59 protein-coding genes and 1 tRNA gene (1 of these 60 running past the window's edge) are annotated in these 54,827 nt (G+C 63.1%); 43 read left to right on the forward strand and 17 right to left on the reverse strand.

Annotated elements, in window-relative coordinates:
* Window positions 1-370 precede the first annotated feature (370 nt).
* Window positions 371-1,732: a M23 family metallopeptidase gene (locus AZSI13_RS06300; protein WP_235609691.1), complete on the forward strand. Its 1,362-nt coding sequence runs from the start codon at window positions 371-373 to the stop codon at window positions 1,730-1,732.
* Window positions 1,733-1,817: 85 nt separating this feature from the next.
* Here AZSI13_RS06300 and erpA read toward each other — a convergent pair whose 3' ends face one another.
* From erpA to rplM, 5 genes are all read right to left on the reverse strand, one after another.
* Window positions 1,818-2,165, reverse strand: a complete 348-nt coding sequence (gene erpA, locus AZSI13_RS06305; RefSeq protein WP_109040338.1) for an iron-sulfur cluster insertion protein ErpA — start codon at window positions 2,163-2,165, stop codon at window positions 1,818-1,820.
* 51 nt (window positions 2,166-2,216) lie between these two features.
* Window positions 2,217-2,627: a polymer-forming cytoskeletal protein gene (locus tag AZSI13_RS06310; RefSeq protein WP_109040339.1), complete on the reverse strand. Its 411-nt coding sequence runs from the start codon at window positions 2,625-2,627 to the stop codon at window positions 2,217-2,219.
* A 17-nt stretch (window positions 2,628-2,644) separates the two neighbouring features.
* Complete coding sequence (locus tag AZSI13_RS06315) at window positions 2,645-3,406, reverse strand: DUF6776 family protein (RefSeq protein ID WP_133247274.1); 762 nt, start codon at window positions 3,404-3,406, stop codon at window positions 2,645-2,647.
* 145 nt (window positions 3,407-3,551) lie between these two features.
* Complete coding sequence (gene rpsI / locus AZSI13_RS06320) at window positions 3,552-3,944, reverse strand: 30S ribosomal protein S9 (protein ID WP_109040341.1); 393 nt, start codon at window positions 3,942-3,944, stop codon at window positions 3,552-3,554.
* A gap of 8 nt (window positions 3,945-3,952) precedes the next feature.
* On the reverse strand, window positions 3,953-4,381 hold the full coding sequence (gene rplM / locus AZSI13_RS06325; RefSeq protein ID WP_109040342.1) for a 50S ribosomal protein L13: 429 nt from the start codon (window positions 4,379-4,381) through the stop codon (window positions 3,953-3,955).
* A 612-nt stretch (window positions 4,382-4,993) separates the two neighbouring features.
* On the opposite strand from rplM, the gene AZSI13_RS06330 reads away from it, so the two are divergent.
* Window positions 4,994-5,416, forward strand: a complete 423-nt coding sequence (locus AZSI13_RS06330; protein WP_109040343.1) for an OsmC family protein — start codon at window positions 4,994-4,996, stop codon at window positions 5,414-5,416.
* A gap of 20 nt (window positions 5,417-5,436) precedes the next feature.
* Here AZSI13_RS06330 and coq7 read toward each other — a convergent pair whose 3' ends face one another.
* From coq7 to AZSI13_RS06350, 4 genes are read right to left on the reverse strand one after another with little or no spacing between them, the layout of a single operon-like run.
* On the reverse strand, window positions 5,437-6,057 hold the full coding sequence (gene coq7 / locus AZSI13_RS06335) for a 2-polyprenyl-3-methyl-6-methoxy-1,4-benzoquinone monooxygenase (protein ID WP_109040344.1): 621 nt from the start codon (window positions 6,055-6,057) through the stop codon (window positions 5,437-5,439).
* Window positions 6,058-6,106: 49 nt separating this feature from the next.
* Window positions 6,107-6,655, reverse strand: coding sequence for a CNP1-like family protein (locus AZSI13_RS06340; RefSeq protein ID WP_235609692.1), 549 nt, complete (start codon window positions 6,653-6,655; stop codon window positions 6,107-6,109).
* Window positions 6,652-7,263, reverse strand: a complete 612-nt coding sequence (locus AZSI13_RS06345; RefSeq protein ID WP_109040345.1) for a CBS domain-containing protein — start codon at window positions 7,261-7,263, stop codon at window positions 6,652-6,654. Before AZSI13_RS06345 ends, AZSI13_RS06340 begins: the two co-directional genes overlap by 4 nt.
* Before the next feature lie 45 nt (window positions 7,264-7,308).
* Window positions 7,309-7,842 carry an RNA pyrophosphohydrolase gene (locus AZSI13_RS06350; protein WP_109040346.1) on the reverse strand — a complete coding sequence of 178 codons (534 nt, stop codon included), beginning with the start codon at window positions 7,840-7,842 and terminating at the stop codon, window positions 7,309-7,311.
* Between the two features lie 159 nt (window positions 7,843-8,001).
* On the opposite strand from AZSI13_RS06350, the gene AZSI13_RS06355 reads away from it, so the two are divergent.
* Genes AZSI13_RS06355 through AZSI13_RS06370 form a run of 4 tightly spaced genes read left to right on the forward strand, consistent with a single transcriptional unit; the run spans window position 8,002 to window position 13,051 of the window.
* The gene (locus AZSI13_RS06355) at window positions 8,002-9,714 is read left to right on the forward strand and encodes a proline--tRNA ligase (protein WP_109040347.1); all 1,713 of its coding nucleotides are present in this window, start codon (window positions 8,002-8,004) and stop codon (window positions 9,712-9,714) included.
* Window positions 9,715-9,722: 8 nt separating this feature from the next.
* Entirely contained in the window at window positions 9,723-10,310 is a 588-nt protein-coding gene (locus AZSI13_RS06360; RefSeq protein WP_235609693.1) for a lytic transglycosylase domain-containing protein, read from the forward strand.
* Window positions 10,311-10,370: 60 nt separating this feature from the next.
* Window positions 10,371-11,720, forward strand: coding sequence for a DEAD/DEAH box helicase (locus AZSI13_RS06365; protein WP_109040349.1), 1,350 nt, complete (start codon window positions 10,371-10,373; stop codon window positions 11,718-11,720).
* Between the two features lie 2 nt (window positions 11,721-11,722).
* Window positions 11,723-13,051 (forward strand): MFS transporter, encoded by a 1,329-nt coding sequence (locus AZSI13_RS06370; RefSeq protein ID WP_109040350.1) that lies wholly within the window; start codon window positions 11,723-11,725, stop codon window positions 13,049-13,051.
* Here the strand turns inward: AZSI13_RS06370 and AZSI13_RS06375 are convergent.
* Complete coding sequence (locus tag AZSI13_RS06375; protein ID WP_109040351.1) at window positions 13,040-13,819, reverse strand: sulfite exporter TauE/SafE family protein; 780 nt, start codon at window positions 13,817-13,819, stop codon at window positions 13,040-13,042. The genes AZSI13_RS06370 and AZSI13_RS06375 overlap by 12 nt on opposite strands.
* 109 nt (window positions 13,820-13,928) lie before the next feature.
* Between AZSI13_RS06375 and AZSI13_RS06380 the strand changes: the two genes are divergently transcribed.
* The 6 genes from AZSI13_RS06380 to AZSI13_RS06405 all read left to right on the forward strand — a co-directional run bounded on the left by AZSI13_RS06380 (window position 13,929) and on the right by AZSI13_RS06405 (window position 19,997).
* Window positions 13,929-14,828: a LysR substrate-binding domain-containing protein gene (locus AZSI13_RS06380; RefSeq protein ID WP_109040352.1), complete on the forward strand. Its 900-nt coding sequence runs from the start codon at window positions 13,929-13,931 to the stop codon at window positions 14,826-14,828.
* Window positions 14,829-14,861: 33 nt separating this feature from the next.
* Complete coding sequence (locus tag AZSI13_RS06385) at window positions 14,862-15,077, forward strand: hypothetical protein (RefSeq protein ID WP_109040353.1); 216 nt, start codon at window positions 14,862-14,864, stop codon at window positions 15,075-15,077.
* Between the two features lie 106 nt (window positions 15,078-15,183).
* Entirely contained in the window at window positions 15,184-16,101 is a 918-nt protein-coding gene (gene ubiA, locus AZSI13_RS06390; protein WP_109040354.1) for a 4-hydroxybenzoate octaprenyltransferase, read from the forward strand.
* A gap of 10 nt (window positions 16,102-16,111) precedes the next feature.
* Window positions 16,112-17,587, forward strand: a complete 1,476-nt coding sequence (ubiD, locus tag AZSI13_RS06395) for a 4-hydroxy-3-polyprenylbenzoate decarboxylase (protein WP_109040355.1) — start codon at window positions 16,112-16,114, stop codon at window positions 17,585-17,587.
* A 102-nt stretch (window positions 17,588-17,689) separates the two neighbouring features.
* On the forward strand, window positions 17,690-18,379 hold the full coding sequence (locus tag AZSI13_RS06400; protein WP_109040356.1) for a sensor histidine kinase KdpD: 690 nt from the start codon (window positions 17,690-17,692) through the stop codon (window positions 18,377-18,379).
* A gap of 10 nt (window positions 18,380-18,389) precedes the next feature.
* On the forward strand, window positions 18,390-19,997 hold the full coding sequence (locus AZSI13_RS06405) for a tetratricopeptide repeat-containing response regulator (protein ID WP_109040357.1): 1,608 nt from the start codon (window positions 18,390-18,392) through the stop codon (window positions 19,995-19,997).
* A 78-nt stretch (window positions 19,998-20,075) separates the two neighbouring features.
* On the opposite strand, the gene ffh is transcribed toward AZSI13_RS06405, so the two are convergent.
* Entirely contained in the window at window positions 20,076-21,431 is a 1,356-nt protein-coding gene (gene ffh / locus AZSI13_RS06410; RefSeq protein WP_109040358.1) for a signal recognition particle protein, read from the reverse strand.
* A 45-nt stretch (window positions 21,432-21,476) separates the two neighbouring features.
* Between ffh and AZSI13_RS06415 the strand changes: the two genes are divergently transcribed.
* From AZSI13_RS06415 to AZSI13_RS06435, 5 genes are all read left to right on the forward strand, one after another.
* Entirely contained in the window at window positions 21,477-22,316 is an 840-nt protein-coding gene (locus AZSI13_RS06415; RefSeq protein ID WP_109040359.1) for an inner membrane protein YpjD, read from the forward strand.
* Window positions 22,317-22,483: 167 nt separating this feature from the next.
* Window positions 22,484-24,199, forward strand: coding sequence for a type IV-A pilus assembly ATPase PilB (gene pilB / locus AZSI13_RS06420; protein WP_109040360.1), 1,716 nt, complete (start codon window positions 22,484-22,486; stop codon window positions 24,197-24,199).
* 27 nt (window positions 24,200-24,226) lie between these two features.
* Complete coding sequence (locus AZSI13_RS06425) at window positions 24,227-25,471, forward strand: type II secretion system F family protein (protein ID WP_109040361.1); 1,245 nt, start codon at window positions 24,227-24,229, stop codon at window positions 25,469-25,471.
* 1 nt (window position 25,472) lies between these two features.
* On the forward strand, window positions 25,473-26,312 hold the full coding sequence (locus AZSI13_RS06430; RefSeq protein WP_109040362.1) for an A24 family peptidase: 840 nt from the start codon (window positions 25,473-25,475) through the stop codon (window positions 26,310-26,312).
* Window positions 26,313-26,697: 385 nt separating this feature from the next.
* Window positions 26,698-27,249, forward strand: a complete 552-nt coding sequence (locus tag AZSI13_RS06435) for a hypothetical protein (protein ID WP_109040363.1) — start codon at window positions 26,698-26,700, stop codon at window positions 27,247-27,249.
* Between the two features lie 392 nt (window positions 27,250-27,641).
* On the opposite strand, the gene AZSI13_RS06440 is transcribed toward AZSI13_RS06435, so the two are convergent.
* Window positions 27,642-27,718 (reverse strand) — tRNA-Met (locus AZSI13_RS06440).
* Window positions 27,719-27,895: 177 nt separating this feature from the next.
* Between AZSI13_RS06440 and AZSI13_RS06445 the strand changes: the two genes are divergently transcribed.
* The 15 genes from AZSI13_RS06445 to AZSI13_RS06515 all read left to right on the forward strand — a co-directional run bounded on the left by AZSI13_RS06445 (window position 27,896) and on the right by AZSI13_RS06515 (window position 41,084).
* Complete coding sequence (locus tag AZSI13_RS06445) at window positions 27,896-28,414, forward strand: cyclic nucleotide-binding domain-containing protein (RefSeq protein WP_165833369.1); 519 nt, start codon at window positions 27,896-27,898, stop codon at window positions 28,412-28,414.
* Window positions 28,415-28,455: 41 nt separating this feature from the next.
* Window positions 28,456-28,875, forward strand: a complete 420-nt coding sequence (locus tag AZSI13_RS06450) for a hypothetical protein (RefSeq protein WP_133247275.1) — start codon at window positions 28,456-28,458, stop codon at window positions 28,873-28,875.
* A gap of 56 nt (window positions 28,876-28,931) precedes the next feature.
* Window positions 28,932-30,272, forward strand: coding sequence for a tRNA (N6-isopentenyl adenosine(37)-C2)-methylthiotransferase MiaB (gene miaB, locus AZSI13_RS06455; RefSeq protein ID WP_109040432.1), 1,341 nt, complete (start codon window positions 28,932-28,934; stop codon window positions 30,270-30,272).
* Window positions 30,272-31,249, forward strand: coding sequence for a PhoH family protein (locus tag AZSI13_RS06460; RefSeq protein ID WP_109040366.1), 978 nt, complete (start codon window positions 30,272-30,274; stop codon window positions 31,247-31,249). Before miaB ends, AZSI13_RS06460 begins: the two co-directional genes overlap by 1 nt.
* Entirely contained in the window at window positions 31,246-31,704 is a 459-nt protein-coding gene (gene ybeY, locus AZSI13_RS06465; RefSeq protein ID WP_109040367.1) for an rRNA maturation RNase YbeY, read from the forward strand. Before AZSI13_RS06460 ends, ybeY begins: the two co-directional genes overlap by 4 nt.
* A gap of 60 nt (window positions 31,705-31,764) precedes the next feature.
* Entirely contained in the window at window positions 31,765-32,610 is an 846-nt protein-coding gene (locus AZSI13_RS06470) for an HlyC/CorC family transporter (RefSeq protein WP_109040368.1), read from the forward strand.
* Window positions 32,611-32,623: 13 nt separating this feature from the next.
* Window positions 32,624-34,195: an apolipoprotein N-acyltransferase gene (lnt, locus tag AZSI13_RS06475; protein ID WP_235609694.1), complete on the forward strand. Its 1,572-nt coding sequence runs from the start codon at window positions 32,624-32,626 to the stop codon at window positions 34,193-34,195.
* Window positions 34,196-34,246: 51 nt separating this feature from the next.
* On the forward strand, window positions 34,247-35,176 hold the full coding sequence (glyQ, locus tag AZSI13_RS06480; protein WP_109040369.1) for a glycine--tRNA ligase subunit alpha: 930 nt from the start codon (window positions 34,247-34,249) through the stop codon (window positions 35,174-35,176).
* A gap of 2 nt (window positions 35,177-35,178) precedes the next feature.
* On the forward strand, window positions 35,179-37,317 hold the full coding sequence (glyS, locus tag AZSI13_RS06485) for a glycine--tRNA ligase subunit beta (RefSeq protein ID WP_109040370.1): 2,139 nt from the start codon (window positions 35,179-35,181) through the stop codon (window positions 37,315-37,317).
* A 25-nt stretch (window positions 37,318-37,342) separates the two neighbouring features.
* Window positions 37,343-37,888: a D-glycero-beta-D-manno-heptose 1,7-bisphosphate 7-phosphatase gene (gene gmhB, locus AZSI13_RS06490; protein WP_201262329.1), complete on the forward strand. Its 546-nt coding sequence runs from the start codon at window positions 37,343-37,345 to the stop codon at window positions 37,886-37,888.
* Window positions 37,889-37,895: 7 nt separating this feature from the next.
* On the forward strand, window positions 37,896-38,636 hold the full coding sequence (locus AZSI13_RS06495) for a 1-acyl-sn-glycerol-3-phosphate acyltransferase (protein WP_109040372.1): 741 nt from the start codon (window positions 37,896-37,898) through the stop codon (window positions 38,634-38,636).
* A 1-nt stretch (window position 38,637) separates the two neighbouring features.
* Window positions 38,638-39,390, forward strand: a complete 753-nt coding sequence (locus AZSI13_RS06500) for a M48 family metallopeptidase (protein ID WP_235609695.1) — start codon at window positions 38,638-38,640, stop codon at window positions 39,388-39,390.
* A gap of 29 nt (window positions 39,391-39,419) precedes the next feature.
* On the forward strand, window positions 39,420-39,806 hold the full coding sequence (gloA, locus tag AZSI13_RS06505) for a lactoylglutathione lyase (RefSeq protein ID WP_109040374.1): 387 nt from the start codon (window positions 39,420-39,422) through the stop codon (window positions 39,804-39,806).
* 132 nt (window positions 39,807-39,938) lie between these two features.
* A complete protein-coding gene (locus tag AZSI13_RS06510; protein ID WP_109040375.1) occupies window positions 39,939-40,301 on the forward strand; it encodes a response regulator transcription factor in 363 nt (120 codons plus the stop codon).
* A 147-nt stretch (window positions 40,302-40,448) separates the two neighbouring features.
* Window positions 40,449-41,084 carry a hypothetical protein gene (locus AZSI13_RS06515; RefSeq protein WP_109040376.1) on the forward strand — a complete coding sequence of 212 codons (636 nt, stop codon included), beginning with the start codon at window positions 40,449-40,451 and terminating at the stop codon, window positions 41,082-41,084.
* A gap of 224 nt (window positions 41,085-41,308) precedes the next feature.
* On the opposite strand, the gene AZSI13_RS06520 is transcribed toward AZSI13_RS06515, so the two are convergent.
* Window positions 41,309-42,217, reverse strand: coding sequence for an SPOR domain-containing protein (locus AZSI13_RS06520; RefSeq protein WP_165833371.1), 909 nt, complete (start codon window positions 42,215-42,217; stop codon window positions 41,309-41,311).
* 91 nt (window positions 42,218-42,308) lie between these two features.
* Here AZSI13_RS06520 and leuS point away from each other — a divergent pair, with 91 nt between their 5' ends.
* The 3 genes from leuS to holA are packed head-to-tail and all read left to right on the forward strand — an operon-like array spanning window position 42,309 to window position 46,458.
* Window positions 42,309-44,918, forward strand: coding sequence for a leucine--tRNA ligase (leuS, locus tag AZSI13_RS06525; RefSeq protein WP_109040378.1), 2,610 nt, complete (start codon window positions 42,309-42,311; stop codon window positions 44,916-44,918).
* 9 nt (window positions 44,919-44,927) lie between these two features.
* Window positions 44,928-45,449 (forward strand): LPS assembly lipoprotein LptE, encoded by a 522-nt coding sequence (gene lptE, locus AZSI13_RS06530; RefSeq protein WP_235609696.1) that lies wholly within the window; start codon window positions 44,928-44,930, stop codon window positions 45,447-45,449.
* Window positions 45,450-45,456: 7 nt separating this feature from the next.
* Window positions 45,457-46,458 (forward strand): DNA polymerase III subunit delta, encoded by a 1,002-nt coding sequence (holA, locus tag AZSI13_RS06535; RefSeq protein ID WP_109040380.1) that lies wholly within the window; start codon window positions 45,457-45,459, stop codon window positions 46,456-46,458.
* 221 nt (window positions 46,459-46,679) lie between these two features.
* Here the strand turns inward: holA and AZSI13_RS06540 are convergent, their stop codons facing one another.
* Window positions 46,680-46,952 carry a hypothetical protein gene (locus AZSI13_RS06540; RefSeq protein ID WP_109040381.1) on the reverse strand — a complete coding sequence of 91 codons (273 nt, stop codon included), beginning with the start codon at window positions 46,950-46,952 and terminating at the stop codon, window positions 46,680-46,682.
* A 163-nt stretch (window positions 46,953-47,115) separates the two neighbouring features.
* Between AZSI13_RS06540 and AZSI13_RS06545 the strand changes: the two genes are divergently transcribed.
* The 5 genes from AZSI13_RS06545 to ybaK all read left to right on the forward strand — a co-directional run bounded on the left by AZSI13_RS06545 (window position 47,116) and on the right by ybaK (window position 51,188).
* The gene (locus tag AZSI13_RS06545) at window positions 47,116-48,372 is read left to right on the forward strand and encodes a glutamate-5-semialdehyde dehydrogenase (protein WP_109040382.1); all 1,257 of its coding nucleotides are present in this window, start codon (window positions 47,116-47,118) and stop codon (window positions 48,370-48,372) included.
* A 177-nt stretch (window positions 48,373-48,549) separates the two neighbouring features.
* Window positions 48,550-49,131, forward strand: coding sequence for a chalcone isomerase family protein (locus tag AZSI13_RS06550; RefSeq protein WP_109040383.1), 582 nt, complete (start codon window positions 48,550-48,552; stop codon window positions 49,129-49,131).
* A gap of 56 nt (window positions 49,132-49,187) precedes the next feature.
* Window positions 49,188-49,676: a methylated-DNA--[protein]-cysteine S-methyltransferase gene (locus tag AZSI13_RS06555; protein WP_109040384.1), complete on the forward strand. Its 489-nt coding sequence runs from the start codon at window positions 49,188-49,190 to the stop codon at window positions 49,674-49,676.
* Window positions 49,677-49,688: 12 nt separating this feature from the next.
* On the forward strand, window positions 49,689-50,606 hold the full coding sequence (xerD, locus tag AZSI13_RS06560; protein WP_109040385.1) for a site-specific tyrosine recombinase XerD: 918 nt from the start codon (window positions 49,689-49,691) through the stop codon (window positions 50,604-50,606).
* Between the two features lie 75 nt (window positions 50,607-50,681).
* On the forward strand, window positions 50,682-51,188 hold the full coding sequence (ybaK, locus tag AZSI13_RS06565) for a Cys-tRNA(Pro) deacylase (protein ID WP_109040386.1): 507 nt from the start codon (window positions 50,682-50,684) through the stop codon (window positions 51,186-51,188).
* A gap of 57 nt (window positions 51,189-51,245) precedes the next feature.
* Here the strand turns inward: ybaK and AZSI13_RS06570 are convergent, their stop codons facing one another.
* Together AZSI13_RS06570 and AZSI13_RS06575 are read right to left on the reverse strand one after the other, a co-directional pair.
* The gene (locus AZSI13_RS06570; protein WP_109040387.1) at window positions 51,246-51,884 is read right to left on the reverse strand and encodes a hypothetical protein; all 639 of its coding nucleotides are present in this window, start codon (window positions 51,882-51,884) and stop codon (window positions 51,246-51,248) included.
* Window positions 51,885-52,098: 214 nt separating this feature from the next.
* Window positions 52,099-52,452, reverse strand: a complete 354-nt coding sequence (locus AZSI13_RS06575) for a dihydroneopterin aldolase (RefSeq protein WP_109040388.1) — start codon at window positions 52,450-52,452, stop codon at window positions 52,099-52,101.
* Between the two features lie 85 nt (window positions 52,453-52,537).
* On the opposite strand from AZSI13_RS06575, the gene plsY reads away from it, so the two are divergent.
* Entirely contained in the window at window positions 52,538-53,194 is a 657-nt protein-coding gene (plsY, locus tag AZSI13_RS06580; RefSeq protein ID WP_109040389.1) for a glycerol-3-phosphate 1-O-acyltransferase PlsY, read from the forward strand.
* Between the two features lie 156 nt (window positions 53,195-53,350).
* Here plsY and AZSI13_RS06585 read toward each other — a convergent pair whose 3' ends face one another.
* On the reverse strand, window positions 53,351-53,683 hold the full coding sequence (locus AZSI13_RS06585) for a tetratricopeptide repeat protein (RefSeq protein WP_109040390.1): 333 nt from the start codon (window positions 53,681-53,683) through the stop codon (window positions 53,351-53,353).
* Between the two features lie 44 nt (window positions 53,684-53,727).
* Between AZSI13_RS06585 and AZSI13_RS06590 the strand changes: the two genes are divergently transcribed.
* Together AZSI13_RS06590 and recG are read left to right on the forward strand one after the other, a co-directional pair.
* Entirely contained in the window at window positions 53,728-54,108 is a 381-nt protein-coding gene (locus AZSI13_RS06590; protein ID WP_109040391.1) for a RidA family protein, read from the forward strand.
* 15 nt (window positions 54,109-54,123) lie between these two features.
* Window positions 54,124-54,827 carry the 5' end (the start) of an ATP-dependent DNA helicase RecG gene (gene recG, locus AZSI13_RS06595; protein ID WP_109040392.1) on the forward strand. The gene runs 1,396 nt beyond the window's last position, so only the first 704 of its 2,100 coding nucleotides appear in the window; the start codon lies at window positions 54,124-54,126; its stop codon lies beyond the right edge, outside the window.

Consider the following 54,827-nt stretch of genomic DNA (forward strand, 5'->3'; position numbering starts at 1 on the left):
AACTTGTCTCTTTTTGCCGCGTCGCCGTAGCAACGAAAGACGCGCATTCTACACAACTTCTTTACTACTGCCAAGCTTTATTTTTGAGAAGTTTTAAAAACTCAAAATGAACTTGGTTTTCCTACAAAATCTACCGCAATCAATTGATTTGACTCGGTTTTTTTCTTGCGGAAATCAACAAGAGGAGCGAATTATACAGCCAGGAGAAAGACCGTCAACACATTTTTTCAGTCAATCGCCGAGAGAACCGCCGTCAAAACGTGTTTACCTTAACAAATCCAGATGTTAGCCATTTCTTACTGGTCAATCCGCATCCCCAAGATGGTGCGTGATAGACTTTTGCAGTTTTGTTTCGCCGGACACACTGATCATGCAGGCACCACAGAAAGATCAAGAGTACTACCCCCAAAACAGCCAGCCCACTCGAACATGGATGCACCTTAGCAAACACCACAAGGCTGCACTGGCAACCGGTCTGGTTGGCATGTTCAGCATGGTTGCTGCTTTTGGCCTCCCGACGCCATCAGCGAACGATAGCCAACTTCAGCAACGAACAATCCTCGAAGATCTAACGCTCCATATAGACAAGCCCATCTTCGACGAGGGCCACAACTTCTTTCGCGAGGAACGCATACAAAAAGGCGACACCGTGAGCAGCCTGCTGCATCGCCTAAATATCCTCGATGCCGCCACACTAAATTTCATTCGCCAACACCCTACCACCCAGGTCATATTCAAACAGCTAGCTCCTGGCAAGCTCGTCAGCGCAAAGATTTCCAGTAATGGGGAACTTCACTCTCTCCATTTTCCCTTGAACGGCAAAGATACCCATCTGGTGGTGGAAAAGCGCAACACCACCTTCCACATCGAAGAGAGGCGCCTTGAAACCCAGGTGCTTACCGAAATACATTCAGGGGAAATTCGCACCTCACTATTTGGTGCAACCGACGCAGCCGGCATTCCAGACGGGATAGCGACACAGCTTGCCGAGATATTTTCGGGCGACATCGACTTCTATCGAGATTTGAGAAAAGGCGACCGCTTTTCTCTCATCTACGAAATGCACTATAGCCAAGGTCAAAGTGTAAGAAGCGGACGCATACTGGCCGCAGAATTCATCAACAACGGCCAGCCATTTCGGGCGGTTCTATTCCCTCCCCCTGGCTCTACAAGCAATAGCACTGGCGGGTATTACACTCCGGAGGGAAAAAACCTGCGCAAGGCTTTTCTACGCTCCCCCCTCGAGTTTTCCCGCATCACATCGGGTTTTTCCAACGCCCGGCTTCACCCAATACTTAACCAATGGCGAGCCCATCGGGGCGTTGACTACGGCGCCCCCACAGGCACCCGGGTACGGGCCACCGCCGACGGCATTGTTGACTTCTCCGGCAGACAAGGCGGCTACGGGAATTTGGTGGTTCTACGACACAATGGCAGATACTCGACAGCCTACGGCCATCTCAACGCCTTTGCGTCAGGGATTCGCCCGGGAGCCCGCATAAAGCAAGGGGACACCATAGGCTATGTCGGTGCAACCGGTTGGGCAACCGGTCCCCACTTGCACTATGAATTTCGGATTAACGGGGAGCAGGTTAACCCCTTGGCGGCTGCACTGCCCCCCGCTCCCTCTCTTGATAACAACCAACTCACCCACTTCCGGCGGCATGCTAGTAGCACTCTCTCGCAACTGGATTTGGTCAGCTCCGCTACCGCCCAAATTGCCATGGAATAAACACCACGTTCTCCCCTTCTAACAGCAAGCAGCAAAAACAAAAAGGCGCCCTAGGGCGCCTTTTTTTCCTCACTACACCACACTCTTATGCAGAGAAGGAAGATCCACAGCCACAAGTTGACGACGCGTTGGGGTTCTTGATCACGAACTGAGAACCCTCCAAGCCTTCGGAATAGTCAATTTCGGCACCAACCAGGTACTGAAAGCTCATCGGATCGATCAGCAGGGTCACACCGTCCTTTTCCATAACGGTATCGTCATCGTTGGCCGCTTCATCGAAGGTAAAACCATACTGAAAACCAGAACAGCCTCCGCCAGTTACGAATACGCGTAACTTGAGCTCAGCGTTACCCTCTTCCTCGATCAGTTCGCGCACCTTGGCCGCAGCGTTATCAGTAAAAACTAGGGGCAGGGCATCAACAGCAGCGTTCATATGAAACTCCTCAATACTATAGACAAACAGGACCAGCCCAACAGCGCTCGATCAATTGCTGGAAGCGGCCAATTTTAATTCGACGGTTTTGGCATTCGACTGATGAATCAACCGCCCCTGAACTACGGCCCCTTGTTGCATCTCTAGGCTGTTGTACTCAACATCCCCTGTGACCTTTGCATTTGGCTGAAGTTCCAAAGACTCAGAAGCATGAACCGGACCAATCACGGTTCCATTGATCACCAAATGCGCCACATTGATCACCCCTTCGATTCTGGCGTGCTCGCTCACCACCAATGTAGAAGGCTGATCCTTCACCGCCTCGACATTACCCTTGATTTCTCCATCAATCCGCAATCCGCCACTGAACCTGACGTTGCCTTCAAGACAAGTACCGACGCCGATCAGGCTATCGATACGATTCTGGGGCTTGCTGCTGCCATTTTTTTTGCCACCGAACATGGCGCCTCCGCAAGAAATCAGAGGTTAAGGGTTTGCCGGGCTCGAACAGTACCATCTTGAACCAATCGTGCCTCAACGCTTTTGATCACACCGCCACCGGGGATAGATAAGACTCCCTCAGTACGCAAGAACCGCTTGATTTCTAAACGGAATTTTCCGGCGGAGCCCTCTCCCTCGGAGGGGATCGTCATCATAGCATCTTTACCCCCCTGCTGCACTTTCAGGGAAAACTGAAGCATCCCTCTAAACTCTTTAGCCTGTCGTCCCGGCTCCACCACCACAAGTAAGCGATATCGATACTTCCCTGGCTCAAAATCCGGCTCTACCCGCAGGCGGCTGATCCTCAATCCCTCGTCCGATGCGTCTGTACCCGGCACAATGCTTTCGAAGAAAGCCAAATCTTCCTTCAGACTGGCGTTCTCCTGCTCCAATTGGGCCACTTGGCGCACCAATCGCTCCTTTGCAGAGCGCTCAATCAAGACACTACTCTCACCGGCGGTCGAGGCTTGCCGCAACCCTCCCAGTTCGGATTCCAACTCTCCCAAACGGGAGCGCAAACTGGAAATTTCCCGGTCGGATTCCTGACTATGAAAACCTGCCAAACGGCGCCCGACATCGTAAATCCAGGCTGCGATCAGCAAGGAAAGTAAAAGCAAGGTCAACACAGCCAAAGCACGTAAATACCAAGGGACCTGAGTCCGCACGGCAACTTTTGGCGCACTGATCCCAAAACGCTGCCGCAAACGCTTGCGTATTAGCGACGTCCCTGTAACAGCCATAAGAGCACATCCCCTAAATCGGACAAATCACCTTCCCCAACAACCCAAGAGAATAGCCCACCTGATCTACTAATGCAGCGCGAACCGAGACGAAAAAACAAAAGCCGCCCACTGGGCGGCTTTTGTTGGGTACAAGCAGCAATAATTAGCGCTTGGAGAATTGCTTGCGACGACGCGCCTTGTGGAAACCGACCTTCTTCCGTTCAACTTCACGAGCATCACGGGTAACGAAGCCGGCCTTGGAGAGCGCGGACTTCAGGGAAGCATCGTAGCTGATCAGCGCACGGGTAATGCCGTGACGAACTGCACCTGCTTGGCCAGATTCACCACCACCGGTCACGTTGACCTTGATGTCAAAACCAGCAACCTGCTCAACCAATTCCAGCGGTTGGCGCACGATCATGCGACCAGTTTCGCGAGAGAAGAACTGATCAACGGGCTTGCCATTGACGACGATATTGCCAGAGCCGCGCTTCATGAAGACACGGGCTACGGCGCTCTTGCGACGGCCAGTGCCGTAAAAGTAATTTTCAGCCATAACTCGCCTCAGATATCCAGGTTTTTGGGCTGCTGAGCGGAATGCGGATGCTCGGCGCCGGCATAGCACTTCATCTTCTTCAGCATTGCATAGCCGAGAGGCCCCTTGGGCAGCATGCCCTTGACAGCCTTCTCGAGCACGCGAGCGGGGAAACGCTGCTGAAGCTTGGTGAAGTTGGTTTCGTAAATGCCACCGGGATAACCGCTGTGCCGATAGTACTTCTTGTCTTCAGCTTTGTTGCCGGTAACACGCAGCTTCTCAACGTTGGTCACGACGATGTAATCGCCCGTATCAACGTGAGGGGTGTAGATAGCTTTGTGCTTACCACGAAGCCGGCGAGCGATTTCAGTGGCGAGGCGGCCGAGCACCTTGTCTGTGGCGTCCACCACATACCACTCGCGCTTCACCTCATGGGGTTTAGCGGAAAAAGTTTTCATCTGGGCCGTCCTTAGCCTAATCACAGAAAGCCGCGGATTTTATTGGAGAGATGGCGCCCGTGTCAATGCCCTTGCAACATTAACCGCACAAGAGAAACGCTCCCTGTGTCGCCAGCAACGAATGAACGCTTCTGCACCGCGAATTGGCGACGCCAGCGAACACTCCTGCAAAGAAGATCCGCAAAAAAAAGCGCGACTCATAAGAGTCGCGCTAAATCCACACCAAAGGAGGAGGGTGGAGGAGACAAACTGCAAGCGAAGCTGAAGGAGAACATGACATCCAAAGCAGCTAGCACTTAAGTTGGCTCAATTATCAACCTCGGCCGTAAGAAATGCAAGCCGTTTTTGTGCATTGCACCAGCAATTTTTGTATGCGGGCATAAATTATTATAATTCATCTTAACACCATGATTTACATATAAATTATGCGCTTTTTTGAAATAGATATTACATATCGTAATTTTCACCCGCCCACCTCAATTGCTTGATTAGCGCCAAACTTGTGCGCTGCAGCAATTTGCATTACTTCGCCCCCACACGTCCATTCGCCCATTCAAGCGACCCATGCCATTAAAATCACATCCTTTCCACGACAACACAGGATTCGCAGCAATGGAATGCAAGGTCAAATGGGTTGATGGTATGGCGTTTCTGGCCGAAACCGGCAGTAACCATGCACTGATGATGGACGGAGCCCCTGAAGCTGGGGGCCGGAATATTGCCCCCCGCCCCATGGAACTGCTGTTAGCGGGCACCGGTGGCTGCACGGCCTTTGACGTGGTGTTGATTCTGAAGAAGGGGCGCCATGCGGTGACCGGGTGCGAGGTTGAGCTCAAGGCGGAGCGCGCGGAAACTGACCCCAAGGTTTTCACCCGGATTCATTTCATTTTTCGAGTCAGCGGACGCCAATTGAAGCCCGAAGCAGTCGAGCGCGCTATTCAGCTATCAAAGGAGAAGTACTGCTCCGCCTCCATCATGATGGGCAAGACGGCTGAAATCACGCATGAGTTGGTGCTTACGGAAGCGGAGGTCTGATTGACGATCGCCATCGCCAGTCAAAGACGATAGGCGATGGCCGTCATGATCCGGGAGGCAGCTTTCATCCCGGCTTTGACCAGCGAGGGCAACTCGCGCGCCCCCAGATGTATTGCTGTTTCGGCGTGATTAACCTCGTCCTGCTTCATCTGGAGCAGGATTTCCCTGGACTTATCATCCTGCGCAGGTAAGCGGGAGAGATGACCCGCCAGATGCGCCTCAACCTGTCGCTCGGTTTCCGCCAGGAAACCAAGATTCCAACCATCCCCCGCCTTTCCGGCCAGCGCCCCCAACGCCAGGGAGCCACCATACCAGAGGGGATTCAGGAGACTCTTCCGCCCCCCCAGCTCGGCGATACGACGCTCCGTCCAAGCAAGATGTTCGGTTTCTTCCCAGGCGGCATGCTCAAGTGCCGCGCGAATCCCCGAGGTGCGGCAGGTGATGGATTGGCCTTGGTACAGGGCCTGCGCACATATTTCGCCGCAGTGATTGATTCGCATCAAACCAGCGACATGCTGCCGCTCGGGCAGTGTCATGGGGCTTTCTGGCAGATCACATCCCGGTACCGGACGACGCGTCGGAGCCGGAGCGAACACGGCCCGCAACGCCTTGTCGAATTCAATAATCAACGAATCAAGCAACTACAACCTCTCCCACACACATCCAACGCCACAGGTCGGACTGAACCAATCAGCGAATGGCATCCGGATGACCGCCAGCCTTGAGCGCGGCAACCCCCTCCTCGGCTTTCCAGATAGAAACACCGCCAGGGCAAAAGTAGTCTCGGGAAAGGGCGGCATGATGGCGATTGACGGTCTTGTTCTCGATCAACTGCCACTGATTGGAGCGGGCCTTCGACCATGTTCCATCCGGGCGACCAAAAGCATACAAGCGCCGCTCCTGGGTCTCACACCGCAACCCCTCGAAACTGACATTGCGGGCGCCACCGGGGGTTTCCACCACCAAGACATAACGCACCACCCCATCCTTGCCGAGGGAGAGCGTACTGGTATCAATACGGAAGGTACTGGTTGCCGTGGCACTGACATAGAAGGGGACCAGATTGGCCTCCTGGGGAGGCGGAGGCAACTGGGCCTCCATCTCCTGCCAGGACTTCCGATCATAGTCATCTTCGAAAGAAAAACTCTCCTTCGGAGAATCAGTAATCGGCTTCATCTGGGCGAACACGGGACCCGCCAGCAATACGGACAGCACGCAGGCACGCAACGGTGAAATCAAGCTTCAGCTCCGGAAATGGCGGCCTCGATTTCAGCAAAGGTACGAGCCACCTCAGTGGTATGTAACGGCACCCCCAACTGGCGAGCTACCTGTGACGCGGAAAACACACCACGTACCATTTGGCGCCCGGAGAGGGGATCCACATCGACGACCAGCGCATGCTGTCGCCCAGAATGTCGCAGGGTTTCAACCACATGCCCCACATCGGCGCGCAGAACATCACCGATATGCAGCACCTCGATCACATCGTGAGGCGTCATGATGTCGCAGACTCGAATATCTTCATGGCGAACACCCCGGCTGCGCACGACCTGCATGGGCCGCTCCCCCAGGATATCGCGAGCGGTCACCAGCCCCACAATCCCGCCGAGATGATCCGCCACCAGCAGGGAGCGAACCCCCCGGGCAATCATGGCCTGGTTGGCGACGTCAATATGGGTATCAGCCTCAATGGTGGCGGCCGCCACCAGCTTTAGGTCCGTCATAACCTCGACCGCTGGCGAATCCACCCTCACCGGCTGGGGCGAGAAATAGGTCGGCTGGTGGTAGCTCGCACCACCAGCCAGACGGGTTAGAGGGAGGGGCTTGTACTCAGCTTTCGCGACCATGGTTATCTCCTTAGGACAGGATGACGGACTGCTGGCGAAACCTCGTTAAACCTTGTCTCCGATGTCGGTGGTGCGGCGCACACCCTTGCTGGGCAAGCGTCCACGATCAGCATCAATGTAACGGACCAATTCGTTCAAGGCCTGTTGATAGACCCCACGCTTGAACTCGATGACCGAATCCAGAGGGACCCAGTAATCGTTCCAGCGCCAAGCATCGAACTCCGGGTGGCTGGTCGCCCGAAGACACACATCGTTGTCGCGGCCTACCAGGCGTAGCAGAAACCAAATCTGCTTCTGCCCCCGGTAGCTGCCGCGCCATTCGCGCTTGATCCATTGCGTCGGCACGTCATAACGCAGCCAATCCTTGGTTCGCCCCAGGATGCGCACGTGTTCGGGCTGCAGCCCGACTTCCTCATGCAATTCCCGGTACATGGCCTGCTCCGGCGTTTCGCCGCGCTTGATGCCGCCCTGTGGGAACTGCCAAGAATGCTCACGAATACGCTTGCCCCAGAAGACCTCGTTTTTTGCGTTACAAAGAATGATGCCGACGTTCGGGCGATAGCCTTCACGGTCGAGCATGGAAAACCTGCATTAAATATTGGGTTGAGAGCATTCTTTCACAATTCGACAAGCTTGGAAAGGAAGGCCACAGGCCGGAAACACGCCAATACCCGGCATCCCACGATGCTCCGCTGTCTTGTAGAATTGGATTTTTAGCCCGTCCAAAGATTCAATCCCATGCGCACCTCCCAATTTTTCATTTCCACCCTCAAGGAAGCCCCCTCTGACGCCGAAGTCGTCAGCCACAAACTCATGCTTCGCGCCGGCCTGATCAAGCGCCTGGCTGGGGGTATCTATACCTGGATGCCCCTCGGCCTGAAGGTTCTGCGCAAGGTGGAAAAGGTGGTGCGGGAAGAAATGGACCGCTCCGGCGCCATTGAACTGCTCATGCCCGCCGTGGTGCCCGCCGAGCTGTGGCAGGAAACCGGCCGCTGGGAAAAATACGGTCCTGAACTGCTGCGTTTCAAGGACCGCCACCAGCGCGACTTCGTTATCGGCCCCACCCACGAGGAAGTCATCACCGACGTGGTGCGGAAGGAAATCAAAAGCTATCGCCAGCTGCCGGTCCATTTCTATCAGGTACAGAGCAAGTTCCGCGATGAAATCCGCCCCCGTTTCGGCGTCATGCGCGGCCGCGAATTCCTGATGAAGGACGGCTACTCCTTCCACACCTCCTTCGCCGATTTGGAGCGGGAATACAAGCACATGTACGACACTTACTGTCGTATCTTCACCCGTCTGGGCCTGCAATTCCGTGCCGTGGCGGCGGATACCGGCTCCATCGGCGGCACCGGCTCCCATGAATTCCACGTGCTGGCCGACTCCGGCGAAGACGCCATCGCCTTCTGCCCGGATTCCGACTACGCCGCCAACGTGGAGTTGGCCGAAGCCCTGGCCCCCACGACTGCCCGTGCGCCTGCCGGCCAGACCATGGCCAAGGTTGCCACGCCGGGCAAGACCCAGTGCGCCGACGTTGCCGCCTTCCTCGGCGCCAGCGCCGCCCAGACCGTCAAGGCCGTGGCCGTGATGCGTACGGAAGGGGGCTTTGCCCTGCTGCTGCTGCGGGGCGACCATGAGCTGAACGAGATCAAGGCCGAGAAACTCATTGGCGAATTCCGCTTCGCCAAGGACGACGAAATCATCGCCGCCCTGGGCTGCAAGCCCGGCTACATCGGCCCGGTGGGCATCAAGGCGGAGATTCCCGTGATTGCCGACCGCACCGTGGCCGCCATGTCCGATTTCATCTGTGGCGCCAACGAAGCCGAGCATCACCTCACCGGCGTCAATTTCGGCCGCGACCTGCCCGAACCGGGCCAGGTGGCGGATATCCGCAACGTTGTCGAAGGCGACCCATCTCCTGATGGCAAGGGCCAGCTGGGCCTGTGCCGCGGCATCGAAGTGGGCCACATCTTCCAGTTGCGCACCCGTTACTCCGAAGCCCTCAACTGCAAGTACCTGGACGAAAACGGCAAGGAACAGATCATGGAGATGGGGTGCTACGGCATCGGCGTCTCCCGCATCGTCGGCGCCGCCATCGAACAGGGCAACGACGACAAGGGCATCGTTTTCCCCGCCGCCCTGGCTCCCTTCGAAGTGGCCATCGTGCCCATGGGCTACCACAAGAGCGAGACCGTCAAGGCCGCAGCCGACCAGCTCCTGGCCGACCTCAAGGCCGCCGGCATTGACGTGCTGCTGGATGACCGCAACGAGCGCCCCGGTTCCATGTTTGCCGACATGGAATTGATCGGCATTCCCCACCGCATTGTTGTTGGCGAGCGAGGCCTGGCCGAAGGCAAGCTGGAGTACAAGGGCCGCCGCGACGCCGAGGCCCAGATGGTGGACGCCGCCGGCATTGTCGCCCTGCTGCAAGGGAAGCTGTGCGCTGCGTAAAGGCACTGTTGCTGCTTCTCTGCCTGGGCGCCGCAACGGCTGCCCAGGCGGGGGCACAAAAATACGAGCCACTCTCGGCCAGCGTCCAGGCGGCACTCTCCAAGTCCGTCTCGGACCAGAAGCCGCCTCATAGTTCCTTCAAGGATCCGATCAGTGCCGCCAACTGGCTCACTGAAATGTCCCAACGCCTGGAAAAGCGCATCCCGGACCGGGATGCGCGGCTGGAGCTGCTGCGCTCGGTGCATTACGAAGCCACCCGGGCCGGGCTGGACCCGCAACTGGTACTGGGCCTGATTCAAGTCGAAAGCGGCTTCAAGAAGTATGCGGTGTCGTCCGCCGGCGCCCGAGGCCTCATGCAGGTCATGCCCTTCTGGGTCAAGCTGATCGGCGAACCCAACCACAACCTCTTCCATCTGCGCACCAACCTGCGCTATGGCTGCACCATCCTGCGGCACTACCTCGACATCGAGAAGGGCGATCTCTACCGCGCCCTGGGCCGTTACAACGGCAGCCTGGGCCAGCCCGAATACCCCAACTTGGTGAAGGGTGCCTGGCACGGGCGCTGGCTCTACAACGAGCAGGTCGCCCTGCGCTAACCACATTTCGGCACGCCGCCGTTTTCCGTATTTGCTTTCCCGCTTGGGGGACTTGCTTCCATGACCTTCGCCGCCCTCGGCCTCGCTCCAGTCTTCCTGCCCATCCTCGACCGCCTCGGCTATCGGGAACCCACCCCCGTGCAGCAGAAGGCCATTCCGCCCATTCTGGAAGGGCGGGACGTCATGGCAGGCGCCCAGACCGGCACCGGCAAAACCGCTGCCTTCGCCCTGCCCCTCATCCAGCGGCTGGATGAGGCTGACTACGCCGCTGAGCCCGACACCATGGGGGTCCTGGTACTGGTCCCCACCCGGGAGCTGGCCCAGCAGGTCAGCGAAAGCTTCCGTACCTATGGCCGCACCCTGGGCCTGCGCTGTACCGCCCTCTTCGGCGGCGTGCCCATGGCACCCCAGATCGAAAAGCTGGCACGGGCACCCCACGTCGTCGTCGCCACGCCGGGCCGGCTGCTGGACCTGGCCCGGCAGCAGGCCATCCACTTCCATCGCCTTCAGACCCTGGTGCTGGACGAGGCCGATCGGATGCTGGACCTGGGCTTTGCCCGGGATCTCAACACCCTGTTCGGCCTGATTCCCGCCAAGCGCCAGACCCTGCTCTTCTCTGCCACCCTCTCCCCTGCTGTCCGGCAGCTGGTGGCACCGCTCCTGCACCAGCCCGTCAGCATCGCCATCGCCGCCCCCCATGCCACCGCCCAGGGCATCCGGCAGTGGGTGGTCCCCGTGGACAAGAAGCGCAAAGCCGCCCTGTTCTGCTACCTCTACAAGCAAAAGGGCTGGGATCAGGTACTGGTCTTCGTCAAGACCCGCAAAGGAGTGGAGGAACTGGCCGAGACCCTGGCCGCCAAGGGCATCCCCGCCGATACCATCCATGGTGACAAGCCTCAGCCTGCCCGGCTGCAAGCCTGGGAGCGCTTCAAGCGGGGAGAGGCCCGGGTGTTGGTAGCGACCGATGTCGCCGCCCGCGGGCTGGATATCGAACAATTGCCCCGGGTCGTCAATTTCGACCTGCCCACCGTGCCGGAAGACTACGTGCACCGCATCGGGCGCACCGCCCGTGCTGGCGCCACGGGAGAAGCGGTTTCCCTGGTCTGTGCTGATGAGGTGAATCTGCTGGGAGCCATCGAAGTACTCATCCACCAGCCCCTGAAACGTATTGAGCAGCACGGCTTCGAGCCGGAGCACCGGGTCCCCGGCACCGGACCCGGCGGCCAGGTGATCCGGCAGGGCAAGCCACGCAAAGGGCCGGGCCCTGCAGCGCCGGGTGCGCGCCGGGCAGGCGCCCCCTCTCCCAGCCGTCACAGCACCGGCAAACCGGTTGCCCCGGGCCGCAAATCCGGGCCGAACAAACCAGGCGGCAAGTCGGCAGCGAAGAAGCCTGCCAGCCGGGGGCAGTAGCGGTGCCCAGCCAGTTTCATCTCCTGGGGAAGCGCCGTTTCCTGCCTTTTTTCGGCACCCAGTTTCTCGGGGCATTCAACGACAATCTGTTCAAGAACGCCCTGGTGGTGGTCCTGACCTTCCAGGCAGCCAGTTGGACAACCCTGGACCCAAGCCTGCTGGCCAATCTGGCCGCCGGCATTTTCATCCTGCCCTTCTTTCTCTTTTCCGCCACAGCCGGCCAGCTCGCAGACAAATACGACAAGGCGGCCCTGGCCCGCCTTGTCAAGCTGCTGGAAATTGCCATCATGGGCCTCGCCGCCCTGGGCTTTGCGTTGCACAGCCTGCCCCTGCTACTGACGGCGCTGTTCCTCCTGGGAGGCCATTCCACCCTGTTTGGCCCGGTCAAGTACGCCATCCTGCCCCAGCATTTGCATCCCCAGGAGCTGATTGGTGGCAACGCCCTGGTGGAAGCCGCCACTTTCGCCGCCATTCTCCTGGGCACCCTGGCTGGCGGCCTGCTGGCCGGTCTCGGCAATGCCCCGGGCTGGATCAGTCTGGGGGGGCTGCTGGTAGCCCTGGCCGGTTATCTGGCAAGCCGCGGCATACCTGCGGCTCCGGCACCAGCCCCCGAATTGCAGCTGAACCCCAACCCTCTGGTGGAGACCTGGCGCAATCTGCGACTGGCCCGCCAAGACCCTTCCGTTTTCCAGGCCTTGCTGGCCATTTCCTGGTTCTGGCTCTTCGGCGCCCTCTTCCTGGCCCAGTTCCCGGCCTATGCCCGGCATGTACTGGGGGGGGACGAAACCTCGGTCACCCTGTTGCTGGGCATATTCACCATGGGTATCGGCGGCGGCTCCCTGCTCTGTGAACGCCTTTCCCGGCAGCGACTGGCGCTTTGGCTGGTTCCCCTGGGAGGCATCGGCATGAGCCTGTTTGGCGCCTTCATCGCACTGGCTTCCCCTGCGCCGCCAGCCATCACCAACGCTTTGCCCCTGAGCGCGATACTGACAACCCCCGGGGTACCCTGGGCACTTCTGGCCTTGTTGCTGCTAGGCATCAGCGGCGGCCTGTTCATCGTCCCCCTCTATGCCTTGATGCAGGTGCGTAGCGCCCCGGCACAGCGAGCCCGTATCGTCGCCGCCAACAACATTCTCAATGCCCTGTTCATGGTCGTTGGCGCCCTGGGAGCCGGCGCCTTGCTAAGCAACGGATTGAGCATCCCCGCCCTGTTCGCCGCCGCCGCCGCGCTCAACATTCTGGCCTTGGCGCATCTGTGCTGGCACCAGCCGGAGTATCTGCAGCGCTCAAGCTCTCCCCCCGCAACGACCGGCCCGGCGTCAGGCGACTAACACCCGGGCCAGCAATCCCAAGCCGGCGGCAACCAGAGCGCCGTTGAGCAGACGGAGGAAGCGCTCCTTCGACAGGCGCAAATCCAGGTGGTGACCCAGCCAGGTGCCCAGCAGCATGGCGGGCACCGCCAGCAAGGCCAGCCCGAGGAGGAGGGGATCGACCAGACCGGTGGCGGCGCACAGCAGCACGCGCCAGCCCGTGCTCAGGCCCATCAGCACCGCCTGGGTGGCACGGAAGGATTCCCGCGCCAGGGGTTGGCGGCTGAGATAGGCGGCGTAGAGAAAGCCGCCGCTGCCGAAAAGACCGCCAAAGACTCCGCCAATCAGCCCACAGAGCGGCCCCCAGCGCAGCAGCAGGGCTGGTGGCCGTGGTGCCGCCAGCCCCCAGAGGCCGTAAGTCAGGATGAAGCCCCCCAGCACGCCGGCCATCCATGCCGCCGGCAGACGGCCCAACAAAACAATGCCCAGAATCTGGCCGATGACCATGGCCGGCACCAGGCGCCGGAGTTGCCCCCGATCGATATGGGCCCGCTGGCGCCAGCCCCGGCCGGCGGCGCCAGCACAATCCAGCAGGGCCAGCAGGGGGATCACCCGGGCGACCGGGAGCACGGCTGCCAGGGGGCCAGCTGCCACCATGGCCGAGCCAAAGCCCACCAGGGTGAAGATGGCGTAAGCGGCCACCAGGGCCAGTGCCGCCACCGCCAGGGCACCGGGAGACGGCCAGGCGGAAGGATCGAGCCAGGAGAAGACGGGGACCAGGGACGACATGGATGCTCCTTGAGCGAATCTCGGCCGTTGCCGACAAGACTTGCATGATGCCGCCCCGGTTCGCTATAACACCAATACCATTTCACCCCATTATTCATGCCGGATTGCGATGCCAAGCCTGCGCCAGATTCGTTACTTTCTTGCCGTTGCCGACCAGGGCGGTTTCACCCCGGCGGCCGAAATCCTGCACATCGCCCAGCCCGCCCTCAGCCGGCAAGTCGCCTTGCTGGAAGCTGAATTGGGATTTCCGCTCTTCCGACGCGAACCCCGGGGGGTGACCCTGACCGAGGCCGGCCAGCTCTTCCGCCAGCGCCTGGGCGGCCTGGAGGAAAGCCTGCACAGCGCCGCCGATGATGCCCGCCGCCTGCATCACGGCGAAGGCGGCGTGTTGCGCCTGCTCCATTCCAGCTCCACGCCCGTCGCCGGCGCCCTGCTGCAAACCCTACGCGCATTTGCCACCAGCCACCCCGGGGTACGCGTCGACCTCGACCGACTCTCCTCTGAACTGCAACTGGAAGCCCTCGCCCAGGGCCGGGCGGACTTGGGCTTGGGGCGCCTGCCGCTGCTGCGCCGCGATGCCGCGGTGACGGTCCGCCCCCTGGCGGAAGAGACCCTCTGGGCAGCCCTGCCAGCCGACCATGGGCTGGCGGCCCACTCCACCCTGGCCCTGGCGGCCCTGGCGGAAGAGCCCTTTGTCTTCGGCGTTCACCGGGAACGGGGCGGCCTGGCGCGGCGGGTGACGGATCTTTGCCTGAGCCAGGGCTTCACGCCCCGGCTGGCCCCGGTCACCTCGCGCAAGACGGCAATGCTGCAACTGGTGGCCGCTGGCTTCGGCATCGCCATCGTGCCGGCGTCCATGGCGGCCCTGGGCGCCCCCGGCGTCGCCTTCCGGCCTCTGGCGGAAGCCGATTCCCGGACCCAGGCCGCCCTCTTCCTCCCCAAGGCCCCCTCGCCCCTGGCCGAGGCCTTCGCCGCCACCCTCGCCGCCCGCTGGGCGGTGGCCGGGTGATAGGATGCGAACTTTGCTAATGGGAGCCTCATCGTGACCCTGCTGTTGCGCCTTGCCGGCCTAGGAGCCGGCGGTTTTCTCGCCGTGGCCGGACTGGCCAGCCTGATCCTGGGATTCGCCGCCCTGGGAGATCATCCGGAACGGGGCATCCAGGTCCTGCTGCTTTCCCTGCTGATTGCCGCCGCGGGCGGCTGGATGCTGTGGGAAACCTACCGCAGCTGGCGCAACGGCCGCACGCCCAAGCCCTGACCGCCCCCAACACAGTCTCCCCAAAACATTGCCCGACCGGCCTGCCGGCGGGGGTATGGCATAGAATCGCCACCTCCCCGCAGTCCCTCGCATTACCCCCAGACCCATGCCCAGTTCCCTCTCGCTCCCCCATCTACGCGACCGCCTCGACCAGTACGAGAAGCTGATGCGTCTCGACAAGCCCATCGGTAGCCTGTTGCTGCTCTGGCCTACCCTGTGGGCGCTGTGGCTGGCCTCCCTGGGGCAACCGGATTGGTGGCTGGTGGGCATTTTCAGCCTCGGTACCGTGCTCATGCGCTCCGCCGGCTGCGTCATCAACGACTACGCGGACCGGGATTTCGATCTGCATGTGGCCCGCACCAAGGCTCGCCCCCTCACGGCTGGCAAGGTCAGCACCAAGGAGGCCCTGGGTCTCTTTGCCTTCCTGGTGCTTTGCTCCTTCCTACTGATCATTCCGATCTGGAGCACGCTGATCTTCGTTCTGGCCCTGGTGGCCCTCTTCCTGGCTGCCAGCTACCCCTTCACCAAGCGCTTCTTCGCCATTCCCCAGGCCTATTTGGGCATTGCTTTCGGCTTTGGCATTCCCATGAGCTACGCCGCCCAGTTGGGCAGTGTGCCCGCCGAGGCCTGGTGGCTGCTGTTGGCCAACGTGTTTTGGGCCGTGGCCTACGACACCGAATACGCCATGGTGGACCGGCCCGACGACCTGAAGATCGGCATCAAGACCTCGGCCATCACTTTTGGCCGCTACGACGTTACGGCCATCATGATCTGCTACGCCGCGGCCTTCGCCCTGATCGCCTGGGTTGGCCTGGATCTGCGCCGCAGCTGGCTGTTCTTCGCCGGCCTGGCGGGCGCGACAGGCCTGGCCCTATACCACTACTCCCTGATCCGGGGCCGCCAGGGGCCGCCCTGTTTCAAGGCTTTCCTGCATAACAACTGGGTGGGCGCCAGCATCTTTGCCGGGATTGTCCTCGACTTCTGGTGCTACCCGGTGGGCGCCCCGCCCCGCCTGCCTTTCTGACGGAATCCCCATGAAATACCGCGACCTGCGCGACTTCATCGCGCAACTGGAACAGCAGGGCGAACTGAAGCGGGTCCGCGTGCCCGTGGATACCCGCCTGGAAATGACCGAAATCTGCGACCGGGTGCTGCGGGCCGAAGGGCCAGCCATCCTCTTCGAGAAGCCGGTGGGGCCTAACGGCGAATTCACCATTCCGGTGCTGGCCAACCTCTTCGGCACCCCCCGGCGCGTCGCCATGGGCATGGGCCAGGATTCGGTGTCGGCCCTGCGCGAGGTGGGTACGGTGCTCTCCATGCTGAAGGAACCGGAACCGCCCAAGGGCTTGAAGGATGCCTGGGAGAAATTCCCCCTCTTCAAGCAGGTGCTCAACATGGCGCCCAAGGTGCTGTCCTCCGCCCCCTGCCAGGAGGTGGTGTGGGAGGGCGACGCGGTGGATCTCTCCCGCCTGCCCATCCAGCACTGCTGGCCCGGCGACGTGGCACCCCTGATCACCTGGGGCCTGACCATCACCCGGGGCCCCTTCAAAAAGCGGCAGAACCTGGGCATCTACCGGCAGCAGGTGATCGGCCGCAACAAGCTCATCATGCGCTGGCTGGCCCACCGGGGCGGGGCCCTGGATTACCGGGACCACTGCCAGAAAATTCCCGGCCAGCCCTATCCGGTGGCGGTGGCCCTGGGGGCCGATCCGGCCACCATTCTCGGCGCCGTGACGCCGGTGCCGGACAGCCTCTCCGAATACCAGTTCGCCGGCCTTTTGCGGGGCGCCAAGACCGAGCTGATCAAATGCATCGGCAACGATCTGCAGGTACCGGCCTCCGCCGAGATCGTCCTGGAAGGGGTGATCCACCCCGGCGAGACGGCCCTGGAAGGGCCCTACGGCGACCACACCGGCTACTACAACGAGCAGGCCGAGTTTCCGGTGTTCACCGTCGAGCGCATCACCATGCGCAAGAACCCCATCTACCACAGCACCTACACCGGCAAACCGCCGGACGAGCCCGCCGTGTTGGGCGTGGCGCTGAACGAGGTGTTCGTGCCTCTGCTGCAGAAGCAGTTCAGCGAGATCGTCGATTTCTACCTGCCGCCGGAAGGCTGCTCCTACCGCCTGGCCGTGGTCAGCATCAAGAAACAGTACCCGGGCCACGCCAAGCGGGTGATGTTCGGCATCTGGAGCTTCCTGCGCCAGTTCATGTACACCAAGTTCATCATCGTGGTGGACGACGACGTAAACATTCGGGACTGGAAGGAAGTGATCTGGGCCCTCACCACCCGTATGGATGCCACCCGGGACACCACCCTGGTGGACAACACCCCCATCGACTATCTGGACTTCGCCTCCCCGGTGGCCGGCCTGGGCTCCAAGATGGGCCTGGACGCCACCAACAAGTGGCCCGGCGAGACCACCCGGGAATGGGGCCGCCCCATCGTCATGGACGAGGCGGTGAAGGCGCGGGTGGATACCCTGTGGGCTGAACTGGGGCTCTAGGGAGATCGCGGAGCGCTTGGCGGCGGCATATCACTTAGGTATTAATGGGCAGTCTGTGACAAAATTCTCACTTTCTTGCAAAAACTCTCCACAGGAAGCGCCATGACGCCCGCCGAACCCTCCCCCGACCTGTCGGTATTTCTCGCCTCGTCGGTGCACGACATGAAGAACTCCATTGCCATCCTCATCGGCAGCATGGAGAAGATTCTCGCCGGCAGCGATCCCGGGCGCCCCGAATTCGGGGAAATGACCCACATGATGTACGAGACCAAGCGGATCAACGGCAACCTGATCCAGCTGCTGGCCCTCTACAAGCTGGGCAACCACCTTTATCCCTTTTCGCCGGAAGACTGGCTGCTGGACGACTTCGTCGCCGAAACCCTCTCCCAGCACCTGCCCCTGCTGCGCTTTCGCGGCATTGCGTTCGAGGCCGCGGTGGAAGCGGATCTGGTCTGGCCCTTTGACGGCGACCTGGTCGGCGGCATTCTCGGTCATGCCCTGAACAACACCATTCACTACACCCGCAGCAAGGTGCGACTGGTGGTACGGGAATCGGCGGAAGGCCTGGAGATTCGCGTCGAAGACGATGGTGCCGGTTACCCGCCGAAAATGCTGGCCGACGGCGCGGCCGCCATGAAGGGCGTGGATTTCCAGGGCGGCAGCACCGGCCTGGGCCTCTACTTTTCCGCCATGGCCGCCCGCCTGCATCGCAACAAGGGCCGGCATGGCGCCATCCGCCTGGAAAACGGCGGCGCCTGGGGCGGCGGCTGTTTTGTCCTGACCCTGCCCTGAGAGCCACACCATGGAATTTTCCAACAAGACCTTCCTCGTCATCGACGACTTTCAGGGCATGCGCACCGTGCTGCGGGATATCCTGCGCTCCATGGGCGTCAATCCCAAACTCATCGCTACTGCCGCCAACGGCAACGAGGCCATCACCCTGCTGGCCCAGACCCGCTTCGACGGTGTGCTCTGCGACTTCAACCTGGGCCACGGCAAGAACGGCCAGCAGATCCTGGAAGAGGCCAAGTACCGCAACCTGGTGGGCCCCAGCTGCGCCTGGGTAATGATCACGGCGGAAAAGACGGCCGATGTGGTCATGGGCGCCGCCGAGTATCAGCCGGATGCCTACCTCCTCAAACCCATTACCGAATCCACCCTGCGCCTGCGCCTGGAAAAGATCTGGGCCAAGAAGTCCGCCTTCATCGACATCGACCAGGCGGTGATGTCCCACGATCTGCTGCAGGCCATTCGCCTCTGCGATGAACGGCTGGCGGTGGACAAGGCCAATGCGGGAGAGCTGCTGCGCCTCAAGTGCCATCTGCTGCTGGTCAGCGGCGAGCATGAACAGGCCCGTGCCCTCTGCCAGGCCCTGCTGGCGAAGCGCGACATCCCCTGGGCACAGCTGGCCCTGGCCCGGGTGCACATTGCCGCTGGCGAACTGGAGGAAGCCCGGCAAATGCTGGAAAACCTGGTAGCCGACAACCGCAGCTACCTGGAGGCCCATGACTGGCTGGCCAATGTGCATAACGCCCAGGGGGATTTGCACAAGGCGGAAGAGGTGCTGGAAATGGCGGCCCGGCTATCGCCCCATTCGGTCATCCGGCAAAAAAACCTGGGCGAGGTGTCCTTGCAGCTGGGCAAGGTGGATAAGGCGGAGCGCGCCTTCCGCAAGAGCGTGGCCCTGGGCGAGCACTCCATTCTGAAGACGCCGGACGCCTACCTAGGCCTGGCCCGGGCCTGCAGTGCCCAGGACAATCCCAAGGAAGCCCTGCAGGTGCTGGGCAGCCTGAGCAAGCAGTTTGAAGGTGACGACGTCAAGGTCAAGGCCATGGCCACCGAAGGCATGGTGCACCACCGGGCCGGCGATACGGAAGCCGCCCGGCGCATCGCCATCCAGCTGGGGGACACCCTGGGCCAGCACAACGGGCCCCAGGTGGAAAGCGCCGCCATCGTCGAGATGGCCGAACTGATGATGGTGACCGGGGAAAAGGAACGGGCCGCCGCCCTGCTGCAGAGCGAGGTGCGCAACAACCCGGATGACCGCATCCTGCTGGAGCGTATCCAAACCGTCTTCGACACCGGCGCCATGAGCGAGGAGGGCAGCGCCCTGGTGGAGGCCTCCCGCAAGGAGGCGGTGCAACTGATGAACCAGGGCGTCCTGCTGGCCCGGGACGAGCAGTACGAAGAAGCCCTGGCCGCCATGCGCGACGCCTGCGAACGTCTCCCCGGCAATGTGCGGGTACTCTTCAACTTTGCCCACCTCGGCATGGTGGTGATGCGCAAGACCGGCGTCGAACCCGGGCTGGTGGAAGAAATCCGCCAGCATCTGCAAACGGCCCATCGCATCGCCCCGGTGGAAAAGCGCTACGCCCAACTGATGAGCCAGCTGAAGGCCCTGGCCGGTTAAGCGGGCACCAGGCTAACGCTGCAATGAAAAGGGGCGCCGCGGCGCCCCTTTTTACTGACTCAACAGTGAGCAGTGTGCTCAGCGCATACCGGGCATCATGCCCTTCATGCCGCGCATGAGCTTGGAGAGCCCGCCCTTGGCGAAGGACTTCATCATTTTCTGGGTCTGCTCGAACTGGTTGAGCAGGCGGTTCACTTCCTGCACCTGGACACCGGCACCAGCCGCAATGCGACGCTTGCGGCTGGCCTTGATCAGTTCGGGCTTGGCCCGCTCGGCAGGGGTCATGGAATTGATGATGCCTTCAATGCGATTGACGGCCTTTTCCTCGGCACCGCCCTGCAGTTGGCCAGCGGCCTGGGCGAACTGGGCCGGGAGCTTGTCCATGAGGGCTGACATGCCGCCCATCTTGCGCATCTGGCCGATCTGGTCCTTGAAGTCATTGAGGTCAAAGCCCTTGCCGGACTTGAGCTTCTTGGCCATAGCCAGGGCTTTTTCCTCATCCACGCCCTTACGAGCTTCTTCCACCAGGGAAAGGATGTCGCCCATGCCTAGCACCCGCGAGGCCATCCGCTCGGGGTGGAAGGGTTCGATGCCGGTCAGTTTCTCGCCCACACCGACATACTTGATGGGCTTCCCGGTGACGTGGCGCACCGAGAGGGCAGCACCGCCCCGGGCATCGCCGTCCAGCTTGGTCAGCACCACGCCGGTGAGGGGCAGGGCCTCGCTGAAGGCCTTGGCGGTATTCACCGCATCCTGGCCGAGCATGGCATCCACCACGAAGAGGGTTTCCACCGGCTTGATGGCGGCGTGCAACTGCTTGATTTCAGCCATCATCGCTTCGTCGATGGCCAGACGGCCGGCCGTATCCACCAGCAGCACATCGTGGTAATGCTTACGCGCCCAATCCACGGCCGCCAGGGCGATGGCTTCGGGCTTGTCGGTACTGAGGGAGGGGAAGAAGTCCACGCCGGCCTGGGCCGCCACGGTCTTCAACTGCTCAATGGCGGCCGGACGATAGACGTCGCAGGACACCACCAGCACCTTCTTTTTCTGGGTTTCCTTCAGTTGCTTGGCCAGCTTGCCCACCGTGGTGGTCTTGCCGGCGCCCTGCAGGCCTGCCATGAGGATGATGGCCGGTGGCTGGGTCGCCAGGTTGAGGGCGGCATTGGCGCCCCCCATCAGCTGGGTCATTTCCCGATGGACAACACCGATGAGGGCCTGGCCCGGGGTCAGGGAACCGATGACCTCCTCGCCCAGGGCCTTTTCCTTCACGGCGGCGATGAAATCCTTGATGACCGGCAGGGCGACGTCCGCCTCCAGCAGGGCCAGGCGGACCTCCCGCAGGGCGTCGGAGATGTTGGCCTCGGTCAGGCGGGCTTCACCCCGCAGGGTCTTCATGACACCGGCAAGGCGTTGAGTCAGGTTATCGAGCATGGGCAGGAGATGAGCTTAAGAGGTGGCTTGGTGTAAACTGCACTGATGTCGCCCATTTTACTGCACTTCCTGCCCCACTACCTGGCCAGCGCCCTTTATGGGTTGCTGGGATTCCATTTCTGGCGCACCCGCTGGGCGGAAACCGACAAGCCCATGGTCACGGCCCCCATGCAACCCTGGGAGCGCTGGGGCATTTTCGGCGTACTGCTGCTTCATGGCGGCGGGCTCTACGACGGCCTCTTCGGCACCGGCGACATGCGCTTTTCCTTCAGCTTCGCCCTCTCCCTGATGCTCTGGCTGGCTGTCTTCATTTACTGGATGGAGAGTTTCAAGGCCCGCATGGAAGGCCTGCAGCCCATGGTGCTGCCCCTGGCGGCCCTCTGCGCCATCCTGCCGCCCCTGTTCCCCTCGGCCCATGTGCTGCCCCATGCCGATTCCATCGGCTTCAAGCTGCACTTCATGGCGGCCATGCTGGCCTACAGCCTGTTCACCCTCTCGGCGCTGCACGCGGTATTCATGGGGTTTGCCGAACGCAAGCTGCACCAGCGCAGCCTGACCAAGAGCCTGACCAGCCTACCGCCTCTGCTGACCATGGAAGCCCTGCTGTTCCGCATGATCATTGCCGGCTTCCTGCTGCTGACGGCCGCCCTGGGCTCCGGCCTGTTCTTTTCCGAAACCCTATTCGGCAAAGCCATGGTGCTGGATCACAAGACGGTCTTCGCTTTTGCTTCCTGGGGCATCTTTGCTGCCCTGCTGGCCGGCCGCCAGGCCTACGGCTGGCGCGGCCGCACTGCCCTGCGCTGGACCATGGCGGGATTCCTGGTCCTCTTGATGGCCTATGTGGGCAGCCGTTTTGTCCTGGAAGTTCTGCTGCATCGGGCGTAAGCCATTGCACCCAGGCGCCCGCCATGTGAAATCGGATTCAGTTCCGCAGCCAACCGACTGATCCTAAAGACTTTACAAAACACAGGTTGGCGGGCATCATCGGCCAAATAACGACAGCATAAAGTTGGGCGCCTTTCGCCCGGCTCTCTACCTCATACATAGACGCCATGGCAGCCACTCTTCAGATTCCCCTCAGCGGCCTCGCCCGGGCCCTGGTTCAGGCCGGTCGCTTGAAGGAGGCCGAGGCCGAGGCGCTGATGGCCCAGGCCAGCGAGAAGAATACTTCCTTCATCGATCAGATCATTGCGGCAAAGCGGGCCAGCGCCAAGGACATCGCCCTCTTCGCCGGGGAAACCTTCGGCTACCCGGTACTGGATCTAAGCGCCTTCGATGACGCCCACATTCCGGCGACGGCCATTGACCGCAAGCTGATTGCCGCCCATCGCATCATCCCGCTGAACAAGCGCGGCAATCGTCTGGCCGTTGCGACCTCGGACCCGACCAATCTGCGGGCCCTGGATGAAATCCGCTTCCAGACCGGCCTGGCCGTGGACCCGGTCGTGGTCGAGGAAACCAAGCTGGCACCGCTGGTCGCCAAGTATTCCGAATCCACCGAGGACGCCCTCAAAAATCTGGCCAGCGACGACCTGGATCTGGAATTCACGGACGAAGAAAATCAGGCCAAGGCCGATGAAGGGGCAACCTCCGAGGTGGATGACGCCCCGGTCGTCAAGTTCATCCAGAAGATTCTGCTCGACGCCATCAATGACGGGGCTTCCGACATTCACTTCGAGCCCTACGAAAAGTTTTACCGTATCCGCTACCGTATCGACGGGGTACTCCGGGAAGTGGCCACGCCCCCCCTGGCCATCAAGGAAAAGGTGGCCTCCCGCATCAAGGTAATCTCCCGCCTCGACATCTCGGAAAAGCGCGTTCCCCAGGACGGGCGGATGAAGCTGGTGCTGTCGAAGAGCCGTGCCATCGACTTCCGGGTCAGCACCCTGCCGACCCTGCATGGCGAAAAGATCGTGATGCGGATTCTTGACCCCACCTCCGCCACACTGGGCATTGAAGCCCTGGGCTATGAGCCGGAGCAGAAAGAAGCCATTCTGCACGCCATCCACCGCCCCTACGGCATGGTGCTGGTAACCGGCCCCACCGGCTCGGGCAAGACGGTGTCGCTCTACACCTGCCTGAACATCCTCAACGAGCCGGGGATCAACATTTCCACAGCCGAAGACCCTGCTGAAATCAATCTGGCTGGGATCAACCAGGTCAACGTGAACGACAAGGCCGGCCTGACTTTCTCGGCCGCCCTCAAGTCCTTTCTGCGCCAGGATCCGGACATCATCATGGTGGGCGAAATCCGCGACCTGGATACTGCCGAGATCGCCATCAAGGCCGCCCAGACCGGCCACATGGTGCTCTCCACCCTGCATACCAACGATGCTCCAACTACGCTGGAGCGTTTGAAGAACATGGGCGTACCCACCTTCAACATCGCCTCCTCCGTCATTCTGATCACTGCCCAGCGCCTGGCCCGCCGCCTCTGCACCTGCAAGATCCCGCTGGAAGTCCCGGTAGACACCCTTATCGACGCCGGTTTCAAGGAGGAAGACCTGGATGGCTGGACCCTCTATGGCCCCAACCCCCAGGGCTGTGAACGCTGCAAGGGCGGTGGATTCAAGGGGCGGGTCGGTATCTACCAGGTCATGCCTATCTCGGAAGAAATTCAGCGCATCATCATGGGGGACGGCAACTCCATCGATATCGCCGCCCAGGCCCAGCGAGAAGGTATTAAGGACCTGCGCCAATCCGGCCTGTTGAAGGTGAAGCAGGGCGTTACGTCCCTGGATGAAGTCCTGTCCACCACCAATGCCTGACACCATAACTAGATAGAAGAGGCGCCCATGGCTACCGCCGGAAAAAATACAAAACAGGAAAAGCGCTCGGACCCGGGAGTGAAGGAATTCACCTTTACCTGGGAAGGTAAGGACAAGGGGGGCAAGATCATCCGTGGCGAACTACGAGCCACCAGCGAAACCGTTGTCCAGGCCACCCTGCGTCGCCAGGGCGTGCTCGTCTCGAAGGTCACCAAGCAACGATTCAAACGCGGCGGCAAGATCACCGACAAGGACATCACCTTGTTCACGCGCCAGCTGGCCACCATGATGAAGTCCGGCGTCCCTCTGCTGCAGGCCTTCGATATTGTCGGCAAGGGCCACTCCAATCCAGCCGTCGGCAAACTGTTGCTGGACATCAAGGCGGATGTGGAGACCGGCAGCTCCTTGAATCAGGCCTTCCGCAAATACCCCCTGTATTTCGACGCCCTGTTCTGCAACCTCATCGCCGCTGGCGAACAGGCCGGCATTCTGGATTCCCTGCTGGATCGCCTGGCGATCTACAAGGAAAAAATTCAGGCCGTCAAAGGAAAGATAAAATCAGCGCTGTTCTATCCAACGGCCGTGATTGCCGTGGCTTTCATCATCACTGCTGTCATCATGATTTTCGTCATCCCGGCATTCCGGGATATCTTCAAGTCTTTTGGCGCAGACCTTCCCGCTCCAACACTTATCGTTATCGGCATCTCCGATTTCTTCGTTGCGTACTGGTATCTGATTTTTGGCACAGTTGGCGGAGGCCTCTACGCTTTCCTCGAATCCTGGAAGCGTTCTGAAAAAGTCCAGATCGTCATGGACAAGGTCATGTTGCGCATGCCAATTTTTGGGGAAATCATTCGAAAATCGGTCATCGCGCGCTGGACCAGAACGATGTCCACCATGTTTGCTGCAGGCGTCCCCCTAGTCGAGGCCCTCGACTCCGTTGGCGGAGCTTCCGGAAACTATGTCTATCGGATAGCCACCAAGCAGATTCAGAGTGAGGTGAGCACTGGCACCAGCCTCACCAACTCCATGCAGAACGTGGGGCTTTTCCCCAACATGGTCATTCAGATGGTAGCTATCGGCGAGGAATCTGGAGCTCTAGACTCCATGCTGTCTAAAGTTGCCGACTTTTATGAGCAAGAGGTAGACGATGCAGTGGACGCCCTCTCAAGCCTGATGGAGCCTATCATCATGGTCGTTTTGGGCACCCTGATCGGCGGCATGGTTATCGCCATGTACCTGCCTATCTTCAAGATCGGCGGGGCCGTTTAACATGGATTTCATCAGTTTGTTCCCGCTGTTTGCGGGTTTCATCGGCCTGACGGTCGGCAGCTTTCTCAACGTAGTGATCCACCGCCTGCCGCGCATCATGGAACGGGAATGGCAACATCAGTGCGCCGAGTTACGGGGAGAAGCACCACCAGCGAAGGAAACCTACAACCTGGCCACCCCCCGCTCCAAGTGCCCCCACTGCAGCCATCCCATTGCTGTGTGGGAGAACATTCCCGTCATCAGCTACCTGCTGCTGAAGGGGCGTTGTTCCAGTTGCAAGGCAGGTATCTCTCCACGCTATCCCATCGTTGAATTCACCACTGCGCTGCTCTCGGCCTGGACGGCCTGGCATTTCGGCCCCACCCTCGCCACCCTCGGGGCGCTGGTGTTCCTGTGGAGCCTTGTCGCCCTGACCGGCATCGACTTCGACACCCAACTGCTACCGGACTCCATCACGCTGCCCCTGATCTGGCTGGGACTGATCTTCAATCTTTTCGGCACCTATACCGATCTTGGCTCTGCCGTCATCGGCGCCGTCGCCGGCTACCTCTCCTTATGGACGGTCTATTGGCTCTTCAAGATGGCAACCGGCAAGGAAGGTATGGGCTATGGCGATTTCAAGCTATTGGCGGCTATTGGCGCATGGCTCGGCTGGCAGATTCTGCCCATGACCATCCTGCTGTCATCCCTCGTAGGCGCTGTCGTCGGCATCGCCTTGATCCTGCTGGCACGCCGGGGCCGCAATGTCCCCATCCCCTTCGGCCCCTACCTGGCCGCTGCTGGATTGCTGGCCATGTTCTGGGGCCAGGACCTGACCCAAGCCTACCTCCGCCTCCTTTAATCCCCGGCGGAGAAAGCGGAAAAAAAGGCCAATCCCGAAGGATTGGCCTTTTTCTTTGTTCTGGTGGTGGTGAGCAGAAACAGCGGGGTGTCAATGTGTTGCATAAAAATCCACTGGTTATCTGCTGGGCCTCACGTTCTGAGCCACATCCACTACAGTGACTTGTAGCTACAGTCTAGCGACCCATTAAATTCAGGGAAAGAGGGCACGTCCGCCAAAGCGACAATGAGAAGAAGTGGGCGAAGTTCTTAGCCCACGAAGCGTAGAGTCTCGTGGCGGCCAAGCACATGGCAAGAAGTAGGGATGCTGTCATGCTTTGTGGCCTACTCCTCCAACGCTAGACTACCGCTCCCCTGTTATCAATCAGTAATACAACAAACGCCAAATGCTCGATATTTTCCTGAATGTGCTTTATCTGGGGGCCCTTACTGCCACTGAAGTAAATCTGATGGCAACCCAAGAGGTAGCTCCGCAAGAATTGCACGCGGTGGTGCCGGTGGAGTTCCGTGCGGTGTCTTACATCTGGAGTGATGTCTATCCTTGCCGATTCTCGGGGGTGACTGTTCCGGTGGAGCGCGACTGGGAAGAGGTGGTTGATAATGGTTTCGTCAAGACGACGCTCCCTCCTGAACCGGGGAAGATTTACACCTACGCCATCATTATCAATAAGAAAACTTGCCCTGGTAAGGAAGCTGAAGCCATGTTCAGTACCGGGAACTGGAATGGGGCTTTCACGAACCTGGGGGTTCCACTAGGGGCTAAGTTCATGGCACGCAGTTTGAGCATGGACGTTGAGCGCCAACCGAGGTGGCTTTCGCAGGCTATTAAGGTGATTGAGGAGGCCTCCACAAACAATGCAGCAGCCCTAAACTTCGTCACTTTTTCAAACCAACTCGCTGTGCGTAATAAGGAAATGTCCGCACAGGTGAGGGAATAGCCTGTTCAGTAAGGACTGTTAAGGCACTACCGTTCTCGTTCTTTGTAAGATTGACTGATGCCAGAGGTTAGGGGGCTACGGCCGGTTGAATCGCCCCGGAGCCAGTAGACACCTTTGAGCCTTAAACTAAGGACAATCTGGATGCGAATTGATCTAGCTCTGACCAGATATCGACCAAGCAACAAGAAAGCCAACCGGTCTCGGCTGGCTTTCTCTTTTGCAGATCAACGCCCTGCTGGAATTCGATGTGGAGCGAACGAAGGGAATCAAACCCTATTCGCGTCTTGCTGGAACTGAACCCTGCTGGATCGTGCCAGCCCTGGCTAGGGCCAGAAATTCACCAGAAAGAAAAACGGCCAACCCGCTTGGGTTGGCCGTTTCCTTGTATCTGTTGGTGGTGATGGGCAGAATCGAACTGCCGACCTATGGGTTATGAATCCATCGCTCTAACCGTCTGAGCTACATCACCAACTTTGCTGAATTGCCCGCTAAAATTACGGTTGGGCAAAACAAGGTGGGCGATTCTATCCGCAGATCAAACGATGGTCAAGCGCCCCGCCCTCCTCCGCCTCATCGCCCCCCAACCATGGCGGGCGGGCCCGCACAACCGGCGGCCAACGCCGCTACCTACATAGCCAGCAGAAGGATGAACATCATGGAACCGGGAATACCAGGCGGCCTGCAACTGCTGGGAGTCGGCAAGGCATTCCAGGAGGAACTTTGCGACACCCTGGCCGACACGGCGCTGTTCAACGATCTGGCCTGGCCGGAAATAAAGGCCCTTGGCGCCTTCATGCAGGGCTACCAGGCGCCCGCCGGCACCACCATCTTCAAGGAAGGCGAAGTCGGCCAATACATGTGCGTGATTCTCTCCGGCAGCGTCGCCATCGAGAAGGAAGACCGCCAGATGGAACACAAGACAGTCGCGGAGGTCGGCGCCGGCAAGAGCATCGGCGAGATGGCGATGATCGACGGTGAGCGCCGCTCAGCAACCTGTCGGACACAAAAGGAAACCACGCTGGCCATTCTGACCCGGGACAAATTCGAGCGCCTGGTGGACGAATACCCGGTTCTCGGCGTAAAAATCCTCCACAAACTGGCCCGACTGCTCAGCCAGCGCCTGCGCCTGGCCAGCGGCATCCTGGTGGATTACCTGGAGCAGTAAGCCAGAAAAGCCTAACGTCTCTCTGGTGTATAATTAATCATATGAATTTTAGACGTTTTTTCACATCGCTCCTGCTGACCCTGGGATTGCTTTGGGTGCTGCCGGCCCAAGCCCAATTCGTTACCCGGGTCATCCCTCCCCAGGCTTCGGCGGGCAAGCTATACGCCGTCCGGCAAGGGCAGGCTGCCATCAGCAACTATGTGTACCGTCTGGCCCCCGGGGTGCAGTTCCGTAATGGCGACAACCTGATCATTCTCTCCGACACCCTGGCCAATCTGGGTGAGCCCCTGATCGTCCGCTACACCGTGGACGTGAATGGTGACCTGTTCCGGGTCTGGATCCTGACCCCGAACGAAATCGCAAATCTGGATCTGCGCACCATCCCTCCGCAGCCCCTGCCGCTGGCAAGCGACCCGGCCATGGCGCTACCTGGCCGCCCGGCCACTTCCTCGAACAACTGACAACCCCGCTGCCGGGCTCACTGCCCGGCAGCCTTTTTCTTCCCTCATTGCCCATCGTGTCCAAGAAGCTTTACATCAAAACCTTTGGCTGCCAGATGAACGAGTATGACTCGGACAAAATGGCTGACGTCCTCAACCAGTCCGAGCCCCTGGAAAAAACCGACAACCCGGAAGAGGCCGACATCATCCTCTTCAACACTTGCTCCGTGCGGGAAAAGGCCCAGGAAAAGGTCTTCCACGACCTGGGCCGGGTCAAGCACCTGAAGAAGCTCAATCCCAACCTGGTGATTGGTGTCGGTGGCTGCGTCGCCAGCCAGGAAGGCGCCGCCATCGTGGCTCGGGCGCCCTATGTGGACGTAGTTTTCGGCCCCCAGACCTTGCACCGACTGCCGCAGCTGATCGCCGACCGCAAAGCCCAGGGCAAGGCGGCGGTGGACGTTTCCTTCCCGGAAATCGAGAAGTTCGACGCGCTCCCGCCCGCCAAGGTGGAAGGCGCCACCGCCTTCGTCTCCATCATGGAAGGCTGCTCCAAGTTCTGCACCTTCTGCATCGTGCCCTACACCCGGGGCGCCGAAGTCTCCCGTCCGTTCGAGGACATCCTCACGGAAGTGGCCGGCCTGGCCCAGCAGGGCGTCAAGGAAATCACCCTCCTCGGTCAGAACGTCAATGCCTACCGGGGCGAGTTCGGGGGCGAGACGGCCGACCTGGCGATGATCATCGAATACATTGCGGAGATGCCCGGCATCGAGCGCATCCGCTACACCACCTCCCACCCCCGGGAGATGACCCAGCGCCTCATCGATACCTACGCCAAGGTACCCAAGCTGGTATCCCACCTGCACCTGCCGGTCCAGGCCGGGGCTGACCGGGTGCTGGCCGTCATGAAGCGCGGTTACACCGCCATCGAATACAAAAGCATCATCCGCAAGCTGCGGGCGGTGCGTCCCGACATTTCCCTCAGCTCCGACTTCATCGTCGGTTTCCCTGGCGAGACGGAAGAGGACTTCGAAAAGACCATGAAGCTGATCGAAGATGTGGGCTTCGATACCTCCTTCAGCTTTGTTTACAGCCCCCGCCCCGGCACTCCTGCCGTCGAGCTGGAAGACGACACGCCCCAGGACGTCAAGCTGGCCCGCCTCGCCCGCCTGCAAAAGCGCATCGAAGACCAGGCCATGGCCATTTCCAACACGATGGTGGGCACCGTGCAGCGCGTCCTTGTCGAGGGCACCTCGAAGAAGGACGCTAACGAACTGGCTGGTCGCACCGACAACAACCGGGTGGTAAATTTTGTCGGCAATCCCCGACTCATCAACCACTTCGTCGATGTCACCATCACCTCCGCCCTGCCCCATTCCCTGCGCGGCGAGATCGTCACCCGGGAAAGCGAAGCCGCCTGATGTCCCAGCCAAAGCCCCGCCCCCTGGAGCTCTTCCTGTCGCCGGTGAACAACGAGCACCTGGCCAACCTGTGCGGCCCCCTGGATGAAAATCTGCGTCAGATCGAAGCGGCCCTGGACATCACCATCGCCCGCCGCGGCGAACGCTTCACCTTCCACGGCCATGCCGGGCAGACCCGGCGCGCCTCGGATGCCATCAGCCGCTTCTACGCCCAGGCCAAGGCTCCGCTGACGGTGGACGACATTCAGCTGGGCCTGATCGAGCTGCTCAATCAGCCCATCCGCGGCACCATGGCCGACCTGGATCCCACCTCGCCAGCCCTGCTGACGCGCAAGACCGAGCTGCACGGCCGCACGCCGCGGCAGATCGAATATTTGAAGCATATCCAGGATCACGACATCACCTTCGGCATCGGCCCCGCCGGCACCGGCAAGACCTATCTGGCCGTAGCCAGTGCCGTGGATGCCTTCGAGCGGGACCTGGTGGAGCGCATCGTTCTCACCCGCCCGGCGGTGGAGGCCGGTGAACGCCTCGGCTTCCTGCCCGGCGACCTGGCCCAGAAGGTGGACCCGTATCTGCGCCCGCTCTACGACGCTCTTTACGACCTGATGGGCTTCGACAAGGTGACCAAGCTCTACGAAAAGGGCGCCATCGAAATCGCCCCCCTGGCCTTCATGCGCGGGCGCACCCTGAATCACGCCTTCATCATCCTGGACGAAGCCCAGAACACCACGCCCGAGCAGATGAAGATGTTCCTCACCCGCATCGGCATTGGCGCCAAGGCCGTGGTCACCGGCGACCTGACCCAGATCGACCTGCCCCGGGGCCACCAGAGCGGCCTCAAGGAGGCAGCCCAGATCCTCCGCGAAGTCCGGGGCATCGCCTTCACCGAATTCCTCAAGGAAGACGTGGTGCGCCACCCCCTGGTGGCCCGCATCGTCTCCGCCTACGAAGAACACGGACGCAAGCCTTCATGAACCAACCTTCCCGCCGCCTCAATCTTTCCGTGCAATACGCCTGTAACCGGGATGGACTACCCTCCCGGGAGGATTTTCGCGCCTGGGCCCGCGCCGCCCTCAACGCCGACGGCATGAAGGGGGGGCAGGTCACCATCCGTCTGGTGGACGCCGAGGAAGGCCAGGACCTGAACCGGGACTACCGGGGCAAGGACTACGCCACCAACGTGCTCTCCTTCCCCTATGAGACCGAACCTCTGGTCATGGGCGACCTGGTCATCTGCCACAGCGTGGTCGCCCGGGAAGCCGCCGAACAGGGCAAGCCCCTGGCCGCCCACTACGCCCACCTGGTGGTGCATGGTATGCTGCATCTGCAAGGCTACGACCACGAAGAAGAAGAGGACGCCGAGCATATGGAGGCCCGGGAACGCGACATCCTGGCCGGCCTCGGCTACCCCGACCCCTACGCCTCATAAGCGTTTCCGGCGGGCCCGCCCGGGTTCCCCATTCCCCTTTTGCGTTGCCAACCCCAGCCCATGGACAGTTCCCCCAGTTCGCCGAAACCCAGTCTCCTCGAACGTCTTTCTTCCCTCCTCCTGCGCGAGCCCGAGGACCGGGAGCAACTTCTCGCCCTGCTGCACTCCGCCTTCGAGCGCAACCTGCTCGACGCTGACGCCCTTTCCATCACCGAAGGGGCCCTGGCCGCTTCCGAAACCTCCGTGCGCGACGTCATGGTGCCCCGTGCCCAGATGGACGTCATCGACATCGACGGGCCACCGGAACAGCTCATTCCCACCGTTATCGCCGCTGCCCACTCCCGCTTCCCGGTGGTCGGCGAAAACAAGGATGACGTGTTGGGCATCCTCCTGGCCAAGGACCTGCTGCGCTCCAGCATCGAAGCCGACTTCAACCTGCGGGACTGGCTGCGCCCGGCGGTGTTCATTCCCGAATCCAAGCGCCTCAATGTGCTGCTGCGGGAATTCCGCGTCAGCCGCAACCACATGGCCATCGTCGTCGATGAATACGGCGGCGTTGCCGGCCTGGTGACCATCGAGGACGTGCTGGAGCAGATCGTCGGTGAGATCGAAGACGAATACGACTTCGATGAAACCGAAGCCAATATCCAGCTGGACCAGTCCGGCCGCTACCGGGTGAAGGCCCAGACCGAGATCGCCGCCTTCAACCACGCCTTCAACACCGATTTCCCGGACGACGATTACGACACCGTGGGCGGCATGGTGCTGCACCACCTGGGCCGGGTGCCCAAGCGCAATGAAATTGTCGATTTCGGCCCCCTCCAGCTGAAAGTCCTACGGGCCGACAGCCGCCGCCTCTACACCTTGCTGGTGACGCCGCCCCGCAGCATCGGCGATACCGAGTAAGCCCCCCCGCCCCTTGCCGCCCCCGACTTTTCCCGTAGCGCCTGCCGCCCTCGCCCCCCTGCTCCGCACCGAACGCCGCCGGCAAGGCCTGGCGGCGGCCGCAGGCCTCCTGGGGGTAGGCGCTTTCGCCCCCCTGGAATGGTTCTGGCTCGCCTGGCTGGCCTGGGGCATCCTCTTTCTTCTGGTCACCAGCGCAGTGACGCCCCGGCAAGCCGCCGGGCGTGGCCTGGCCTTTGGCCTGGGGCACTTCCTCGGTGGCGTCTCCTGGGTCTATGTCAGTCTCCACGACGTGGGCGGCATGCCCTTGCCCATTGCAGCGGCCGCCACCCTGGCCCTCTGCGCCTACCTGTCCCTTTTCCCCGCCCTGGCGGCCTGGACCGCCCGGCGCCTGAATGGCCGGGACACCGCCGCGGGATGGCGGGCCATCGCACTTTTCGCCGCCACCTGGATGCTCTGGGAATGGGCGCGGGGCTGGCTGCTCAGCGGCTTTCCCTGGCTCGCCCTGGGCTATTCCCAAACACCTCCCTCGCCCCTGGCAGGCTTGGCGCCCGTGCTGGGAGTTTACGGCCTCAGCCTGGCAACGGCCGCCGTCGCCGCCGGCCTGGCCCTGGCTGCCGCCAGCCGGCGCCTCGTCTATCTGGCCCTCCCCGCCATACTCCTCGCCCTGGGCGGCAGCCTGACCCCGGTCGCCTGGAGCGAAGCAACCGGAGCCCCCCTCAAGGTGGCGCTGCTCCAGGGCAACATTCCCCAGGCCCTGAAATGGCAGCCGGAACGTTTCATCGACTCCCTGACCACCTATATCACCCTGGCCCGGGACAACCCGGCGGACCTCACCGTATTGCCCGAAACCGCCGTACCGGCCCTCTACGATCAACTGCCGGCAGAATTCCTCGGTGACCTGAAGGCCCTGGCGGCCCGTCGCCAGGGCAACATCATCCTCGGCGCCCCCGCGGCCGAAGCCGCGGGAAATGCCGGAGATGCTGGAGAAACGGCTGGGGAAGGCCGGCGCTACTTCAACAGCGCCATCGCTTTTGGCCAGGCGCCGGAACAACGCTACAGCAAGGCCCATCTGGTACCCTTCGGTGAATTCGTGCCGCCGGGTTTCCGCTGGTTCCTCGACCTGATGCACATGCCCATGTCGGACTTCACCTCCGGCGGCCCGGCCCAGCCCCCCCTGGCCCTCAATGGCCAGCAGGTGGCCGCCAACATCTGCTACGAAGATGTCTTCGGCGGCGAAATCATCCAGGCCCTGCCCCGGGCCACCCTGCTGGTGAATCTCTCCAATACTGCCTGGTTCGGCCACTCCCTGGCCCAGCCCCAGCACCTGCAGATTGCCCGCCTGCGCGCCCTGGAAACAGGCCGCCCCATGCTGCGCGCCACCAATACCGGTATGACCGCCATCATTCGGCCCGATGGCAGCATTCAGGCCGTTCTCCCCCCCTTCACCCGAGGCGCCCTGGTGGCCGAGGTGCGGGGTTACCAGGGGCTGACGCCCTTTGCCCGCATCGGCAATGCCGGCGCCCTGGTCCTGGCAATTCTCCTGCTGCTGTCATGCGCTTTGGCACGGCGGCGGGAAAGCCAGTAAAATCCGTCGTTTCCGATCATTTTCCAACGTTTTTTGGCGAATCCAAGACCCATGCCTACCTTTCAGGAAGTGATCCTGCGCCTGCAGGAGTACTGGAGCAAACAGGGCTGTGCCCTCCTGCAACCCTACGACATGGAAGTTGGCGCCGGCACCAGCCATACCGCCACTTTCCTGCGGGCCATCGGCCCCGAGCCCTGGAAGGCCGCCTACGTGCAGCCTTCCCGCCGCCCCAAGGACGGCCGCTACGGCGAGAACCCCAACCGCATGCAGCACTACTACCAGTACCAGGTGGTGCTCAAGCCCGCCCCCGAGAACATCCTGGAGCTGTACCTCGGCTCCCTGGAAGCCCTGGGCTTCGACCTGAAGAAGAACGACGTGCGCTTCGTCGAGGACGACTGGGAAAACCCCACCCTCGGCGCCTGGGGCCTGGGCTGGGAAGTGTGGATGAACGGCATGGAAGTGACCCAGTTCACCTATTTCCAGCAGGTCGGCGGCATCGACTGCAAGCCCATCACCGGCGAAATCACCTACGGTCTGGAGCGTCTGGCCATGTACCTGCAGGGCGTGGAAAACGTCTACGACCTGAAGTGGACCGACACCCTGACCTACGGCGACGTGTACCACCAGAACGAGGTGGAGCAGTCCACCTACAACTTCGAGCACAGCGACGCCGATTTCCTGTTCACCGCCTTCGGTGCCCACGAAAAGCAGGCCCAGCACCTGATGGGCGCCCAGCTTGCCCTGCCGGCCTACGAGCAAGTGCTGAAGGCCGCCCACACTTTCAACCTGCTGGATGCCCGGGGCGCCATTTCCGTCACCGAGCGGGCTGCCTACATCGGCCGCATCCGCAACCTGGCCCGCGCCGTGGCCCAGGCCTACCTGGACTCCCGCGCCCGCCTGGGCTTCCCCATGGCGCCCAAGGAATGGTCTGCCGAAGTGCTGGCCAAGCTTGAAGAACAGAACGCCAAGAAAGTCGCCTGATCATGTCCGCAAAGAATTTGCTCGTTGAACTGTTCGTCGAGGAACTGCCGCCCAAGGCGCTGAAGAAGCTGGGCGAGGTTTTCGCCCAGACCCTGGCCCAGTCCCTTAAGACCCAGGGGCTGGCGCCCGAAGCTGCCGCCGTCACCGCTTACGCCTCGCCCCGCCGTCTGGCTGCCCATGTGGCAGGCGTACTGCCCGTGGCCGCCGACAAGCCCGTGGTGCAGAAGCTGATGCCCGTGGCCGTGGGCCTGGACGCCGCCGGTAATGCCACCCCGGCCCTGCTGAAGAAGCTGGCGGCCCTGGGTGCTGACGCCTCCGTCGTCCCCAGCCTGCGCCGCGAGAACGACGGCAAGGCCGAGGTGCTGTTCTACGACAGCCTGGCCAAGGGCGCTGCCCTCGCCGAAGGCTTGCAGAAGGCCCTGGAGGCCGCCCTGGCTGCGCTGCCCATTCCCAAGGTGATGAGCTACCAGCTGCAGGACGGCTGGACCAGCGTCAATTTCGTGCGCCCCGCCCACCGTCTGGTGGCCCTGCACGGCAGCGAGGTGGTGCCCCTCGCCATTCTCGGCCTGACCTCCGGCAATACCACCCTGGGCCATCGTTTCGAAGCCGCCAAGGAAGTGGTGACCTTCGCCGACGCCGACAGCTATGCCGACACCCTGAAGCGGGACGGTGCCGTTATCGCCAGCTTTGCCGAGCGCCGCGCCGAGATCGTGCGCCAGCTTGAAGCCGCTGCCGCCAAGGCTGGCCCCAATCTCAAGCCCATCGAGGACGAGGCCCTGCTGGACGAGGTCACCGCCCTGGTGGAGCGCCCCAATGTGCTGATCGGCAAGTTCGAAGCCGAATTCCTGGCCGTACCCCAGGAATGCCTGATCCTCACCATGAAGGCCAACCAGAAGTATTTCCCCCTGCTGGACGCGAGTGTGGGCAATGCGGGCAAGCTGACCAACCAGTTCCTGGTGGTGAGCAACATCGCCCCGGCCGATCCTTCCGCCGTCATCGGCGGCAACGAGCGGGTGGTGCGCCCCCGTCTGGCCGACGCCAAGTTCTTCTTCGACCAGGATCGCAAGAAGACCCTGGAATCCCGCGTCCTCGGCCTGGCCAAGGTGGTCTATCACAACAAGTTGGGCACCCAGGGCGAGCGGGTGCAGCGGGTCTGCGCCATCGCCAAGGCGATTGGTGAAAAACTCGGCCAACCGCTCGGCGGCGACGCCCTGGCGCTGCAGGCCGAACAGGCTGCCTTGCTGGCCAAGGCCGACCTACTCACCGACATGGTGGGCGAGTTCCCCGAACTGCAGGGCATCATGGGCCGCTACTACGCACTGCATGACGGCCTCGCCGCCGACATCGCCGACGCCATCGAGGACCACTACAAGCCCCGCTTCGCCGGCGACAGCCTGCCCCGGGGCCATGTGGGTACCGCTGTGGCCCTGGCCGACAAGCTGGAAACCCTGGTGGGCCTCTTCGGTATTGGCCAGATTCCCACCGGCGACAAGGACCCCTTCGCCCTGCGCCGCCACGCCCTGGGCGTGATCCGCATGCTGGCCGAGGGCGATCTGAACCTGCCCTTGGCGGACCTGCTGGCTGGCGCTGCCGCCACCTTTGCCCAGGTGGAAGGCTTCAAGGCCGCCAACGAGGCCCTGGCCGACTTCATCTACGAACGCCTGGCTGGCAGCCTGCGGGAGCAGGGTTACAGCGCCCAGGAAGTGGACGCCGTGGTCTCCCAGCGGCCCCAGCGCCTGGGCGACATTCCCAAGCGCCTGGCCGCCGTGCGCGCCTTTGCCGCCCTGCCGGAAGCCGAGGCCTTGGCCGCTGCCAACAAGCGGGTGGGCAACATCCTGAAGAAAGTAGAAGGGGGCGTCGCCGCCAAGATCGACAGCGCCCTGCTCCAGGAAGCCGCCGAAGTGGCCCTGGGCCAGGCCCTGGCCGAAGTGAAGCCGGCCGCCGAAGCCGCCTTCGCCAAGGGTGACTACGCAGCCTCCCTGCAATCCCTGGCCGCCCTCAAGGCGCCGGTGGATACCTTCTTCAACGACGTCATGGTCAATGCGGAAGACCCCGCCCTGCGGGCCAACCGCCTGGGCCTGCTGGCCACCCTGCACCTAGCCATGAACCAGGTGGCCGACATTTCCAAGTTGTCCGCCTGACCGCAAGGAGCGCCCCGTGCACACCATCAAGCTCGTGATCCTGGATCGGGACGGCGTCATCAACTTCGACTCCGCCCAGTTCATCAAGAGCCCGGCGGAATGGAAGCCCATCCCCGGCAGCCCGGAAGCCATCGCCAAGCTGAACCAGGCGGGCTACCGGGTGGTGGTAGCCACCAACCAGTCCGGCGTGGGCCGGGGCCTCTTCGACATGGATACGCTCAACGCCATCCATGAAAAGATGCACAAGACCGTGGCCGCCGCCGGTGGCCGCATCGACGCCATTTTTTACTGCCCCCACGCCGCCGATGTCGACTGCGAGTGCCGCAAGCCCAAGCCTGGCATGTTCCAGCGCATCGCTGCCGTGTACAACACCAACCTGAAGGGCGTGCCGGCCATCGGCGATTCCCTGCGGGACCTGCAGGCGGCCGCCCGGGCCGGCGCCTCCCCCATCCTGGTACTCACCGGCAAGGGGGAAAAGACCCAGGCCGACGGCGACCTGCCCTACGCCACCCAGACCTTTACCGATCTTGCTGCCGCCGTCGATCACCTGATCGGCAACGGCCAGAACTGACCTTCCCATGCCCCTGATCCGTTCCCTGATCTACTCCCTGCTGGTGGTGCCGATCACCGCCTTTTTCGGCGTCCTGGTCTGCATCGTCGCGCCCCTGTCGGCCAGCGTGGCCTACACCATCATCGACCTCTGGCGGGCCATTTTCCTCAAGGGGCTGGTGGCCGGCGTACTCGGCATCCGTACCCAAGCCCGGGGTACCGAGAACATTCCCGCCGAAGCCGTGGTGGTGCTTTCCAAACACCAATCCGCCTGGGAAACCGTGGCCCTGCAGCAATGGTTCCCGCGCATGGTCTTCGTGCTGAAAAAGGAATTGCTGCGCCTGCCCTTCCTGGGCTGGGCCTTTGCCGCCATCGGCATGATCGCCATCGACCGCAAAGCCGGTAAAGACGCCCTGAGCCAGGTTTCCGACCAGGGTGCCGAGCGCCTGGGCCGTGGCATCAGCGTCATCATCTTCCCCGAAGGCACCCGGGTGCCGCCCGGCCAGAAGAAACGTTACAAGCCTGGCGGCGCCCATCTGGCGGTGCAGGCCGGCGCCAAGGTGGTACCGGTGGCCCACAATGCCGGCGAACTGTGGAAGCGTAACGCCTTCATCAAGAAGCCGGGCACCATCACCATCAGCTTCGGCCCGGCCATCGACGCCACCGGACTGACGGCGGAAGAAGTGAATCGCCGGGTGGAAAGCTGGATCGAGGAAGAAATGCAGCGCATCTCTCCCCATCGCTACCGCCATGGGGCCCAGGCGTCCTGAGTTGGCCCAACTGGAACTGCCCCTGTTCCGGGATGCGGCAGAACGGCCGCCGGCCGACGCCCGGGGTGCCGCCCTGCTGCTGGGGGAGCGCCTGGTTCCCTACGAATTGCGCCGCAGCCGGCGCCGTACCATCGGCCTGACCATCGACCACCGGGGCCTGCGGGTCGGTGCCCCCCTGCGGGCCAGCCTGCGGGAGGTGGAAAACCTCATCCGCCGCCATGAAGCCTGGGTGCTGCAAAAGCTGGACCTCTGGCGCCAGCGCCAGGCCCCGACCCTGCTCACCATCAGCGACGGCATGAGCCTGCCCATCCTCGGCGAGGCGCGCCAGCTGGGCATCTCCGTCGGCCCTGCCCGCATTTCCTGGAACGACGGGCATCTCCAGCTCACCCTGCCGGAGAACAAGGATCCACGCGCCCTGCTAGAGCGAGCCCTGAAGGAACGGGCCCGGGCGCTCTTTGTCGAACGCCTCGCCCACTACGCCGCCCCCCTCGGCCTCACCGTGCCGCCCCTGGCCCTCAGCTCGGCCCGCACCCGCTGGGGCAGTTGCAGCCGGGTCAGCGGCATCCGCCTCAACTGGCGGCTGATCCACTTCCCCCTGGCGGTGGTGGATTACGTGGTAGCCCACGAACTGGCCCACCTCAAGGAAATGAACCACTCCCCCCGCTTCTGGTCGGTGGTGGAGCAGCTTTATCCGGACTACCAGCCGGCCCGGGCTCAGCTCAAGCACCTGGGCCAGAGCCTGCCCCGCTGGTAACCCTTCCCACCATTTCGAGGAGACATCCCATGCGTCTGCTTCACACCATGCTCCGGGTCGGCGACCTGGACCGTTCCCTGGCCTTCTACACCGAAGTGCTGGGCATGCAACTGCTGCGCCGCCAGGACTACCCGGATGGCCGCTTCACCCTGGCTTTCGTTGGCTACGGCCCCGAATCCGAAGGTGCCGTGATCGAACTGACCCACAACTGGGACACCCCGTCCTACGAGCTGGGTACCGCTTTCGGCCACGTCGCCCTGGAAGTCGAAGACGCCTACGCCGCCTGCGCCGCCATCAAGGCCCGGGGCGGCAAGGTGGTGCGGGAGGCCGGCCCGATGAAGCACGGCACCACCGTCATCGCCTTCGTCGAAGACCCGGACGGCTACAAGATCGAACTGATCCAGGCCAAGACCTGACCCGTACGGAGCAGAGCGTGAATTTCATCCTTGCCAGTCCCCACGCTTCTGCCCCATGCTGAAAACCGAGATGCATCAAAGCAGCACAACAGGGCCCGGCACTACACTGGGGCCAACACTGGAGACAAAGGCATGAGCAAACGCGTGCTGGTAGTAGACGACAGCCGGGTCAGCCGGATGATTATCCGCGCCATCGTTCTGGACAAACACCCCGACTGGTCCGTGGATGAAGCCGCCAACGGCGACGAGGCCCTGGAAAAGGCCAAGGCCGCGGCCTACGACCTGATGACCCTGGATTACAACATGCCCGGCATGGACGGCCTGGAACTGGCCGGCCGCCTGCGGGAGCAAGGCAGCCAGGCTGCCCTGGCCCTGCTCACCGCCAACATTCAGGACGCCATCCGGGAAAAGGCCGCCTCCTTGGCGGTACGCTTTGTCAAAAAGCCGGTCACGCCGATTTCCGTGGCCGAAGCCATGGCCCTGATCGGCGGCTGATTCCGGCCAGGTAATTCCGGCCCGCTGATCCCAGCAGCGCGGCTTTGCGGCGCCGGCAAGCATTCCGGGCCGCATAGTCGCCGGACCTTTCTACCCTCCCAGACTTTCCCCTTCCTCCGCCACCGCCCAATCACACATCTCCGCCCCATGAACACGCTCCAGACCTCCCGTTTTCCTGCCTTCTTCGCAGAAGTGCCGGGCATCACCCTGCGGGATCCACTGGCCGAGTTTCTCGGTGCGGCCGAGGGCGGGCGTATCGCCTATCGCTATGAGGATGCGGTGCGCCTCGCCGGACACTCCTGCCCCACCGTGGCCGGCGCCTACCTGATGACGGTGCGTGCCCTGCAGGCCCTCTACGGCGAGGCCCTGCCGGAACGGGGCGGAGTGCAGGTGCAGTTGAGCGGCCTGGCCGACGCGGGCGTCACCGGCGTCATCGCCAGCGTCGTCACCCTGCTTACCGGCGCGGCGGCCGAAGGCGGTTTCAAGGGGCTGGCCGGGCGCTTTTCCCGGCGCCATCTGCTGGAATACGGCGTCGACCTGCAGGCCGATGCCCGCTTCCGCCGCCTGGATAATGGCCGGACCGTCACGGCCCGCCTGGATCTATCCTCGGTTCCTGCCGACCCGGCCATGGGCCCGCTCCTGCAGGATCTACTATCTGCCGACGACGACACCCCGGACCCGGCCAAGGCCGCCCGCTTCGCCACCCTCTGGCAAGAACGGGTCGCCCGGGTGCTGCTCGAACACTGGGATGATCCCCAGGTGCTGCAGCTTCGCGCCGACTGAATCCCTGAATGGCATCCGTTTGCCGATCCCAGCCGACCGTCCGCTCCGGCCACGGCTCGGCAACATCCCCATAACGCGCCGCCAGCCATTACAGGCAAGTATTTTTGGCACCTCGTGCCACATAATTTCCCACGCCACGGCCCCCACCGGCCCCGAACCGCTTACTGCCCCCCAGGCCATTCTAGCGCCTGGACGGCACTCACTGCCCCCCCAACACCGCCCCCTTAACGGGAAACGCTGCCCGGCGCCATCTCCAGCAGGCCGCCCAGACGGGTCGCCACTGCCATTGCCTCGCTACGGCTGGCCCAGCCGCCGACGCGCAAGCGATAGGCGTAGCCTTCTTCGCCCTGGCTATCCGCCGTCACCCGCACCCGGGCCGGGTAGCCCGCCGTCCGCAGACGGTCATAAAGGGCCAGGGCTTCGGCCTGGCTGCCGAGCGCAGGGAAATTGACGCCCCAGGCACCGTCCCGCCGCAGAACGCCCTGCCCCGGCTGCAATTCCGTTTCCCTGGACCACTGCTCCACCTGGGCCGCATCGGCCCGAGTCACCGGCTGGGGCGGCTGATCGCGCAGGGCGCTGGCAAAAGCCAGGGGCTCGGTCAGTTCCATTGCTTCACCCTGAGGATGGGTGACCACCACATGCCCTTCCAGCAGGCAGATAAGGTCTTTCTCCCCGTCGGACTTGCCCCACAGGTCGGTGCCGCGGATGCCGGCGGTGAGCGTGGCAGCGCGGATATTCACCGCCCGATGGGCGAGGCGTTTCTGGAACAAGTCGGTGGTGAAACGAAAGGCTCCCTGCAAAACATCCAGGGCCGCGGTATACACGCCGCCCGACCGCGTCCCCAGGGCATTCAGCTTCAGTTGGGCGTTTTCCCCCAACTTCACGGCGCTGCCCTCGGGCAGCTGGATCAGCACCCGGGCGCCATTGCCGGTGAGCACTTGGTCCCGGTTGCCGAGGACATCCCCCGGCACCAGGGGGCGGCGCTGGCCCTCCCGCTCCAGCCAGGCCGGCGACTGCACAGCCGTGACAGCGGGGCCGGCGGCGGCAGGGGTCGTTGCGCTGCCCGGGGCGGCCAGGGCAATAGTGCTGAGGGCAAGTAGGGAAAAGGCCAGCAGGGGTTGCCGCAGGGACATGGGGGGGTCTCCGGAGTGGGCCATTTTGCCCGGTGGGATGACGGTGGAGCGGTTATAATTTCCCGCTTTGCAACGAATTTCTGGTCCCCACATGCAGGAAAAATACCAACCGGCGGAAGTCGAACTGGCCGCCCAGCAACACTGGGTCAAAACCCAGGCTGCCCGCGCCGTCGAAGACACCACAAAACCTAAGTACTACTGTCTTTCCATGTTCCCCTATCCGTCGGGGAAGCTGCATATGGGGCACGTGCGCAACTATACCATCGGCGATGTGCTGACCCGTTTCCACAAGATGCAGGGCTACAACGTGCTGCAGCCCATGGGTTGGGACGCCTTCGGCATGCCGGCGGAAAACGCCGCCATCCAGAACAAGGTGCCGCCCGCCAAGTGGACCTACGCCAACATCGACTACATGCGCAGCCAGCTGCAGCGCCTGGGTTTCGCCATCGACTGGGAGCGCGAGTTCGCCACCTGCACCCCCGAGTACTACCGCTGGGAGCAGTGGCTGTTCACCCGTCTGTATGAAAAGGGCCTGATCTACAAAAAGCTGGGCACCGTGAATTGGGACCCGGTGGACCACACCGTGCTGGCCAACGAGCAGGTCATCGATGGCCGCGGCTGGCGCTCCGGCGCCCTGGTGGAAAAGCGCGAGATCCCCATGTACTACATGAAGATCACCGCCTACGCCGAGGAACTGCTGGCCGACCTGGACCAACTACCGGGCTGGCCCGAGCAGGTGCGCCTGATGCAGAAGAACTGGATCGGCAAGAGCACCGGCGTGCGCTTCGCCTTCCCCCTGGCCGACAACAGCAACGAAAAGCTGTGGGTATTCACCACCCGAGCCGACACCATCATGGGCGTCACCTTCGTCGCCGTGGCCGCCGAACACCCCCTGGCCACCCGGGCCGCCGCGAACAACCCCGAACTGGCCGCCTTCATCGAGGAATGCAAGAAAGGCGGCGTGGCCGAGGCCGACATCGCCACCATGGAAAAGAAGGGCATGCCCACGGGCATCTTCGTCCAGCACCCCCTCACCGGCGAACAGGTGGAAGTGTGGGTCGGCAACTACGTGCTGATGGGCTACGGCGAAGGCGCCGTGATGGCCGTGCCCGCCCACGACGAGCGGGACTTTGCCTTTGCCAAGAAGTACAACCTGGCCATCAAGCAGGTCATCGCCGCTGAAGGCGAGACCTTCAGCCTGGACGGCTGGCAGGAATGGTACGGTGACAAGAGCCGCGGCACCTGCGTCAATTCCGGCAAGTACGACGGCCTGGCCTATGAAGCCGCCGTGGATGCCATCGCCGCCGACCTTGCGGCCAAGGGCCTGGGTGAGAAGAAGGTGCAGTTCCGCCTGCGCGACTGGGGCATTTCCCGCCAGCGCTACTGGGGCTGCCCGATCCCGGTGATCCATTGCGAGTCCTGCGGCGACGTGCCGGTGCCTGACGACCAGCTGCCCGTGGTGCTGCCGGAGAACGTGGAAATCACCGGCGCCGGTTCCCCCCTGGCCAAGATGCCCGAGTTCTACGAGTGCACCTGCCCCAAGTGCGGCAAGCCGGCCCGTCGCGAAACCGACACCATGGATACCTTCGTCGAGTCCTCCTGGTACTTCCTGCGCTACGCCTGCCCGGACAACACCCAGGCCATGGTGGACGAGCGCGTGGCCTACTGGTGCAAGGGCGGCATCGACCAGTACATCGGCGGCATCGAGCACGCCATCCTGCACCTGCTCTACTCTCGCTTCTTCACCAAGCTGATGCGGGACGTGGGTCTCTTCGGCGAGCAGAAGCTGGACGAGCCCTTCGCCAACCTGCTGACCCAGGGCATGGTGGTGGCCCCCACCTTCTATCGCGACGCCGAAGGCGGCAAGAAGGACTGGATCAACCCGGCCGACGTGGATGTGACCACCGACGAGCGCGGCCGCCCCACCGGCGCCACCCTCAAGGCCGACGGTCAGCCGGTGGTCATCGGCGGCACCGAGAAGATGTCCAAGTCCAAGAACAACGGCGTGGACCCCCAATCCCTGATGGACGAGTACGGCGCCGACACGGCCCGCCTGTTCATGATGTTCGCCGCCCCGCCGGACCAGTCCCTGGAATGGTCCGACGCCGGTGTCGAAGGCGCCTTCCGCTTCCTGAAACGCCTGTGGAAACTGAGCCACGACCACGTGGCTGCAGGCATCGTCCCCGCTTACAGCGGTGGCGAGCTGGACGGCGTGCTGAAGGACTTCCGCCGCCAGCTGCACCAGACCATCGGCAAGGTCAGCGACGACTACGGCCGGCGCAAGCAGTTCAACACCGCCATCGCCGCCGTCATGGAGCTGCTCAACGCCTTCGCCAAGCTGCCGGACAGCCCGGAAGCCCGCAGCGTCAAGCAGGAAGCCCTGGAAGCCGCCGTACTGATGCTCTTCCCCATCGTGCCCCACGCCTGCCAGGCCCTCTACGCCGAGCTGAAGCCCGGCTGCGATGCTGGTCAGGCCACCTTCCCCAAGGCCGATGCCGCCGCCCTGGTACAGAGCGAGATCGAGCTGATGCTGCAGGTGAATGGCAAGCTGCGCGGCAGCATCAAGGTGCCGGCCGATGCAGCCAAGGACGCCATCGAAGCCGCCGCCCTGGCCTCCGAGACGGTGCAGAAGCACCTGGACGGGCAAGCGCCGAAGAAGGTGGTGGTGGTTCCCGGCCGCCTGGTCAACATCGTCGTCTAAGGAATGCCTGTGCGCCCTCGCCTGTCTGCCGCCTCCGGCCTCTCCGCCCTGCTGTTGTGCCTGACGCTGGCCGGCTGCGGCTTCCAGCTGCGGGGCGCACAGTCCATGCCCTTTCCGAGCCTGTACGTGGCGATGTCGGAAAACTCCGAAATCTCCACCAACCTGAAACGGCAGATTCGCGCCAACGCCGCCACGGAGCTGGTGGGCAACCGGGAAGGCGCTGCGGCCATCCTCAGCCAGCAAGGCGAGACCCGCATGCGTCAGGCCCTGTCCTATAACGCGGCCGGTCGTGTGCGGGAAATCCAGCTGCAGTACCGCACCACCTTCCTGCTGCAGGACCCCCAGGGCAAGTCCCTCTCCACCCCCATGGAAATCTACCTGACCCGGGACGTCACCTACGACGACTCCCAGGTGCTCTCCAAGACCCAGGAAGAAGAGCTGCTGTGGCAGGACATGCAGCGGGACCTGGTGCAGCAGCTGCTGCGGCGCATGTCCAAGGCCAAGCCTCCGGCCGCCGCCGACGAGGACTGAGAACACCATGCCCCTGCTCAAGGGAGAGCAGCTGGCGGGCCTCTTGGAACGGCCCCTGGGGCCGCTCTACGTGGTCTACGGCGACGAGCCCCTGCTGGTCATCGAAGCGGGGGATGCCCTGCGGGCCACCGCCCGGCGCCAGGGCTATAGCGAGCGGGAAGTGCTGGTGGCCGGCCAGGGCTTCAACTGGACCCAGCTGGCCATGGCCGGCGGCAATCTTTCCCTGTTCGGCGACCGCAAGCTCATCGACCTGCGCATTCCCAACGGCAAGCCCGGCCGCGATGGCGGGCAGGCATTGCAGGAGCATTGCCAGCGCCTTTCCCCCGATGCCATGACCCTCATCACCCTGCCGGAACTGACCTGGCAGGACGAAAAGGCCAGCTGGTTCCAAACCCTGGTGGAAGCCGGCTACGTCCTCAAATTCCAGGCCCCCGGCCTGAATGAACTGCCGGCCTGGATCGCCGGGCGCCTCAAGCGCCAGGGCCAGAGCGCCGACCCGGAAGGCCTGCGCTTCATCGCCGAGCGGGTGGAAGGCAACCTGCTGGCGGCCCATCAGGAAATCCAGAAACTGGGCCTGCTCTACCCGGCCGGCGCCATCAGCCTGGAACAGGTGCGGGAAGCGGTGCTCAATGTGGCCCGCTACGATATCGACGGCCTGCGGGAGGCCCTGCTGCAGGGCGACATGGCCCGCCTGACGCGCACCCTGGACGGCCTGCGCCAGGAAGGCGAGGCGCCTCCCCTGGTGCTGTGGGCGGTGACGGAGGAAGTGCGGGCCCTGGCGGCTTTGAAAGAAGGGATGAATGCCGGCCGCCCCGTGGATCTGCTGCTCAAGGAACAGCGCATCTGGGGGCCGCGGCAAATGTTGGTGAAGCGGGCCCTGGGGCGCCTGGACAGCCAGCGGCTGAATGCCGCCCTGGCCCGGGCCGCCCAGATCGACCGCTGCATCAAGGGCCTGGCGGCGGGCGATGTGTGGGATGAATTCCTGCGCCTGGGCCTGAGCCTGCGCTAGGCCGGCGAAGCCGGGAAAAACCGGCAGCGGGAGAGGGGGCAATGCAGGCAGCGGCCCAACACCAGACACGCAAGGCCGCAAACCATCAAGAACTACCGCAGAACAACGGAAAAGCCGCGCCCACAGCAGGGGCACGGCAGTGCCCGCCGGTGAGGCGGGCCGGGCTTAACGGCAACAGTCGGGATAGCGGGAGACCCACGGCCTCCTGAGATCAGGCCCGGTTAGGCGGCCTTCTCATCGTCCGGCGGCAGTTCCGCCAGCACGGCCGGAACATCTTCCGGCTCATCGGGAACCAGATGTTCCCATTCACAATCGCTATCGCCAGACTTGTGGCGCAATGCCGGCAGGGATGATTCCCGCACCAGGCATTCGCCCTGGCAGCACTCATCCACCACCACCACGCCGACTTCGGCGTCCACCTTGCGTTCCCCATCCCAATAGCTGCAGGTAGCGCAGACTTGCACTTCGGTGGGAACAATCAGCTTGCGACTCATAGGGTCTCCTGCGACGTCAAACGGCCATGTAACGGTTAATGACACCGCAACGGCAAGAAAGTTTAGCCCAATCCCATATTTTGAGTAAGGGAATGGCCTTTCGGGGCATTTGAGGCCGCTATAATGGGTCGATTATGTCTTGCCTGAAGCGCTGAATACCACCATGGATATCAAGGAATACATGCAGAACCTGGGCCGCCGCGCCCGGGCCGCCTCACGCCAGATGGCCAAGGCCGACACCAATGCCAAGAACCGCGCCCTGCTGGCCATCGCCGCCGCCATCCGCCGCGACGAGGCCAAGCTCCTGGCTGCCAACGGTGAAGACCTGGCCGCCGCCCGGGCCGCCGGTCTGGAGCCGGCCATGGTGGATCGCCTGACCCTTTCCCCCAAGACCGTCGCCACCATGGCCGAAGGCCTGGAGCAGATCGCCTCCCTGCCGGACCCCATCGGTGAAATGACCGACCTGCGCTTCCGCCCCTCCGGCATCCAGGTGGGCCACATGCGGGTGCCCCTGGGCGTCATCGGCATCATCTACGAAGCCCGCCCCAACGTCACGGTGGATGCGGCCGGCCTGTGCATCAAGTCCGGCAATGCCTCCATCCTGCGCGGCGGCTCCGAAGCCATTCGCTGCAATCAGGCCCTGGCAACCCTGGTGAAGGAAGGTTTGCAGGCCGCCGGCCTGCCGGCCGACGCCGTGCAGGTGGTGGAAACCACCGACCGGGCCGCCGTAGGCGAGCTCATCACCATGCGCGAATTCGTGGACGTCATCGTGCCCCGCGGCGGCAAGGGCCTTATCGCCCGTCTGTTGGCCGAATCCCGGGTGCCCATGATCCAGCACCTGGACGGCAACTGCCACGTATACCTGGACGACAGCGCCGATGCGACCAAGGCCATGGCGGTGGTGGAAAACTCCAAGACCCAGCGCTACGGCACCTGCAACACCGCCGAATCCCTGCTGGTGGCGCGCTCCGTTGCCGCCACCCTGCTGCCGCCCATCGCCGCCATGCTCACCGCCAAGGGCGTGGAAATCCGCGGCTGTGCCGAAACCCGCGCCCTGGTGCCCAATGCCAAGGAAGCCACCGAGGCCGACTGGGGCGAGGAATACCTGGCGCCGATCATCGCCGTGAAGGTGGTGGCCGGGCTGGACGAGGCCATCGAGCACATCAACAAGTATTCCTCCAGCCACACCGAGGCCATCGTCACCGAGAACCACACCCACGCCATGCGCTTCCTGCGGGAAGTGGATTCGGCCTCGGTCATGGTGAACGCCTCCACCCGCTTCGCCGACGGCTTCGAATACGGCCTCGGCGCCGAGATCGGCATTTCCACGGACAAGATCCACGCCCGTGGCCCGGTGGGCCTGGAAGGCCTGACCAGCCAGAAATGGGTGGTCCTGGGCAACGGCCAGGTGCGCGGCTAAGCGCCGGCCCGCCAGCCTGCGCCCCTAAAGCCCCTAAAGCCCCTAAAGCCCCTAAACCCGCTACCCGCTTCAGTTTCAAGGCAGCACCGCAGCACCCCTAAAAGAATTGCCCCGGCGACGTGCGGACGGCGCCGGGGCTTTAATAAAGTCCGCAAAAACCAAAGGAGACAGTACCCAATGAACATGAAATTTTTCATGGCGGCCCTGGCCGCCCTCACGCTCTTCACCGGCAGCGCCCGGGCCACGGAAGTGGCCGGGGTGAAGTTTGAGGAGCGCCTGAAACTGGATCAGCAGGAACTGGCCCTCAACGGCGCCGGCCTGCGTTCCAAGGTCTTTTTCAAGGTCTATGCCGTGGGCCTCTACCTGCCGGCCAAGGCCGGTGAGGTGGAAGGCGTGCTGGCGGCCAAGGGCGCCAAGCGCCTGGCTATCGTGCCCCTCATGGAACTGACCGCTCAGCAGTTCGTGGACGCCCTTTCCGGCGGCATCGCCAAGAACCACAGCGAAGCCGAAACGGCGGAGCTGAAGGACCGCATCCAGACCTTCGAAGCCAATCTGCTGGGCCTGGGCAAGGCCGCCAAGGGCACGCCCATCACCCTGGACTGGATTCCCGAGCAGGGCACCCGTCTCACCGTGGCCGGCCAGCCCCAGGGCAAGGTGATTCCCGGGGAGGATTTCTACAAGGCCCTGCTGCGCATCTGGCTGGGTAACAAGCCAGCCCAGGGCGATCTCAAGGACGCCCTGCTCGGCAAGGCCCAGTAAGCTTCTTCAACGGGGGTGGCCGGTAGGCCGCCCCCTTCTTCATTCTCCCGATCCTCATGACCAAGACCGCCGCCCAGCCTGCCTTCCAGGCCATCACCCTGGCCCCGGGCTTCGCCCTCGGCATCCGCTGCGACGGCGACGAGATCATCGAGATCGTCTATCTGCCCCCCGGCCCGGCCCAGGCGCCGACAACTCCCCTCGCCGCCGAGGCGGTGCGCCAGATTCAGGCCTACCTGGCCGACCCGGGCTTTGTCTTCGGCCTGCCCCTGCGCCCCTCCGGCACCTTGTTCCAGCGCCGGGTGTGGCAGCAGATCAGCGCCATTCCCCGGGGCCAGGTGCTGCGCTACGGCGACGTGGCCAAGGCGCTGCACAGTGGCCCCCGGGCGGTGGGCGGTGCCTGCGGCGCCAACCCCTTTCCCCTGGTGGTGCCCTGCCATCGCGTCGTTTCCGCCAGCGGCCTGGGCGGTTTCGGCCGCAACGGCGGCGATTTTCTGCTCGACATCAAACGCTGGCTGCTGCGCCATGAAGGCTGCACGCCCTGCTGAGGGCCCCGCGCCATGAGCGATACCCCGTCCCTGGAGTTCGCCAGCCAGAGCGAGATCGACGCTTTCTGCGACGCCCTGTGGCTGGAAGACGGGCTCTCCCCCAATTCCCTCGCCGCCTACCGCAGCGACCTGCAACGCTACGCCCTGTGGCTGCAACAGCAGGGCCGGCCGCCCCTGGCCCAGGCCGACACGGCGGACCTGACCGCCTTCCTGGCCAGCGTCGCGCCCCAGATGAAATCCAGCTCCCAGGCGCGCTACCTCTCCTCCCTGCGCCGCTTCTACCGCCGCCTGCTGGCCCAGGGGCGCCGCCAGAGCGACCCCACCTTGCAGACGGCCATGCCGGTGAAAGCTTCCCGCCTGCCCAAGGTGATGAGCGAAGCCCAGGTGGAAGCCCTGCTGGCGGCGCCGGAGGTGGAAACGCCCCTCGGCCAGCGGGACCGGGCCATGCTGGAAACCCTCTACGCCACCGGCCTGCGGGTCAGCGAGCTGGTCAATCTCAAGCTCCACGAAATCAGCTTCGACATGGGGGTGGCCCGGGTTTTCGGCAAGGGCAGCAAGGAGCGCCTGGTGCCCCTCGGCGAAGTAGCCCTGGACTGGCTACAAACCTACCTGGGGGATGGCCGCCAGACGCTGCTGGCCGGGCGCCAGAGCGACTTCTGCTTCATCACCGCCCGGGGTACGGCCATGACCCGGCAGATGTTCTGGACCCTGGTGAAGAAGTACGCCCTCATCGCCGGCATGGACCCGGCCCGCCTCTCCCCCCACGTGCTGCGCCACGCCTTTGCCACCCACCTGCTCAACCACGGTGCCGACCTGCGGGTGGTGCAGCTCCTGCTTGGCCACGCCGATATTTCCACCACCCAGATCTACACCCACGTGGCCCGGGAACGGCTGAAGGAACTGCACGCCGTGCACCACCCGCGGGGGTAGCCCGGACTCGCGCCGCCGCCCGCTGGCGGGCGTAGAATGAAGCCATTCCTCCACAAGACACCTTCGAGGTGCATCATGAGCCGCCAACACGAATTCGACGCCAGCCACGCCCCGGAAACCCAGGCCACCCGCTTCCTGCGCCAGCACCGTATCGCCCACTCCAACCACCTCTACGCATACGAGGAACACGGCGGCACCAAGGTGTCGGCCCGGGAACTGAATGTGGACGAACACGCCGTGGTGAAGACCCTGATCATGGAAGACGAGCAGGCCAAGCCGCTCATTGTCCTGATGCACGGCGACTGCAAGGTATCCACCAAGGAACTGGCCCGCCAGATCGGCTGCAAGAAGGTAGAGCCCTGCAAGCCGGAAGTGGCCAACCGCCACACCGGCTTCCTGGTAGGCGGCACCAGCCCCTTCGGCACCAAGAAGACGATGCCCGTGTATGTGGAAAAGTCCATCCTGGACCTGCCCCTCATCTACATCAACGGCGGCCGCCGGGGCTATCTGGTTGGCATCCACCCCCACGACCTGCTGGCCGTACTGCAACCCAAGGTGGTGGAAGCGGCGCTGAAGGACTAAGCGCCCGGGCCGTCGGCTAGCGCTACCGCTAGCCGACGAACGTTCGCCGGCCGCCAGTCACTGGGCGGGGCCGGCCGGGGCTGCGCGGGAAGGGAGAACACCCTCGGCGCCATTGGGCATTGCCACCTTCCCTGCATCGGCTGCCGCCCTGGCTGCGGCCTCGGTGAAGCGCAGGAATTCTGCTGCCAGTGGGCTGTTCGGCGCCGCCTGGGCCAGCGTTTCGAGCACCTGCGGCACCCACTTGGGGCGCCCCGCCTCCGGCAGTTGGCCCAGCTCCAGCACGACGCACTGAGCCCCTTCACCCAGCACATCGCCGTTGAACAGGGTGCGGCGATGGGTGGCGACGCGGAACATGGCCTCGGGCGGGCGGCCTTCGCAATCCTTGCGGTTGATGATCAGCGCGTAGGCGGCAATCTTGCCCGGCTGGGGCGGGGTGACGCTATCCATGCCGAAGGTGGTGACGCGCTCTTCCCAGCGTTGCTCGTAGGGCGCGACGATGCCGCTGTAGCGGCAACGCTCCTCCTCCGTTTTGGGGCGCACGCGAATCGTCACGTAGGCGGCCGAACTCATTTCCAGCGGCGCCACCTGGCCCAGCTGCTGCGGCAGGCTGACATCGGCCAGGGCGAACAGGGTGATACCCAGGGCCTTGCCGGCCACCGTGCCGGCATTGAACAAGAGATTCAGCAGGTCAAACATGCTTGCCCCTGGATGGGAGTGATTTCATGGGAATTTGAACTGGCAGCCAGCGCCGAAAATTTGACCACAGGCTGGGAAGGCAATAGGGACGCCGACCTTCCTCATGCCACCCCGGAACACAAGGCCTGGCGCGGCGCTGCGGAGAGGCCCCCGCCCCTTCTAGGTTTCCGGCCCGTTTGTGAAGCAGGGAATGGGGAATGGCCCGGGAAGGGCCTCAGGCGCTGCGTTCGATGATGACGCCGACCCGCCGCACGCCGGGCATCATCCCCAGCTTGGCGACGGAAACCCGCACCCAGCTGCAGCGAAACTCTTCCAGCACCAGGGTGGACACGTGCTCCGCCAGCTTTTCCAGCAGGCCGAACTGGGTGGTGGAAAGGTCCTGGCGCAGGCGGTCCACCACCTTGGCGTAGTCGATGGTGTCGCGGATGTCGTCGCTGGCCCCGGCGCTGGCCGTGGAGGAAACGCCCATCTGCAGGGACAGCTCGACGGTCTGGGGCATGATCTGCTCCCGCGGGTAGATGCCGATGCGGGTCTGCACGCGGAAGTCGTCGATAAAAATGATGTCCATGGGATTTTTCGGCTGCTGCCGGGCCTTGCGGGTAAAATGCTGGCCCGCATTGTACCTCTATCGCCCCCAACCCTGACCGGCTCCCATGACCTCCACCCAAACCCTGCCCCTGGCCCTGATCGCCGCCTACCTGCTGGGCTCCGTGCCCTTTGCCGTCATCGTCAGCCGCGGTTTCGGCCTGGCCGACCCCCGCTCCTACGGCTCCGGCAACCCGGGGGCCACCAATGTGCTGCGCAGCGGTAACAAACTGGCGGCCCTGCTGACCCTGCTCGGCGACGCCGCCAAGGGCGCCCTGGCCGTCATCCTGGCCCGGCTCTTCCTCGATGGCCAGGCGGTGGAGCCTTCCGCCGAGCGCCTGCTGCTGGGCGGTGTGGCCCTGGCCGTGTTCTTCGGCCATCTTTTCCCGGTATTCCTGAAATTCAAGGGCGGCAAGGGCGTTGCCACCGCCGCCGGCGTGCTGCTGGCCCTGGACCCGCTGCTGGGCCTGGCCACCCTGGGCCTGTGGCTGGGCACCGCCGCCCTCTCCCGCTATTCCTCCCTCGCCGCCCTGGTGGCCGCCAGCGGCGCCCCCCTGGTGGCGGGCATGTTGTGGGGTTTCAACCTGCTGGTGGCCGCCGTGGCCATCATGGCCATGGCCCTGGTGGCCAAGCACTGGGCCAACATCCAGCGCCTGCTGGCCGGCCAGGAGTCGAAGATCGGCGGCAAGAAGAAGGCGAGCACCAAGGCCCCGAAGGGCCATTAGTCGCTCCCAGGGGCATTGACCCATGCCCCTGTCGGCCAGTCACTCCCGACCCGCCCGGCTTGTTCCTCCTGGGCGGGTTTTGAAAAGACGCTTGCTCCGCCATTGCGTGGCAGCCACAAGCCCTGGTGGTGGCGCTCCATTGCCGCCCTGGCAGGCTTATCCCCCCGCCAACGCCTTTTCCAGACGCCGGGCAAAAACCGTCATTTCCTTGGCGGCCTGCACGTCGCCCCGGACTTCTGCCGCCGCGATGCCGCTGCGGTAGGCGGCCAGGGCTTCCTCCGTCCGCCCCGCTTCCGCCAGGGCCTTGCCCAGCAGTTTCCAGGCCGCAGAGTAGTGGGGATCCTTCTCCACCGCCTGCCGCAGGCGCTCCGCCGCCTTTTCCCATTCGCCGGCCTTGAGCCATTCGTTGCCCAGGGAATAGCGCAGCAGGGCACCGTCCCGCGGGCCGTCCAGCAGCTTTTCCAGATTGGCGATGATCGCTGTCGTCATTTACCATTTCCTTTTTTGAAGGCTTCATTCTAAAGGACAGCAAAATGGCCAAAACGATCATCGCCACCGACAAGGCTCCCGCCGCCATCGGCACCTACTCCCAGGCTGTGAAGGCCGGCGACACCGTGTACCTGTCCGGCCAGATCGGCCTGGACCCGGCCACCATGCAGCTGGTGGACGGCATCGACGCCCAGATCGTGCGCGTCTTCGACAACCTCAAGGCCGTCGCTGAAGCCGCCGGCGGCTCCCTGGCCGACACCGTCAAGCTCAATGTGTATCTCACCGACCTGGGCAATTTCGCCAAGGTGAACGAGGTCATGGCCCAGTACTTCAGCCAGCCTTACCCCGCCCGGGCCGCCGTGGGCGTCGCCTCCCTGCCCCGGGGCGCCCAGGTGGAAGCCGACGCCGTGCTGGTGCTCGGCTAACGCCGGTCCCTGACCTTGGCGGAGAAAAAGGCCGGGCCGGCCAAGGCCGCCAAGGCCACCAAGTCCGAGAGCAAGAGCAAGTCCCAGAGTGCCCTGCAACAGAAGCTGGGCAAGCTGGGGCTGCGTTCGCGCAACGACCTGATCCTGCACTTTCCCCTGCGCTACGAGGACGAGACCTCGGTGGTCACCATCGCCGAGGCTCCTTGGGACGGGCCGGTGCAGGTGGAGGTGCGGGTCACCGACGTCTCCATCCAGTTCCGCCCCCGGCGCCAGCTGGTGGCCCGCTGCGAGGATGATTCGGGGGAGCTGTGGCTGCGCTTCCTCAACTTCTACGGCAGCCAGGCGAAGCAGCTGGAAACGGCCCGGGATGAAGGGCGGAAACTGCGGGTCTTCGGTGAAATCCGGGGCGGTTTCTTCGGCAGCGAGATGGTTCATCCCCGCTACAAGTCCCTGGCACCGGAAGGCACTGGCACCAGCCTGCCCCAGTCCCTCACCCCGGTTTATCCCACCACGGCAGGCTTGGCCCAATCCGCCCTCAGGAAAATCATCGGCAAGGCCCTGGCCGAAAGCGACCTGGCCGAAACCCTGGATGCCTCCCTGCTGCAGGAACTGGACCTGGCGCCCTTCGCCGCCAGCGCCCGCCTGCTGCACGCGCCGCCCCCGGGCACCGATGAGTTTTCCCTGCAAAGCCGCCGCCACCCGGCCTGGCGGCGCATCAA

The sequence above is a fragment of the Azospira sp. I13 genome, from assembly GCF_003112695.1.
Taxonomy (GTDB): Bacteria; Pseudomonadota; Gammaproteobacteria; order Burkholderiales; family Rhodocyclaceae; genus Azospira.

Bases quoted from the DNA above. Each gene is read 5' to 3' on its own strand.
- AZSI13_RS06430 (WP_109040362.1), top strand. From the start codon at position 25,473: ATGGATTTCATCAGTTTGTTCCCGCTGTTTGCGGGTTTCATCGGCCTG.
- ffh (WP_109040358.1), bottom strand. From the start codon at position 21,431: ATGCTCGATAACCTGACTCAACGCCTTGCCGGTGTCATGAAGACCCTG.
- AZSI13_RS06425 (WP_109040361.1), top strand. From the start codon at position 24,227: ATGGCTACCGCCGGAAAAAATACAAAACAGGAAAAGCGCTCGGACCCG.
- AZSI13_RS06450 (WP_133247275.1), top strand. From the start codon at position 28,456: ATGAATTTTAGACGTTTTTTCACATCGCTCCTGCTGACCCTGGGATTG.
- pilB (WP_109040360.1), top strand. From the start codon at position 22,484: ATGGCAGCCACTCTTCAGATTCCCCTCAGCGGCCTCGCCCGGGCCCTG.
- AZSI13_RS06590 (WP_109040391.1), top strand. From the start codon at position 53,728: ATGGCCAAAACGATCATCGCCACCGACAAGGCTCCCGCCGCCATCGGC.
- AZSI13_RS06550 (WP_109040383.1), top strand. From the start codon at position 48,550: ATGAACATGAAATTTTTCATGGCGGCCCTGGCCGCCCTCACGCTCTTC.
- AZSI13_RS06415 (WP_109040359.1), top strand. From the start codon at position 21,477: ATGTCGCCCATTTTACTGCACTTCCTGCCCCACTACCTGGCCAGCGCC.
- erpA (WP_109040338.1), bottom strand. From the start codon at position 2,165: ATGAACGCTGCTGTTGATGCCCTGCCCCTAGTTTTTACTGATAACGCT.
- glyS (WP_109040370.1), top strand. From the start codon at position 35,179: ATGTCCGCAAAGAATTTGCTCGTTGAACTGTTCGTCGAGGAACTGCCG.
- AZSI13_RS06585 (WP_109040390.1), bottom strand. From the start codon at position 53,683: ATGACGACAGCGATCATCGCCAATCTGGAAAAGCTGCTGGACGGCCCG.
- AZSI13_RS06435 (WP_109040363.1), top strand. From the start codon at position 26,698: ATGCTCGATATTTTCCTGAATGTGCTTTATCTGGGGGCCCTTACTGCC.
- AZSI13_RS06330 (WP_109040343.1), top strand. From the start codon at position 4,994: ATGGAATGCAAGGTCAAATGGGTTGATGGTATGGCGTTTCTGGCCGAA.
- AZSI13_RS06310 (WP_109040339.1), bottom strand. From the start codon at position 2,627: ATGTTCGGTGGCAAAAAAAATGGCAGCAGCAAGCCCCAGAATCGTATC.
- ybeY (WP_109040367.1), top strand. From the start codon at position 31,246: ATGAACCAACCTTCCCGCCGCCTCAATCTTTCCGTGCAATACGCCTGT.
- AZSI13_RS06515 (WP_109040376.1), top strand. From the start codon at position 40,449: ATGAACACGCTCCAGACCTCCCGTTTTCCTGCCTTCTTCGCAGAAGTG.
- AZSI13_RS06300 (WP_235609691.1), top strand. From the start codon at position 371: ATGCAGGCACCACAGAAAGATCAAGAGTACTACCCCCAAAACAGCCAG.
- AZSI13_RS06545 (WP_109040382.1), top strand. From the start codon at position 47,116: ATGGATATCAAGGAATACATGCAGAACCTGGGCCGCCGCGCCCGGGCC.
- leuS (WP_109040378.1), top strand. From the start codon at position 42,309: ATGCAGGAAAAATACCAACCGGCGGAAGTCGAACTGGCCGCCCAGCAA.
- rplM (WP_109040342.1), bottom strand. From the start codon at position 4,381: ATGAAAACTTTTTCCGCTAAACCCCATGAGGTGAAGCGCGAGTGGTAT.
- rpsI (WP_109040341.1), bottom strand. From the start codon at position 3,944: ATGGCTGAAAATTACTTTTACGGCACTGGCCGTCGCAAGAGCGCCGTA.
- AZSI13_RS06445 (WP_165833369.1), top strand. From the start codon at position 27,896: ATGAACATCATGGAACCGGGAATACCAGGCGGCCTGCAACTGCTGGGA.
- AZSI13_RS06470 (WP_109040368.1), top strand. From the start codon at position 31,765: ATGGACAGTTCCCCCAGTTCGCCGAAACCCAGTCTCCTCGAACGTCTT.
- AZSI13_RS06520 (WP_165833371.1), bottom strand. From the start codon at position 42,217: ATGTCCCTGCGGCAACCCCTGCTGGCCTTTTCCCTACTTGCCCTCAGC.
- glyQ (WP_109040369.1), top strand. From the start codon at position 34,247: ATGCCTACCTTTCAGGAAGTGATCCTGCGCCTGCAGGAGTACTGGAGC.
- AZSI13_RS06460 (WP_109040366.1), top strand. From the start codon at position 30,272: ATGTCCCAGCCAAAGCCCCGCCCCCTGGAGCTCTTCCTGTCGCCGGTG.
- AZSI13_RS06365 (WP_109040349.1), top strand. From the start codon at position 10,371: ATGACCTTCGCCGCCCTCGGCCTCGCTCCAGTCTTCCTGCCCATCCTC.
- AZSI13_RS06400 (WP_109040356.1), top strand. From the start codon at position 17,690: ATGACGCCCGCCGAACCCTCCCCCGACCTGTCGGTATTTCTCGCCTCG.
- AZSI13_RS06355 (WP_109040347.1), top strand. From the start codon at position 8,002: ATGCGCACCTCCCAATTTTTCATTTCCACCCTCAAGGAAGCCCCCTCT.
- AZSI13_RS06575 (WP_109040388.1), bottom strand. From the start codon at position 52,452: ATGGACATCATTTTTATCGACGACTTCCGCGTGCAGACCCGCATCGGC.
- AZSI13_RS06540 (WP_109040381.1), bottom strand. From the start codon at position 46,952: ATGAGTCGCAAGCTGATTGTTCCCACCGAAGTGCAAGTCTGCGCTACC.
- AZSI13_RS06570 (WP_109040387.1), bottom strand. From the start codon at position 51,884: ATGTTTGACCTGCTGAATCTCTTGTTCAATGCCGGCACGGTGGCCGGC.
- AZSI13_RS06345 (WP_109040345.1), bottom strand. From the start codon at position 7,263: ATGGTCGCGAAAGCTGAGTACAAGCCCCTCCCTCTAACCCGTCTGGCT.
- ubiD (WP_109040355.1), top strand. From the start codon at position 16,112: ATGAAATACCGCGACCTGCGCGACTTCATCGCGCAACTGGAACAGCAG.
- xerD (WP_109040385.1), top strand. From the start codon at position 49,689: ATGAGCGATACCCCGTCCCTGGAGTTCGCCAGCCAGAGCGAGATCGAC.
- AZSI13_RS06375 (WP_109040351.1), bottom strand. From the start codon at position 13,819: ATGTCGTCCCTGGTCCCCGTCTTCTCCTGGCTCGATCCTTCCGCCTGG.
- holA (WP_109040380.1), top strand. From the start codon at position 45,457: ATGCCCCTGCTCAAGGGAGAGCAGCTGGCGGGCCTCTTGGAACGGCCC.
- gloA (WP_109040374.1), top strand. From the start codon at position 39,420: ATGCGTCTGCTTCACACCATGCTCCGGGTCGGCGACCTGGACCGTTCC.
- AZSI13_RS06495 (WP_109040372.1), top strand. From the start codon at position 37,896: ATGCCCCTGATCCGTTCCCTGATCTACTCCCTGCTGGTGGTGCCGATC.
- AZSI13_RS06380 (WP_109040352.1), top strand. From the start codon at position 13,929: ATGCCAAGCCTGCGCCAGATTCGTTACTTTCTTGCCGTTGCCGACCAG.
- AZSI13_RS06315 (WP_133247274.1), bottom strand. From the start codon at position 3,406: ATGGCTGTTACAGGGACGTCGCTAATACGCAAGCGTTTGCGGCAGCGT.
- AZSI13_RS06405 (WP_109040357.1), top strand. From the start codon at position 18,390: ATGGAATTTTCCAACAAGACCTTCCTCGTCATCGACGACTTTCAGGGC.
- AZSI13_RS06555 (WP_109040384.1), top strand. From the start codon at position 49,188: ATGACCAAGACCGCCGCCCAGCCTGCCTTCCAGGCCATCACCCTGGCC.
- AZSI13_RS06350 (WP_109040346.1), bottom strand. From the start codon at position 7,842: ATGCTCGACCGTGAAGGCTATCGCCCGAACGTCGGCATCATTCTTTGT.
- plsY (WP_109040389.1), top strand. From the start codon at position 52,538: ATGACCTCCACCCAAACCCTGCCCCTGGCCCTGATCGCCGCCTACCTG.
- AZSI13_RS06510 (WP_109040375.1), top strand. From the start codon at position 39,939: ATGAGCAAACGCGTGCTGGTAGTAGACGACAGCCGGGTCAGCCGGATG.
- ybaK (WP_109040386.1), top strand. From the start codon at position 50,682: ATGAGCCGCCAACACGAATTCGACGCCAGCCACGCCCCGGAAACCCAG.
- ubiA (WP_109040354.1), top strand. From the start codon at position 15,184: ATGCCCAGTTCCCTCTCGCTCCCCCATCTACGCGACCGCCTCGACCAG.